At 72.6% G+C, this 55,042-nt stretch carries 54 protein-coding genes and 2 pseudogenes (2 of these 56 only partly in view); 30 read left to right on the top strand and 26 right to left on the bottom strand.

Going from position 1 to position 55,042, the window contains the following annotated elements; all coding sequences use genetic code 11:
* Positions 1-576: the beginning of an FAD-dependent monooxygenase gene (locus ACFKCF_RS05740; RefSeq protein WP_394491330.1), read on the bottom strand. The gene continues 948 nt to the left of window position 1, outside the view; 576 of the gene's 1,524 nt are visible here — the first part of the coding sequence; it begins with the start codon at positions 574-576; its stop codon lies off the left edge, out of view.
* A 73-nt stretch (positions 577-649) separates the two neighbouring features.
* Here ACFKCF_RS05740 and ACFKCF_RS05735 point away from each other — a divergent pair, with 73 nt between their 5' ends.
* The 7 genes from ACFKCF_RS05735 to ACFKCF_RS05705 all read left to right on the top strand — a co-directional run bounded on the left by ACFKCF_RS05735 (position 650) and on the right by ACFKCF_RS05705 (position 12,233).
* The gene (locus tag ACFKCF_RS05735; protein WP_394491328.1) at positions 650-1,408 is read left to right on the top strand and encodes a TetR/AcrR family transcriptional regulator; all 759 of its coding nucleotides are present in this window, start codon (positions 650-652) and stop codon (positions 1,406-1,408) included.
* Positions 1,409-1,713: 305 nt separating this feature from the next.
* Positions 1,714-3,870 (top strand): vWA domain-containing protein, encoded by a 2,157-nt coding sequence (locus tag ACFKCF_RS05730; RefSeq protein ID WP_394491326.1) that lies wholly within the window; start codon positions 1,714-1,716, stop codon positions 3,868-3,870.
* A gap of 7 nt (positions 3,871-3,877) precedes the next feature.
* Positions 3,878-6,988: a tubulin-like doman-containing protein gene (locus ACFKCF_RS05725; protein ID WP_394491324.1), complete on the top strand. Its 3,111-nt coding sequence runs from the start codon at positions 3,878-3,880 to the stop codon at positions 6,986-6,988.
* A 2-nt stretch (positions 6,989-6,990) separates the two neighbouring features.
* Positions 6,991-8,826 (top strand): hypothetical protein, encoded by a 1,836-nt coding sequence (locus tag ACFKCF_RS05720; RefSeq protein WP_394491322.1) that lies wholly within the window; start codon positions 6,991-6,993, stop codon positions 8,824-8,826.
* Positions 8,816-9,793, top strand: a complete 978-nt coding sequence (locus tag ACFKCF_RS05715) for a hypothetical protein (protein ID WP_394491321.1) — start codon at positions 8,816-8,818, stop codon at positions 9,791-9,793. Before ACFKCF_RS05720 ends, ACFKCF_RS05715 begins: the two co-directional genes overlap by 11 nt.
* Positions 9,790-10,794: a hypothetical protein gene (locus ACFKCF_RS05710; protein WP_394491319.1), complete on the top strand. Its 1,005-nt coding sequence runs from the start codon at positions 9,790-9,792 to the stop codon at positions 10,792-10,794. Before ACFKCF_RS05715 ends, ACFKCF_RS05710 begins: the two co-directional genes overlap by 4 nt.
* Positions 10,794-12,233, top strand: a complete 1,440-nt coding sequence (locus ACFKCF_RS05705; RefSeq protein WP_394491317.1) for a hypothetical protein — start codon at positions 10,794-10,796, stop codon at positions 12,231-12,233. Before ACFKCF_RS05710 ends, ACFKCF_RS05705 begins: the two co-directional genes overlap by 1 nt.
* Positions 12,234-12,240: 7 nt before the next feature.
* Here the strand turns inward: ACFKCF_RS05705 and ACFKCF_RS05700 are convergent, their stop codons facing one another.
* Positions 12,241-14,775, bottom strand: a complete 2,535-nt coding sequence (locus ACFKCF_RS05700) for a LuxR C-terminal-related transcriptional regulator (RefSeq protein WP_394491315.1) — start codon at positions 14,773-14,775, stop codon at positions 12,241-12,243.
* A gap of 67 nt (positions 14,776-14,842) precedes the next feature.
* On the opposite strand from ACFKCF_RS05700, the gene ACFKCF_RS05695 reads away from it, so the two are divergent.
* Positions 14,843-15,940 carry a hypothetical protein gene (locus ACFKCF_RS05695; protein ID WP_394491313.1) on the top strand — a complete coding sequence of 366 codons (1,098 nt, stop codon included), beginning with the start codon at positions 14,843-14,845 and terminating at the stop codon, positions 15,938-15,940.
* Between the two features lie 76 nt (positions 15,941-16,016).
* Here the strand turns inward: ACFKCF_RS05695 and ACFKCF_RS05690 are convergent, their stop codons facing one another.
* Positions 16,017-16,568, bottom strand: a complete 552-nt coding sequence (locus tag ACFKCF_RS05690; protein WP_394491311.1) for a TetR/AcrR family transcriptional regulator — start codon at positions 16,566-16,568, stop codon at positions 16,017-16,019.
* A 122-nt stretch (positions 16,569-16,690) separates the two neighbouring features.
* Here ACFKCF_RS05690 and ACFKCF_RS05685 point away from each other — a divergent pair, with 122 nt between their 5' ends.
* The gene (locus ACFKCF_RS05685; RefSeq protein WP_394491309.1) at positions 16,691-17,881 is read left to right on the top strand and encodes a serine hydrolase domain-containing protein; all 1,191 of its coding nucleotides are present in this window, start codon (positions 16,691-16,693) and stop codon (positions 17,879-17,881) included.
* A 54-nt stretch (positions 17,882-17,935) separates the two neighbouring features.
* Here ACFKCF_RS05685 and ACFKCF_RS05680 read toward each other — a convergent pair whose 3' ends face one another.
* A complete protein-coding gene (locus ACFKCF_RS05680) occupies positions 17,936-18,277 on the bottom strand; it encodes an Lsr2 family protein (protein WP_185077364.1) in 342 nt (113 codons plus the stop codon).
* Between the two features lie 856 nt (positions 18,278-19,133).
* Here ACFKCF_RS05680 and ACFKCF_RS05675 point away from each other — a divergent pair.
* Positions 19,134-20,021, top strand: a complete 888-nt coding sequence (locus ACFKCF_RS05675) for an SPFH domain-containing protein (protein ID WP_394491307.1) — start codon at positions 19,134-19,136, stop codon at positions 20,019-20,021.
* A gap of 315 nt (positions 20,022-20,336) precedes the next feature.
* Here the strand turns inward: ACFKCF_RS05675 and ACFKCF_RS05670 are convergent, their stop codons facing one another.
* The gene (locus ACFKCF_RS05670; RefSeq protein ID WP_394491305.1) at positions 20,337-20,921 is read right to left on the bottom strand and encodes a putative glycolipid-binding domain-containing protein; all 585 of its coding nucleotides are present in this window, start codon (positions 20,919-20,921) and stop codon (positions 20,337-20,339) included.
* 68 nt (positions 20,922-20,989) lie between these two features.
* Positions 20,990-21,106: pseudogene (locus ACFKCF_RS05665) on the bottom strand (DUF1932 domain-containing protein); the annotation flags it as partial.
* 172 nt (positions 21,107-21,278) lie between these two features.
* On the opposite strand from ACFKCF_RS05665, the gene ACFKCF_RS05660 reads away from it, so the two are divergent.
* Positions 21,279-21,464: an ATP-binding cassette domain-containing protein gene (locus tag ACFKCF_RS05660; RefSeq protein WP_394491303.1), complete on the top strand. Its 186-nt coding sequence runs from the start codon at positions 21,279-21,281 to the stop codon at positions 21,462-21,464.
* Between the two features lie 152 nt (positions 21,465-21,616).
* Here ACFKCF_RS05660 and ACFKCF_RS05655 read toward each other — a convergent pair whose 3' ends face one another.
* The 4 genes from ACFKCF_RS05655 to ACFKCF_RS05640 form a co-directional block, all read right to left on the bottom strand.
* Positions 21,617-23,572 (bottom strand): endo-1,3-alpha-glucanase family glycosylhydrolase, encoded by a 1,956-nt coding sequence (locus tag ACFKCF_RS05655; protein WP_394491301.1) that lies wholly within the window; start codon positions 23,570-23,572, stop codon positions 21,617-21,619.
* Positions 23,573-23,779: 207 nt separating this feature from the next.
* A complete protein-coding gene (locus ACFKCF_RS05650; RefSeq protein WP_394491299.1) occupies positions 23,780-24,145 on the bottom strand; it encodes an SPW repeat protein in 366 nt (121 codons plus the stop codon).
* Between the two features lie 209 nt (positions 24,146-24,354).
* Positions 24,355-24,528, bottom strand: coding sequence for a hypothetical protein (locus tag ACFKCF_RS05645; protein WP_394491298.1), 174 nt, complete (start codon positions 24,526-24,528; stop codon positions 24,355-24,357).
* 77 nt (positions 24,529-24,605) lie between these two features.
* Positions 24,606-24,965, bottom strand: coding sequence for a winged helix-turn-helix transcriptional regulator (locus tag ACFKCF_RS05640; RefSeq protein ID WP_394491296.1), 360 nt, complete (start codon positions 24,963-24,965; stop codon positions 24,606-24,608).
* A gap of 201 nt (positions 24,966-25,166) precedes the next feature.
* Here ACFKCF_RS05640 and ACFKCF_RS05635 point away from each other — a divergent pair, with 201 nt between their 5' ends.
* Together ACFKCF_RS05635 and ACFKCF_RS05630 are read left to right on the top strand one after the other, a co-directional pair.
* Positions 25,167-26,081, top strand: a complete 915-nt coding sequence (locus ACFKCF_RS05635; RefSeq protein WP_394491294.1) for an NADP-dependent oxidoreductase — start codon at positions 25,167-25,169, stop codon at positions 26,079-26,081.
* A 34-nt stretch (positions 26,082-26,115) separates the two neighbouring features.
* Positions 26,116-26,892 (top strand): Fpg/Nei family DNA glycosylase, encoded by a 777-nt coding sequence (locus ACFKCF_RS05630; RefSeq protein ID WP_394491293.1) that lies wholly within the window; start codon positions 26,116-26,118, stop codon positions 26,890-26,892.
* A gap of 53 nt (positions 26,893-26,945) precedes the next feature.
* Here ACFKCF_RS05630 and ACFKCF_RS05625 read toward each other — a convergent pair whose 3' ends face one another.
* Positions 26,946-27,635, bottom strand: coding sequence for an SGNH/GDSL hydrolase family protein (locus ACFKCF_RS05625; protein WP_394491291.1), 690 nt, complete (start codon positions 27,633-27,635; stop codon positions 26,946-26,948).
* 114 nt (positions 27,636-27,749) lie between these two features.
* On the opposite strand from ACFKCF_RS05625, the gene ACFKCF_RS05620 reads away from it, so the two are divergent.
* The 3 genes from ACFKCF_RS05620 to ACFKCF_RS05610 are packed head-to-tail and all read left to right on the top strand — an operon-like array spanning position 27,750 to position 31,484.
* Positions 27,750-28,277 carry a (2Fe-2S)-binding protein gene (locus ACFKCF_RS05620; RefSeq protein WP_394491289.1) on the top strand — a complete coding sequence of 176 codons (528 nt, stop codon included), beginning with the start codon at positions 27,750-27,752 and terminating at the stop codon, positions 28,275-28,277.
* On the top strand, positions 28,270-29,259 hold the full coding sequence (locus ACFKCF_RS05615; RefSeq protein WP_394491287.1) for an FAD binding domain-containing protein: 990 nt from the start codon (positions 28,270-28,272) through the stop codon (positions 29,257-29,259). Before ACFKCF_RS05620 ends, ACFKCF_RS05615 begins: the two co-directional genes overlap by 8 nt.
* Entirely contained in the window at positions 29,256-31,484 is a 2,229-nt protein-coding gene (locus ACFKCF_RS05610; RefSeq protein WP_394491285.1) for a xanthine dehydrogenase family protein molybdopterin-binding subunit, read from the top strand. Before ACFKCF_RS05615 ends, ACFKCF_RS05610 begins: the two co-directional genes overlap by 4 nt.
* On the opposite strand, the gene ACFKCF_RS05605 is transcribed toward ACFKCF_RS05610, so the two are convergent.
* Together ACFKCF_RS05605 and ACFKCF_RS05600 are read right to left on the bottom strand one after the other, a co-directional pair.
* A complete protein-coding gene (locus ACFKCF_RS05605; protein ID WP_394491283.1) occupies positions 31,474-32,367 on the bottom strand; it encodes an NAD(P)-dependent oxidoreductase in 894 nt (297 codons plus the stop codon). The two genes, ACFKCF_RS05610 and ACFKCF_RS05605, sit on opposite strands and share 11 nt — an antisense overlap.
* 235 nt (positions 32,368-32,602) lie before the next feature.
* The gene (locus ACFKCF_RS05600; RefSeq protein WP_394491281.1) at positions 32,603-32,746 is read right to left on the bottom strand and encodes a hypothetical protein; all 144 of its coding nucleotides are present in this window, start codon (positions 32,744-32,746) and stop codon (positions 32,603-32,605) included.
* Here ACFKCF_RS05600 and ACFKCF_RS05595 point away from each other — a divergent pair.
* The 4 genes from ACFKCF_RS05595 (at position 32,745) to ACFKCF_RS05580 (ending at position 36,029) form a co-directional block, all read left to right on the top strand.
* Positions 32,745-33,158, top strand: coding sequence for a hypothetical protein (locus ACFKCF_RS05595; RefSeq protein WP_394491280.1), 414 nt, complete (start codon positions 32,745-32,747; stop codon positions 33,156-33,158). The two genes, ACFKCF_RS05600 and ACFKCF_RS05595, sit on opposite strands and share 2 nt — an antisense overlap.
* A 36-nt stretch (positions 33,159-33,194) precedes the next feature.
* Positions 33,195-33,551, top strand: coding sequence for a BlaI/MecI/CopY family transcriptional regulator (locus ACFKCF_RS05590; protein ID WP_394491278.1), 357 nt, complete (start codon positions 33,195-33,197; stop codon positions 33,549-33,551).
* On the top strand, positions 33,548-34,543 hold the full coding sequence (locus ACFKCF_RS05585; RefSeq protein WP_394491276.1) for a M56 family metallopeptidase: 996 nt from the start codon (positions 33,548-33,550) through the stop codon (positions 34,541-34,543). Before ACFKCF_RS05590 ends, ACFKCF_RS05585 begins: the two co-directional genes overlap by 4 nt.
* Before the next feature lie 367 nt (positions 34,544-34,910).
* Positions 34,911-36,029 carry a M28 family metallopeptidase gene (locus tag ACFKCF_RS05580; RefSeq protein WP_394491478.1) on the top strand — a complete coding sequence of 373 codons (1,119 nt, stop codon included), beginning with the start codon at positions 34,911-34,913 and terminating at the stop codon, positions 36,027-36,029.
* A 70-nt stretch (positions 36,030-36,099) separates the two neighbouring features.
* Here ACFKCF_RS05580 and ACFKCF_RS05575 read toward each other — a convergent pair whose 3' ends face one another.
* Positions 36,100-37,131, bottom strand: a complete 1,032-nt coding sequence (locus tag ACFKCF_RS05575; protein WP_394491274.1) for a LacI family DNA-binding transcriptional regulator — start codon at positions 37,129-37,131, stop codon at positions 36,100-36,102.
* 119 nt (positions 37,132-37,250) lie between these two features.
* Here ACFKCF_RS05575 and ACFKCF_RS05570 point away from each other — a divergent pair, with 119 nt between their 5' ends.
* Complete coding sequence (locus ACFKCF_RS05570; RefSeq protein WP_394491272.1) at positions 37,251-37,811, top strand: DUF4232 domain-containing protein; 561 nt, start codon at positions 37,251-37,253, stop codon at positions 37,809-37,811.
* Positions 37,812-37,905: 94 nt separating this feature from the next.
* Here the strand turns inward: ACFKCF_RS05570 and ACFKCF_RS05565 are convergent, their stop codons facing one another.
* The 3 genes from ACFKCF_RS05565 to ACFKCF_RS05555 form a co-directional block, all read right to left on the bottom strand.
* A complete protein-coding gene (locus ACFKCF_RS05565) occupies positions 37,906-38,142 on the bottom strand; it encodes a hypothetical protein (RefSeq protein ID WP_394491270.1) in 237 nt (78 codons plus the stop codon).
* A 72-nt stretch (positions 38,143-38,214) separates the two neighbouring features.
* Positions 38,215-39,078: an SDR family oxidoreductase gene (locus ACFKCF_RS05560; protein WP_394491268.1), complete on the bottom strand. Its 864-nt coding sequence runs from the start codon at positions 39,076-39,078 to the stop codon at positions 38,215-38,217.
* An 81-nt stretch (positions 39,079-39,159) separates the two neighbouring features.
* Positions 39,160-39,558 carry a hypothetical protein gene (locus tag ACFKCF_RS05555; RefSeq protein WP_394491266.1) on the bottom strand — a complete coding sequence of 133 codons (399 nt, stop codon included), beginning with the start codon at positions 39,556-39,558 and terminating at the stop codon, positions 39,160-39,162.
* A gap of 187 nt (positions 39,559-39,745) precedes the next feature.
* Here ACFKCF_RS05555 and ACFKCF_RS05550 point away from each other — a divergent pair, with 187 nt between their 5' ends.
* Positions 39,746-40,921 (top strand): MBL fold metallo-hydrolase, encoded by a 1,176-nt coding sequence (locus ACFKCF_RS05550; RefSeq protein WP_394491265.1) that lies wholly within the window; start codon positions 39,746-39,748, stop codon positions 40,919-40,921.
* 102 nt (positions 40,922-41,023) lie between these two features.
* Here the strand turns inward: ACFKCF_RS05550 and ACFKCF_RS05545 are convergent, their stop codons facing one another.
* Both ACFKCF_RS05545 and ACFKCF_RS05540 read right to left on the bottom strand, forming a co-directional pair.
* A complete protein-coding gene (locus ACFKCF_RS05545) occupies positions 41,024-41,659 on the bottom strand; it encodes a transcriptional regulator (RefSeq protein WP_394491263.1) in 636 nt (211 codons plus the stop codon).
* A complete protein-coding gene (locus tag ACFKCF_RS05540) occupies positions 41,656-42,051 on the bottom strand; it encodes a DNA-binding protein (protein WP_394491261.1) in 396 nt (131 codons plus the stop codon). The genes ACFKCF_RS05545 and ACFKCF_RS05540 overlap by 4 nt, the downstream gene beginning before the upstream one ends.
* Before the next feature lie 74 nt (positions 42,052-42,125).
* On the opposite strand from ACFKCF_RS05540, the pseudogene ACFKCF_RS05535 reads away from it, so the two are divergent.
* From ACFKCF_RS05535 to ACFKCF_RS05525, 3 genes and pseudogenes are all read left to right on the top strand, one after another.
* Positions 42,126-42,410 (top strand): annotated as a pseudogene (locus ACFKCF_RS05535) (PEP/pyruvate-binding domain-containing protein); the annotation flags it as partial.
* 94 nt (positions 42,411-42,504) lie between these two features.
* Entirely contained in the window at positions 42,505-42,648 is a 144-nt protein-coding gene (locus ACFKCF_RS05530; RefSeq protein ID WP_394491259.1) for a PEP-utilizing enzyme, read from the top strand.
* Between the two features lie 78 nt (positions 42,649-42,726).
* Positions 42,727-43,326: a histidine phosphatase family protein gene (locus ACFKCF_RS05525; RefSeq protein WP_394491257.1), complete on the top strand. Its 600-nt coding sequence runs from the start codon at positions 42,727-42,729 to the stop codon at positions 43,324-43,326.
* Here ACFKCF_RS05525 and ACFKCF_RS05520 read toward each other — a convergent pair whose 3' ends face one another.
* Entirely contained in the window at positions 43,327-43,911 is a 585-nt protein-coding gene (locus tag ACFKCF_RS05520) for a LacI family DNA-binding transcriptional regulator (protein ID WP_394491255.1), read from the bottom strand.
* Positions 43,912-44,092: 181 nt separating this feature from the next.
* On the opposite strand from ACFKCF_RS05520, the gene ACFKCF_RS05515 reads away from it, so the two are divergent.
* Both ACFKCF_RS05515 and ACFKCF_RS05510 read left to right on the top strand, forming a co-directional pair.
* Complete coding sequence (locus ACFKCF_RS05515; RefSeq protein ID WP_394491254.1) at positions 44,093-45,070, top strand: hypothetical protein; 978 nt, start codon at positions 44,093-44,095, stop codon at positions 45,068-45,070.
* A gap of 80 nt (positions 45,071-45,150) precedes the next feature.
* A complete protein-coding gene (locus ACFKCF_RS05510) occupies positions 45,151-46,368 on the top strand; it encodes an NAD(P)/FAD-dependent oxidoreductase (RefSeq protein WP_394491252.1) in 1,218 nt (405 codons plus the stop codon).
* A gap of 92 nt (positions 46,369-46,460) precedes the next feature.
* Here the strand turns inward: ACFKCF_RS05510 and ACFKCF_RS05505 are convergent, their stop codons facing one another.
* On the bottom strand, positions 46,461-47,426 hold the full coding sequence (locus ACFKCF_RS05505) for a DUF5937 family protein (RefSeq protein ID WP_394491250.1): 966 nt from the start codon (positions 47,424-47,426) through the stop codon (positions 46,461-46,463).
* Between the two features lie 70 nt (positions 47,427-47,496).
* Here ACFKCF_RS05505 and ACFKCF_RS05500 point away from each other — a divergent pair, with 70 nt between their 5' ends.
* Both ACFKCF_RS05500 and ACFKCF_RS05495 read left to right on the top strand, forming a co-directional pair.
* Entirely contained in the window at positions 47,497-48,354 is an 858-nt protein-coding gene (locus ACFKCF_RS05500) for an alpha/beta fold hydrolase (protein ID WP_394491248.1), read from the top strand.
* Between the two features lie 79 nt (positions 48,355-48,433).
* On the top strand, positions 48,434-49,573 hold the full coding sequence (locus tag ACFKCF_RS05495; protein WP_394491246.1) for a serine hydrolase domain-containing protein: 1,140 nt from the start codon (positions 48,434-48,436) through the stop codon (positions 49,571-49,573).
* Between the two features lie 69 nt (positions 49,574-49,642).
* Here the strand turns inward: ACFKCF_RS05495 and ACFKCF_RS05490 are convergent, their stop codons facing one another.
* Positions 49,643-50,104 carry a MerR family transcriptional regulator gene (locus ACFKCF_RS05490; protein WP_394491244.1) on the bottom strand — a complete coding sequence of 154 codons (462 nt, stop codon included), beginning with the start codon at positions 50,102-50,104 and terminating at the stop codon, positions 49,643-49,645.
* Between the two features lie 78 nt (positions 50,105-50,182).
* Between ACFKCF_RS05490 and ACFKCF_RS05485 the strand changes: the two genes are divergently transcribed.
* Positions 50,183-51,625, top strand: a complete 1,443-nt coding sequence (locus tag ACFKCF_RS05485; protein ID WP_394491242.1) for an MFS transporter — start codon at positions 50,183-50,185, stop codon at positions 51,623-51,625.
* 386 nt (positions 51,626-52,011) lie between these two features.
* On the opposite strand, the gene ACFKCF_RS05480 is transcribed toward ACFKCF_RS05485, so the two are convergent.
* The 4 genes from ACFKCF_RS05480 to ACFKCF_RS05465 all read right to left on the bottom strand — a co-directional run.
* A complete protein-coding gene (locus ACFKCF_RS05480) occupies positions 52,012-53,058 on the bottom strand; it encodes a LacI family DNA-binding transcriptional regulator (RefSeq protein WP_394491240.1) in 1,047 nt (348 codons plus the stop codon).
* A 29-nt stretch (positions 53,059-53,087) separates the two neighbouring features.
* Positions 53,088-53,684: a DUF1707 domain-containing protein gene (locus ACFKCF_RS05475; protein WP_394491238.1), complete on the bottom strand. Its 597-nt coding sequence runs from the start codon at positions 53,682-53,684 to the stop codon at positions 53,088-53,090.
* A gap of 73 nt (positions 53,685-53,757) precedes the next feature.
* Positions 53,758-54,519 (bottom strand): ABC transporter permease, encoded by a 762-nt coding sequence (locus ACFKCF_RS05470; protein ID WP_394491236.1) that lies wholly within the window; start codon positions 54,517-54,519, stop codon positions 53,758-53,760.
* Positions 54,520-54,528: 9 nt separating this feature from the next.
* Positions 54,529-55,042, bottom strand: the 3' portion of a protein-coding gene (locus tag ACFKCF_RS05465; RefSeq protein ID WP_394491235.1) for an ABC transporter ATP-binding protein. Its footprint extends 245 nt past the window's final position; the window shows 514 of its 759 coding nt (coding positions 246-759); the start codon falls outside the window, past its right edge; its stop codon occupies positions 54,529-54,531.

Below are 55,042 nucleotides of genomic sequence, written 5' to 3'. Positions count from 1 at the left end.
GCGCCGTACGACGCTCGTGGGCTCGGTGCCGGGGAAGTCGAACCCGGCCAGCCTGCGCACCGTCGAGCGGCCTCCGTCGCAGCCGACCAGGTACGGCGCGGACAGACGCCGCTCCCCGGCCGGGGTGGCGACGGTGACGGTGACGCCGGAGTCGTCCTGGGTCAGGGCGACGACCTCGCACTCACGCGACACTCCGCCCTCTCCCCCGCCGATCGAGGCGAGATGTTCGGCGAGGACCCGTTCGAGGTCCCGCTGCCAGATCAGCGCGCCGACCCGGTCCGGCTCCTCCTGCAGAGCCGGATCGATCTTGAAGATCTGGGCGAAGTGGCCCTTCTCGCTGCCGTGGTCGCGCGCCTTTTCGGCAAGCCCCTGATCCCGGTACGCGTCCAGGGCCCCGCCCAGCCCGCGGCGGCGCAGCGCCTCGGCGGCCAGCGGGCCGATCCCGCGCGCCTTGGGCTCGGCGCTCGGCTCGGCCAGCCGTTCCAGCACCAGCGACCTGGCTCCGGCGAGCCGTAACTCGGCGGCGAGCAGTAGCCCCACGGGCCCGGCCCCGACCACGATGACGTCGGCGTCCATCGTCACTCCTAAACTAGACTAGACCGTCTCGTCTCGTAGACTAGTCCCCAACCGAAGGAAGTGGGTACAGACCATGGCCGAGCACGGCCCGCGACGCTCCCCGGCCAAGCGCCGGGCCATCCTCGACGCCGCGATCAAGGTGTTCACCGACCAGGGGTACGCCCGGACGAGCGTGGACGCCATCGCCGCGGTGGCGGGGGTGGGCAAGCAGACGGTGTACGGCCACTTCGGGGACAAGGAGCAGCTGTTCCTCGCCGCGATCCAGGAGGCCAGGTCGGCGGTGAGCGCCACGCCGGTCGCGGACGGCGCCCTGGGTACGGGCGGCACCCCGGGCACGGGCGGCACCCCGGACACGGGCGGCACGCCGGGCGCCCCGGGCACGAGCACGCCGGACACGCCGGGCGCCCCGGGCACGAGCACGCCGGACACGCCGGGCGCCCCGGGCACGCCGGGCGTCGTCTTCGGCGGCGATCCCCGCGAGGACCTCACCGCGCTCGGCGAGCGGATCCTCGGCATCGCGCTCTCGCCCCACGTGTCGGCGCTGCACCGGCTGACCATCGCGGAGGTGGCGCACCATCCGGAGCTGCAGCGCACCTGGCGGGAGAGCTCGGCGTCGGCGGACCACGCGGTGGTCGACTACCTGCGCGACTGCGACGCCGACGGCCGGCTGCGGATCCCGGACCCGGTCAAGGCGGCACGCCAGTTCTCGCACCTGGTGATCACCGAAGGACGGGTCGAGACCGCGTACGGGATGCTGCCGCTGCGGCCCGAACGGCGCCACGCCATCGCCACCGACGCCGCCGACCTCATCGTCCGCGCCCACCGCCCCTGACAGCAAATCTCCCTTTTGTCGGTTTTGGGAGTCAAGTGAATAGTGTGACCAGTGTGACCAACGCATCCGCACGTCGCCAATTCGCCGCCTGACCCGCCATTTCTCCCTTTAGGATGGCGATATGTCTGCGTCGAAGTCGAATTTCGGACCCCACTAATCAGGCTGGCATCGCGTCCATAACTGCGGCAGAAACTTCTGGTGGCCTCTCTCCGTTCTGCGGATAGGTAAAACGGCAACTGTGAGGAAATGTGCGCGTCACTTCATCCCTCAGGTCCCTTCTCGCCCTGGCCGTGACCGCTGCTGTGGTGCTCTTACCGACAGCCGCGAGGGCTTCGCAGCCCTCTGACGTCAAACCCGTCCGCGTCGTCGTCCTGGTCGACGAGTCGGGCAGCCTGTCCGGCTCCGACGTCGCCCGTGAACGGGCCGCCACCCAGCTCATCGCCCTCAGCGAGCTCTCGCCGCAGTCGCAGGTGGCCGTGGTCGGCTTCGGCAGCTCCAACGGCCCAGGCCAGGCGGCCGTGGACATCGCCTGCCCGCTGACCGGCGTGGAGACGGCCCAGGACCGCGAGTCGCTGAGCCGGTGCGTGGAGAAGCTGCGCCGCCGTGCCGCCAACGAGGGCGGCGACACCGACCACGCCGCCGCCCTGGAGCAGGCGCTCGACATCATGAACACGCCCGACGACCGGCAGCGGGCGAAGATCGTGTTCCTGCTGACCGACGGCGTCCTCGACGTCAGGAACAGCCCGCAGTACGGCTCCGACGCCCAGGCGCGCAACCGCAACGCCCGGGCGCAGATCGACCGGAGCCTCCGGGACGCCGAGAAGGCGCGCGTGCAGATCTGGCCGCTGGGCTTCGGCTCGGCCGACAAGACGAGCCTCGACGCCTTCGCCGCCGGCGGCTGGCGGCAGCCCTGCGGCGACCAAGCGACGGCCACGCCCCGCGCGAGGGTCGTCGCGAGCTCGGCGGACGTGGAGCGATCCCTGCTCGAGGCGTTCGCCTACGCCCGGTGCGCGGGCATCGAGCAGTCGGTCACGGACTCGCTCGACCCGGGCGCCACCGTCGACCTCCAGGTCAACATCCCGGTCATCGCGACCGACGGCTCGATCGTGGTGGTCAAGCGCGACCGGCGCATCCGGGTGACCTACTTCGACCCCGACGGCAACCAGGTGCCCAAGCAGGGCGAGCAGAACGACTCCACCTTCCAGGTCGCCGGCGAGGCCGGCCCGGTGGAGTCGCTGCGCATCCGCAACCCGCTGCCCGGCAAGTGGCGGGTCCAGCTGACCTCGCCGCCGGGCGTCAGCCGCCAGGACGTCAGCGCGACCGTCGTCTGGCAGGGCGCCCTGCGCGCCTCCATCTCCCTGAGCAACCCCCGCCCGCGCCCGGGCGAGCAGGTGACCGTCCGGCTGCGCCTGCAGACCAGGACGGGCACGATCACCGACCCGGCGGCGCTGGAGGGCCTGCGCTTCACCGCCCGGATGTCCGGCGACGGCTTCCAGGAGCTGCCCATCGACCTGCGCGACACGGGTGACGGCCCGGACCGGGCCCAGGGCGACGGCGAATACTCCGGCCAGGTCACCATCCCGGCCTCGGCCACCGGCGCTCTGTCCTTCCTGGGCAGGGTCACCGGTCCGGGTGTCGCCGGCGACGAGCGGCCCTACGCGACGCGCGTCGCCGGACCCGCCGACCGGCTCCGCGCCCAGGTGCAGCTCGACGCGGCCACCGTGGAGCCGGGTGGGGAGGTCGCCGGCACCGTACGCGTGACCAACGACGCCGAGCCCGCCCAGCTCGCCCTGCGGCTCGTCGACGTCCCGGGCACGGTGAGCCTGTCCGTCCAGCGGTTCCAGGCGCCGGCGGGCGCCTCCGAGCACGCCCTCAAGCTGCGGATCGGCGCCGACGCGCCCAAGGGCCCGGTCGGCGGCTCGGTCCAGGTGGTCGACGCGGCCGGGCAGGTGGTGGCCGAGGAGTTCGTCGACGTCGACGTGCAGCCGCCCACCCCGCTGTGGCAGCGGCTGCTCCAAGCCCTCCTGGTCCTCCTGCTGATCATGGCGGTGGCCGTGCCGCTGCTGCTCGTCAGGAGGCGCGCGCGGATGCGGGCGGCCGATCCGAGCGAGCTGACCTTCTACCTCTTCGAACGGCCGGGCGAGCCGTACGTCAGCAAGATGCAGGCGCCCCTCGGCGAAGGGCCCGAGTTCACCTTCGAGATCTCCGGCGGCCGCCTGGTGCGCACGTTCGGCACCGGTTACGCGGCCCGCCGGGGCGGCGGCCAGACCGTCGTGGTCCGCGACCCGTCCGGGCAGGAGCTGGAGCCGCTGCGCCCGGGGCGCCCGGTCCCGCTGCCCGGCGGCATGTTCCTCGGCGTCGACGACGCCCGGGTCAAGGGCGCGGAACAACCCGTGTACGGCTCGCCGGAGCCGTACCAGAGCAGGACCCACAGACCGATGCCAGGCGACGACCTGTTGTGAGGGGCGCATGAGGATCTTCGACCCGATGATGTTCGTGGGGCTCGGCGGCACCGGCTGCCGGGTCGGAGTGGAGCTGGAGCGGCGGCTGCGGGACGAGCTCTGCGGTCCGGACGGCATGGACCTGATCAGGAACTTCAGCTGGCAGAACTACCAACCCTACGAATTGCCCTCCTGCCTGCAGTTCGTCTATGTCGACCTCAACGAGGCCGAGCTGACCCGCACCCGGCGCCGGGTGGTGCCGACCGAGCGGGAGTTCCCGGCGGCCGGCCGGACCGCCCACCTGATCCACGACGTGGGGCCGAAATTCGACTCCTATCCGGAGGTGGCCCGCAGCCTGCGGGCCACGTCGAGCGATCACGTCAAGGACTGGTTGCCGCCGCGCGAGCAGGAGCCGCTGGTCGCCCCGCTGATGCGCGGCGCCGGGCAGCTGCCCACGGTGGCCAGGGCGGCGCTGTTCGAGCGGATGCGGCACGGCCCCGGGCCGGTGGTGCAGGGCATCGACGACGCCATCGGCGCGATCAGCAATTCGGGCAGCGAGCTGGCCGCGCTGGGCGGCCGGCTGAGACGCAGCTGCGACGTCTTCGTGGCCTTCTCGGTGGCGGGCGGCACCGGCAGCGGCATCTTCTACGACTACCTGCACCTGATCGGCGACGCCTTCGCCCGCAATCACATCAGGGCGCGGATCTACCCGCTGGTCGTCATGCCGTCGGCCTTCGCCGAGGGCAAGGGCGGCGGCCGCCGGGCCCGCCTCAATGCCGGAGCCGGCCTGCTGGACCTGTTCCGGCTGGTCGACGACCAGAACGCGCCGCACGCCGGCACGCAGGTCGACGAGCAGGGCATCGCCGGCGAGCTCGGCGTGCGCTACCCGGCCAAGGGCGAGGTGCGGCTGGCCACCGGCACCGTGCAGACGGCGTTCCTGTTCACCATGCCGCCCGGCGTCGAGCGGGACGACCTGCACCGCTCGATCGCCTCCCTGATCGTCTCGCTGGCCGGCACCCAGCCGCGCGCCTCGGGCGACGGCGGCGGCATGGAGGACCGCGGCGAGTCCTCCTTCGCCGACGACTTCATCAACCGGGCCGTGGAACGCGAGGTGGCGGCGGCCTCCGGCATCGGCAACCGGGGCGTTTCGACGGCCTTCGTCTCCTCCATGACCGTCCCCGTGGAGGAGCTGGCCGACCTGGTCAGCTCCCGGCTGCTGGCCCGCGCGGTGACGCAGCTCGAAGCCGTGCCGCCGGGCGCCGCCGAGAGCAACGTCGACGAGATCCGGCGCATGTTCACCACCACCAACCTCGAGCCGCTCAACACCCGCGAGCCGCTGCCGCTGCCGGACGTCCGCCCCGCCACCGGCGCGGCCGAGATCCAGAAGTCGCTGGCCAACCGGATGCGGGCGATGGAGGACAACCTGGCCTCGCTCGAACGGCAGCTCAACCGCGTCGTGCCGACCCTGGCCCAGGAGATGGACGTGCGCCGCGGCGCGCTCGAAGCGCTCGGCCAGGTCGACCCGTTCCGGCTGCGGCGGGTGGTGGTCGGCCTGCCCGGCGACGTGCACGAGGCCGACCGGCTGGGCTTCGCCGGGCTCCTGGACCACCGCAGGGCGCAGCCGCGCAAGCCGTACGACAACATGACCGAGGCCCCGCCGCAGCCGCGACCGATGCGGGACCGGCTGCTGCGCAAGGTGCAGTGGACCGACCCCGAGGTCCAGGCGTCGATCGCCGACCAGGACACCTGGTACCTGTGGCGCAGCCAGGGGCTCTGGCATCGGGCGTGGGCCGACCAGATGCCCCGCTGGGAGCCGCGCCGCAAGCAGCTCATCCGCGAGGTGCGCGAGTTCACGCAGGTCTTCGCCGAGCACGCCGAGGCCGACGCCGAGCGCTTCGCGCGCCGGGCCGGCGAGCTCTACGAGACCCGCGTGGGCGTCTACCACCTGCTGCCGCCCGCGGGCGCGGAGTCCTTCTACGACGCCGTCGTCCGCCGCTTCGTCGACGTCTTCGTCTCCCGCCAGCTGCTGCGCCCCACCGACGGCGAGGCCGCCGTGGCCAACGCGCTGATCGGCCCGGACGGCTGGCGGCACGCCTACGACCTGGCCTGGCGGACGGGCAAACCGGCCGACGCGCTCACCTGGGTGCGCGACCGGCTCAAGCTGGAGGTCAAGAAGCTGTTCAAGGACCAGGACGAGGCCGCCGCGCTGGGCGAACAGCCGCTGCTGCCCTCCCTGGCCGACATCCTCGCCCAGGCCGCCTCGGGCGGCGGCGACGACCCGCACGTACGGCAGTTCCAGCTCAAGCTGGCCGACCTGGTGCCGGGCGGCTTCACGCCCGACGGCACCGGCGACCTGAAGGTGCTGGTCTCCTATCCGGCGCCGGCCAAGGACCCCGCCCTCGAACGGTTCCTCAAGGACCGGATCGACCTGCCGGGCGAGCCCGACTACCGCAACATCGACGCCGACTCGGTGACCGTCGTGCAACTGCGCACCTCGATGGGCCTGACCCAGGTCCGCGAGCTGCGCGAAGTGCTGCACAGCTGGGCCGACGCGCTGCGCGACGAGCGGCCGCAGGACCACCTGAAGTGGCGCCAGCGGCTCGGCTACGACTTCGGCTACCTGGCCACGACCGAGGAGCACCGGGTCCGGATCCTGCACCGGCTGCTCTGCCTGCTGTGGAACGGCCGGGTCAGCGTGGTGGAGGGCGAGCTGAGCTCGCCGGCGCGGATCCGGATCGACGTCGAGGGCGGCTCGATGACGCTCCCGCTGACCGGGTACGGCAAGGCCTCCTCGTGGCCGAGCATGCTGCGGGCCTACGAGCAGTGGGTGATCGGCGGCGACGAGGAGTTCCGCAGCCTGGTCAGCGAGCAGCTCATGAACGCCACCCCGAAGGGCCTGGCCGGCGCCCCCAGCGTGCCCGACCCGCTCTACCACCTCGTCACCGGCATGTCCGCCGACCAGCTCGGCCTGCTGGAGATCATGGTGCCCAAGCTGCCGTCGGGCGCGCGCAACCGGGCCGACCAGCTGATCACCTTCTGGGCGCACACCCTGCCCGCCGCCCTGGACCTGCCGTTCGAGCGGGTCGCCGAGGCTGTCGCCTACAACCTGCGCGACCTGGACGCGCTCCTCGGGGAGTGAGCATGGTCGTCGTGCTCGACCTGCGCAAGGGTGAGCTGGAGCGGCTCGGCGCCCGGGTCCTGGTGGTGGCCGACACCGAGCGCCTGGCCGGCGCGCAGCAGGTGCTCCAGGACGTCTTCAGCTCGCGCCTGGTCAGGTCGGTGCTCGTCCTTGCGGTGGGCCCCGACCTGCGTCTGCCCCCCGTACTGGGCGGGGAGAGCCGCAGGGTGCTCTGGGTGAGCGACCCCAGCGGCATCCTGTGGAACGCCGACACGGGTGAGGCGGCCCACGGGCCCGGGGTGAGCGCGGAGGCCATCCTGATCGACCTGCTCACCCTGCCGGAGGTCTTCGACGAAGTGGTCAACAGCCTGGGCGACATCCCGTACGGCACCGCCTCGCCCGGCTGGCGCATCGTGGCCGGCCGGATCGACCCCGAGGTGCTCGGCCAGGCCTTCCGCGAGGTGGCCGAACGCTTCGACGGGCCCGTCCAGCAGGACACGGCCACCTTCAGCTCGCCGCTGGCCACCGCGCTCCCGGTGCTCAGCGGCACCGTCGACCTGCCCGCCGACCTCCTCGACGCGCTCATTCCCGAGGGCCCGCTGGACCGGCTCTACCGGGGCGCCGCCGAACGGATCGACCAGGCGGCCCGAGCCCTGGACGACCTCGGCTACTTCCACAACGCCCGGGCCCGGGCCGCGACCGTCGACAAGGTGATCGCCGCCGGGCAGGCGCTCGCCCAGTTCCGCGACACCGTCGCGCGGCTCTTCGAGGAGATCGACCACACCGGCGAGAACGCCGCCGAGCAGCTGGCCGCGCACGGGATCAGGTTCGCCGTCCCCGCCGACATGGGCCACGCCCAGATCGTCGGCGAGCTGCGCGCCGACCTGGAGGCGGCCCTGGCCGAGCGCAAGAGCGTGCTGCGGATGGTCTCCCGCTTCCGCCTGCTGGCCGACCACAGCGCGCCCATCGGCAGCCGCGCCTTCGTCGGCGATCTCTGGCGGGCCTGCCCGGACGAGCTGCTCAACGCGCTGCACGCGCCCGCCGAGTTCCCCGCTGCGTTCCTGCCCCGCTTCGTCCTCTGGCGGCGCTCGCGGGCGTGGTGGCGCGAGCAGCTCTCGCTCGGGCCGGCCAGGACCGCCCTCGACGACCTGCGCTCGATGCTCGAACGGGTCGCGGCCAGCGAGTGGATGCTCGGCCAGGCCCGCATGCACACCTCCGACGCCTCCCGCACGCTGGCGGCGGCGCTGAACGAGATCTGCCAGCAGGTCTCCTGGACGCTGACCGACTGGAGCAAGGCCGAGACCGGCCAGGCCGCCGCCAGCCCGGCGCTCGACGAGGAGGTCACCGTACGATTGCGCGACCGCGGCGGCCAGCTGCGCGAGGTCATCACCGGCGACCTCGTCGACGCGGTCACGAGCTGGCTGGAGCCCGCCTGGACCTCCCTCGAACAGGGCGCCTACCGGGACGCGCAGGTGGGGCTGGACCGCCGGGTCGACGAGACGCTGCGGCAGTACCGCTACCACCTGACCCATCGGGGCGTCCAGGAACGCCCCGACTTCGGCACCGGCGACACCGGCCGCCAGGAGCTCGTCGACGCGGTCTGGCGGCAGTCCCAGCAGGTCGTGCGCGCGCTGCGGGCCCAGGCGAACGGCCAGATGCTGCAACTGTGCGGCGACCGCGATCTGGCGATGCTGCTGCGGCAGGCGTACGCGGTGCGCTTCGCGCCCAGGGCCGTGCGCGGGCAGGGAAACCCGCCCGACGTCGTGTGGACCCGGTCAGGACAGTACGCCGGCACCCTGCGCCTGGTGCCGCTGCGCCCCGGGACGGTCGAGGAGAACTGGAGCGAGGATGGAACCTGAGCCGCTGACCTTCTTCACTCCCGACGGCGACCGCGTGACCTGGGAAGTGGAGGCGGAGCCGGACCACGACCCCTTCGAGCGCCGGCTGACGCTCGTCGTCCAGGGCGCCAAGATCGTGCAGCGGCGGGTGCCCCGCGCGGAGGGGCGCGACCGCGACCACCTCTACGAGCTGCTGGAGAACGAGGCCCGGATGGGCGCCAGGCTGCTCGCCCGGCTGCGGCGGGCCTACCCCGTCGAGCTGCCCCGGCTGATGGGCTACAGCCTGGACGAGGAGGAGCCCTTCGTGCTGCTCTCCGACCACCGGGGCGAGCCGGTCACCCGCTTCGCCGGCGCGCTGCTGATCGCCGAGCAGCGGGCCCTGCAGGCGAGCCTCTTCCGCGCCGTGCGCATCCTGTCGGCCTGCGACATCGTCCACCGGCGCATCGACCCGGGCACCGTGCGCTGGGACGGCACAGCCGTACAGCTGACCGACCTCAGCCAGGCCACGCTCGTCGGCAACCGCCGGCTGCGGCTGGGCGAGGCCCCCTACGCCGCGCCGGAGCAGCGCGCGGGCACCGGCCGCGCCTCCACCGCCGACGACCTCTGGAGCGCCGGCATGGTGATCTACCGCACGGTCACCGGCCGCGAGGTCGCCGACCGCCCCGACCTCGCCGCCGCCCCCGCGCTGCAGCCCATCCACGACGTCTTCTCCGGGCAGCCGCCGTCGGCGCTGGAGGTGCTCGACCGGCTGCGCGAGCCGGACCCGATGCGCTCCATCCCCGCCGAACAGGACCTGCGGCTGGAGGAGGGCCGCGTCGCCTTCGACCGGGCCCGCGAAGCCAAGCGCGAGCCGGACGCGGAACCACCTCCGCCCGTCACCCGGATCGAGCAGGTGCCGCGGGAGCAGCCGCAGAAGTGGTGGGCCCGCTGGCTCCCGCTGGCCGTGCTGGCCGCCCTCGTCGTGGTCGTCTGGATGGTGATCCGATGATCCTCTGCCCGATCTGCCTGCACGAGTTCGCCTGGAGCGAGGACGAGCTCTACGAACGCACCCCGGCGGGCCACTACCAGCCGCTCTCCCTGGAGCACGCGACCGGGGCCCGCCGCGAGGATCTGCTGCGCGCCGCCCACGTCCGCTGCCCGGCGCCCGTGGCCGACCCGAGCCTCGAACACCACCTGCCCTACACCTACGTACGGCACGGCCGCCCGCTGGTGATCGGGCTGGTCGGCGGGCCGGAGACGGGCAAGACCCACCTGCTGGCCTCGATGATCGGCGCCATCGAGCAGGGCGGGCTGCGGCCGTACGGGCTGACCGCGGACGCGGTGGACATCGAGCGGCACGCCGAGTACGTCAACACGTACGTGCACCCGCTGATGGTGGAGCGGACCGCGCTCTCGCGCACCACCCACCGGGCCACCGCCGAACCGGCCGACGCGCTGCTGGTCAACGACGGCCGGCACACCACCGCGGTGGCCTTCTTCGACATCGCCGGCGAGCTGCTGCGCAGCTCCACCCACGAGGCGACCAGGTTCGTGCCGGCCGTCGGCGGGTTGCTCTTCGTGATCGACGCCGCCACCAGGTCGGCCAGGATGGGCGACGAGTCCTTCCGCGCCGTGCTCGACCGGCTGCCCAAGAGCGGCGGGCGGCTGGACATCCCCGCCGTCATCGCGGTCACCAAGAGCGACGCGGTGCGCTTCGAGGCGCCGGTGGACACCTGGCTGTACGACGAGCCCGACCGGCTGGACCAGGTGGACGTCCTGCGGGAGAGCCGCGACGTCTACGCCTTCCTGCACCGGCAAGGCGCGCAGGCGTGGCTCAGCCCTTACGACAAATGCCACAGATGCAGCCTGCATTTCGTCTCGGCGACGGGCTCGGCCCCGGTCGACGGGCGCTTCCCCAGGGGCGTGCGGCCGCGACGCGTGCTGGCGCCCCTGATCTCGCTCCTCGCGATGACCGGTGTCCTGCGCGGCTATCCGGAGGTGGGGCTCTGATGGGGCGTTACTCCAGCGTCGACTGGATCCTGTTCGAGTGGGACGAGCGCCGCACCGGCCTCGGTCCCGTGCGTTCCTCCCTGGAGGACACCCGCGGCTGGTACCACCAGCTCGGGCCCTGGCTCGACCCCGGGCCCGCGCCCGGCGTCAGCGTCTGCCGGCTCATGGTGGACGGTCGCGTGGTGGTGCTCTCGCGCACGCGCACCGGCGGCTCCGACAGCAGGCGGACCATCCGGGTCCAGGCGTACCTGGGCGGCTCCGCCGCCAACGCCTCGGCGATGCCGAACGTCCGCCAGGCGCTCGCGCTCGCGCCCGGCTGGAGCTCGCTGCTGCCCGCCGACCCGGAGCCGCTCGACCTGGCCGTGCTGCTGCGCCCCTACGCCGACTCCAGCGCGGCACTCGACCGGCGCGCCCGCGCCGAGGCGCCGGCGCTCGCGCCGATCGTCTGCGAAGCGCTGCGCGGGCACCGGGAGCCGCTGTCGGTGGTGGCCCAGGGGGAGGCCGTCGTGCAGCTGTGGGGGCTGGTGGACATCCTCGACCTGGTGCTCGGGCGCTATCCGGAGACGTTCTCCACCTACGAGAGCGACGACCTCAAGCAGGGGGCCGAGGTCATCTTCCTGCAGCAGTGGCCGGGGCCGTCGTCGCGGGCCTCGCACCGGCGGCGCGTGGATCTGCGGGCTCCCGACCAGAGCGACCTGTACGGCGAGATGGCGGCCATGGTCGTCGACGCGTACGCGGGCCGGCGCCTGCCGGACCTGGTCAAACGGCTGCGGATCAACGACGGGACGGCGCTGGAGGAGCGAGTCGAGCTGCTCAGGGCCGCCCTGCGCGAGCCGCCGAAACCCGTACCGGCCGAGCCCCGGACGCCTCCCCCTTCCGAGCCCCGGACGCCTTCCCCTCCCGAACCCTGGACGCCTCCCCCTCCCGAACCCTCAGAACCGGCACCCGCTCCCCCGCCGGCCCCCGCGTCCGCGGTGGCATCCGGACCCCGGACCCGCGTGCCCGCCGGACGGCCCGCACCGGGCCCCGCGCCCGTGTCGCAGGAGGGGCCGCCCGCCTCGGGAACCCGCGCGCCGGCTGCGCCGCCGGCCCGCCCGGAGGCGCAGCCCGTCGCGGTGCGCGACGCCTTCGACTACTTCCTGGCGGAGCTGGCGGAGGCGACCACCGCCGGGGCGGCCCGCGGCATCCTGCGGGACGTCCACGCCTGGGCGCGGACGCGCCCGCCGGCCGACGTGCGCTCCCGGCTGCACGCCCTGGTGCCCGAACTGGAGCGGCTGCTGCCCGACGACGAGGTCAACCCGATCCTGCGCGACCTGCTGGACCCGGACGCCCCCGCCGAGGCCGTCCGGTCCGCCTGGCTCGATCCCCGCTGGCTCGTCCTGGCCGCGGTGCTGCTGGTCGTGCTCGTCCTGCAGGTCGTGACCACGATCCTGCGCTGACCACCGGTCAACCGGCCAGCCGGTTCAGGAGGGCGGCCAGGGCGGCGCGGTCGTTGACCCCGGTCTTGTCATAGACCGCGTACAGGGTGTTGGCCACGGTGCGGACGGACACCACGAGCCGCTCGGCGATCTCGCGGTTGGTCAGCCCCTGGGCGGCCAGCACCGCGATCTCGCGCTGCCTGGGCGTCAGGCTGGGCACGTCGAGGTCCATCAGCGCGAGCGTACGGGCGCCCTGGCAGTGCTGCGAGAGCCGCCAGGCCCGGGTCTGCGCCGCCCGCGTCCCGCGCGCCAGCCCGGCCTCGCGGTAGCGGGCCGCCGCCTGCGCCGCCGCCTCGGCCGCGTACAGCAGCAGGCCGAGCCGCTCGAAGCCCTCCGAGACCGCGTCGAGCTGCGCGCCGTCGCGGGCGGCGGCGTGCCGCGCGAACAGCGCCACCAGCGGGCCGTCCACGTCGAGCGCGGCCAGCCGCGCGGACACCAGGTCGGCGCGGCCCAGCCGGACGACGTCGTGCAGCAGGAACGGCACGTCGCACGGCAGCGCGCCCTCGGCGCTCTCCAGGCAGAGCTCGACGGCCCCGGCCGCGTCGCCACGACCGGCCAGGGTCCACGCCCGGGCCAGGCGCAGGGGCACGACGACGGACGGGCCGATCGGCGCCCCCGTCGCCTCCGCCCGCTCCAGCGCCTGCTCGGCCGCGGCGACCTCGCCGAGCAGCGCGTACGCGTGCGCGAGCTCGCCCAGGCACGACCCCGCCTGCACGCTGCGGCCGGGCAGCCGCGCGGCGGTGTCGCGGGCCCACGCGAGGGCGTCGGCGACCCGGCCGCGCAGCCGCAGCACGCGGGCCGTCCACATGCCGAACTCCAGGTTCGCCCGCGTCCAGGCACGGAACGGGCCCTCCAGGCCGTACCCCTGCCCGGCGAGCCGCTCGGCGGTGTCCAGATCGCCGAGCAGCAGCGCGGCGTGCGTGGCGTGGCCGGTCAAGGCCGCCGACAGGCTGCGCATCTCGTTCGGCTCCTTCACCAGCCCGGCGCCGATCTCCGCCACGCGGGCCAGGCATTCCGCGGCCCGCCCCTGCGCCACCAGCACCGCCGCCTCGGCCCCGCTGATCATCCTCGCGCCGTGCGGGCTGAACGGGCCCAGGTCCCGCGCCCGCGCCATCAGGTCCTCGGCGACAGCGGGGTCGCCGACCAGGACGGCCAGGACGGCCCGCATGATGAGAGTCGCCTGCCGAGCCTGAACCTCGTGGACGAGCCCGCTGGTCTCCTCGAGGACGGCTCGCGCCCGTGCGACGTCCCCGAGCCCGACGGCCAGGTTCATCGCCCGCTGCACGCCGAGGTCGGTGCGGGCCCCCTCCCCCATCTCCGCCGCCCAGGCGGTGGCGAACACCTCCTCGGCCTCGGCGTACCGGTCGGTGTAGAACAGCACGGTGCCCAGTGCGGCCAGCGCGGGTGTCCCGCCGCCCGCGGCCACGGCCGCGCGCCCGAGCCGTACGGCCAGCTCCAGGTCCCGGATGACCCTGGCGCGCTCGCAGCCGGCCAGCAGCAGCCCGGGATCGCCCGGCAGGCCGCCGTCCAGCCGCCAGACCGCCACCCTGAGCACGTCCTCGCGCCGCCGCAGCCCGGCCTCCGAGACCGCCTGCGCCAGGCGGCGCACCATCGTGCGGGCGCGCAGCACCCCGCAGCCGTCCCTGATGACCTCGCCGTACAGCGGGTGCGCGAGCCGCACCTGGAGCCGCCGGCCGTCCGGCTGCACCGTGACGAGCTGCCGGTCCTCCAGGTGCTGGACGGCGTCGAGCGACCCGAGGGCGGCCAGCAGGTCGGCGCCGAGCGGCTCGCCGTACGCCAGCAGCTCCAGCGCCTCGCGCTCCCGCGCGTTCACCTCGCCGATGCGGCCCGCGATGGTCTCGCGCAGCGTGGGCGTGATCGTCAGCGGCCCGCTCCACCGCCACACTCCCCCGTCGGCGACGAGCATCCCGGACAGCACGAGTTCGCGCAGGTAGAGGGCATTGCCCTGGCTGACGCGCCACAGCCGGGCCACGGTCGCCGCCTCCACCCGGCCGCCCAGCGCGGCCTCCAGGACGGCCGCCGTCTCCTCCAGGGAGAACGGCTCCAGCTCCAGCCGCGGCACCAGGTCGTCCTTCCACAGCGCGAGCACCGCGTCCGGCACGGGCGTCCGGCTGCGCAGCGTCGCGATCACCCGGGTGCCGTCCCAGGTCACGAGGTGGTGGACGAGTGCGGCCGAGACCGGGTCGAGCAGGTGGGCGTCGTCCACCACCAGCACCGGCACGCGCAGCGCGGCGGCCGCCCAGCCCAGCGGGTTGCCGGCGGGCGGCGTGGCGGGCAGCAGCGGGGCGAAGGCGCCCAGCGGGACCTCCGCGGCGGCCGCCGTGGCCCGCGCCCAGGCGACCCCGTCGAGACCGTGCACGGCCTGCGCCGCCAGCCGGCTCTTGCCGGTGCCCGGCGGACCGGCCACGACGACGCCCTTGGCGGCGGACCTGATCTCCGCCAGCTGCGCCGTACGCCCGATGAACGGCCAGGAGCCTGCCACGGCGAAAGCGTATTTGAGTAGGCCATGCTCATGCGAGCGCATTGTCCCGCCCTGCATGCTTGGGGCCATGACCATGGCGCTGACCACAGGCCTGACCGACCTCGTACGGGAGAGCCTCGGCGACCCCCTCGCCGAGATCGCCGACCAGCACGTCGACCTCCTCGACTCCGGTCCCGGAGCGCTGTCGACGACCTCGCTCCACCGCGTGCGCGGCACCACGACCGGCGGCGTGACCTGGTCGTTCTTCGTCAAGGCGATCCACGAGATCAGGCACTCGCCCGGGTACGCGGACATCCCCGAGCCGCTGCGGGCCACCGCGCTCGCGCACTTCCCCTGGCGGGCCGACGCGGACGTCTACCTGGCCCGCCCCCGGCTCCCCGGCGGGCTGCGGCTGCCCCGGATGTACCGGCTGGACGACCTGGGCGACGACCGGCTCGTCATGTGGCTGGAGGACGTGCGGGTCGCGCCCGCCGCATGGGACCTCGACCGCTACCGCGCCGCCGCCCGCCGGCTCGGCGACCTGGCCGCCGCACACCCGCTCGCGGGCCGTACGTCAGCGCCGCGCGAACCCCTCAACCGCGGCCTGCGCTACTACTGCGCGGGCCCGCTCGCCAACCTGTTCCTGCCCACCCTGCGCGACCCGGCGACGTGGCGGCACCCGCTGCTCGCCGCGAACGCCGACCCCCTGCTGCAGGCCGACCTGCTGGCCCTCGCCGACCGCATCGACCCGCTGCTGGACGCCCTGGACCGCCTCCCCCACACCCTCGTCCACGGCGACGCCAGCCCCGCCAACCTGCTGATCCCGGCCGACGGCTCGGCGGAGTTCGTGGCCATCGACTGGAGCTGGCCGTACCCGGGGGCCGTGGGCTTCGACCTCGGCCAGCTCCTCGTCGGCCGGGCCCACACCGGCGACCTCGACCCGGCGGACCTGCCCGCCGTCCACGAGGCGATCGAGGCCGCGTACACCGCCGCGGTGGCCGGCCTCGCGGACCCCGCCGAGGTCTCCTTCGGCTACGCCGCCACCCTCGTGCTGCGCAGCGCCTGGACCGCGATCCCCTTCGAACTCCTGGGCCAGGCCCCGACCCCCGAGCTGCACGCCCTGTTCCGCAAGCGGGTTCGGCTCGCCCGGTTCATCGTCGACCTGGGACGCTCGCTGCTCCTTTAGGCGCGGCTCCTTCAGGCGCGGCTCCTTCAGGCGCGGCCGGCGGGGCTCTCCCGTCGCCGCCGGGCCGTCGCCGCCGTCACGGCGAAATGATCGCGCTCGCGCCGCGCAGCAGCTCGTCCCGGAGTTCGTCGGCCGGGACATCCGGAAGATGGCTGATCGGGTCGGTGGCCGCGGCGAAGGCCTGGGCGGCCCGTACGCGGCGGCGCCAGTCCGGATCGGGGCCGGCCAGCAGCTCGACGGCCCGGCTGGTGATGCTCACCACGCGCGACATGAGCTCGGTGGTCTCCTCGCCGTAGACGGAGGCGTCGCGCAGCAGCAGCACCATCGTCTCGCGGTGGCCGAGCATGACGTCGACGCAGCCGCCGAGCACGCGCTGCCGCACCTCGGCGGGGGTGGGCGCCGCGGCGGCTTCCCGGATCGTCGAGTCGAGCTGGTCGATCGGGGGCCTCACCAGGCAGTCGAGTATCTCGCCCTTGCTGCGGAAGTGGTGGTAAAGGGAGGGCTTGCTGATGCCGACCCGTTCGGCGACGTCCCGCATGCTGGCCGCACGGTAGGTCTGCGCGGTGAACAGCTCCCGCGCTGCCTCGATGATGCGCAGCCGGGTGTCGGAGGTCTCGTTCGGCGCCAATCGCTGTGCCTTTCTCGGTTCGGGCTGAAAGCATACCCCGGTTGCCAACCGTCCGGTCGGTAGGCTAGCGTTCCGGCCGCCCGACCGACCGGTAGGTCGGCTCTGATGCGAGGAGCGTGACGATGGCCCAGCTCGAAGGAACCACCGCCGACGGATTCCAGGCGGTGCGCGAGTCGTTCGAACGGAACTTCACCCACGGAGGCGAGGTCGGCGCCGGGCTCACCGTCTACCGGCACGGCAGCCCCGTCGTGGATCTATGGGGCGGATACGCCGACCAGGAGACCCGCAGACCCTGGCGGCGCGACACCATTGCCCCCATCGCCTCCACCTGCAAGACGTTCGCCACGGGCGCCGCGCTGGTGCTGGCCGAACGCGGCGAGGTGGACCTGGAGGCCCCCGTGGCCCGCTACTGGCCGGAGTTCGCCCAGAACGGCAAGGGCGAGATCACCGTACGGACGCTGCTCAGCCACCGCGCCGGCCTGCCCACCCTGGACACCCACCCCATCACCTGGGAGGACCTCCGCGACTGGACCCCCATCACCGACGCCCTCGCGGCCGCCGCCCCCGAATGGCCCCCGGGCACCGCCCACGGCTACCACGGCGTCAGCATCGGCCACCTCGCCGGGGAGATCGTCCGCCGCGTCTCTGGGCACACGCTGAGCGAATTCCTCGAACGCGAGATCACCGGCCCGCTCGGCCTCGACTGCTACGTCCGCGTCCCCGACAGCGCCGTGCCGCGCATGGCCACCATGGTCGTCCCCGACGCCGAGGCCATGCGGCTCGGCATGGAGGTCCCCGAACTCGCCGAATTCACCAAAGCGCTCAACGACCCCGCCACCCTGTCCTACCGCGCCTTCTACGGCAGCGTCGCCATCGGCTGGGACAGCACCAACGACCCCCGTACGTACCAGGTGGAGAGCCCCTCGATGGACGGCGTCGCCTCCGCCCACTCCCTGGCCCGCTACTTCGCCGCCCTGATCGGCGAGGTCGACGGCATCCGGCTGCTCGGGCCCGAACTCGTCGACCGGATCCGCACCCCGCAGGCCGACGGGATCGACCAGACCCTGCGGGTGCACACCGCCTGGGGCATCGGCTTCGCCGTGCCCGGCGGCCCGTTCTGGCCCGCGCCCGGGCACGTCACCGGGCTGTTCGGCCAGGGCGGCGCCACCGGCTCGTTCGCCTTCGCCGACCCGGCCCGCGGCCTCGCCTTCGGCTACGTCCCCAACCGCGGCTCCGAACTGCTGGAGGGCGGCGACTTCCGGGTCCGCTCCCTGGTCGAGACGCTGTACGCCGCGCTGGACGACGGTCGATGACCGAGCCGGGCGGCCGGCCAGACCCCGGCCGCCCCTGCTCTCGTCCGGAAAGACCTAGTGGGCCGCCTCGTACTGCTCCACGACCGTGGCGGCGATACGGCCCCGCTCGCTCACCGGCAGCCCCTGAGCCTTGGCCCACCGCCTGATCTCAGTCGACTTCTCACGGGTGACGGCCCGTGAGGTGCCGGCGCCACCGCGCCGGCCGCGAACACCTCGCTCGGCGCGGACCGCGCGAGCCTTGGTGATAAAGGGAGCGAGAGCCTTCTCCAGCTTCTCCCGGTTGGAGCCCGACAGGTCGATCTCGTAGCTGGTGCCGTCGAGAGCGAACCTTGTGGTCCCCTCGGCGTCACTGCCGTCGATGTCATCGACAAAGGACTCAACAATGCGCTTCGCCATGATGCTGCTCCGATTACGTAATGGTTGCAGGTACTGTAGCTCCCTTCAGCAGATCACGCACCTCCTTGCGGCGCCGTGCTGACACAATCGAACTTCGCGATCGCGTCCCGCACTACAACGCCTTTCGCTGTTGTGCCGCGGTTTTCGCGCCTCTCGTGCCCGGCATTCATCGGCGAAGCGCCGCCGCATGGCCGGGCAGGGAACATACCAGGACCCGACCTGCGCGAGGCTCGCCCAAAGACCTGCACGAGATCCCTTCTGCCCTTCTCACCAGTGATAAGCCATCAACAAGCGGCGATATCTTCGGCATCGGACACCCGCGGCCGTCATCCCGCCTCCTCCGGCGCACAGCACACCCTCGCGGGCGCGAGACGCTCTTGCCCGGGACCGCCCGCACCCGCGCCGATCCTGCGCCCCGTCTCCGCTCTCAGCAACCTAGTGGCAAGTGCGCCCGCCCCGCGGTCAATAGCGATGAATCCGCTATGTTGAAGTTCGATTCAAAGGTTTGCCGGGCCATATCAGGTATTGGCCGAGAACCGCAACTCGAGCCGGGCGCACCGCATCGACGTTTACCAGATTCGCCCGCGCCGGCTCAGCCGGATCCGCCCTTTACAAAGTAGATTTCTAGCTGTTTCGGGGCCACCGGCACGGTCTTTCCCCGTCCGCGACACCACCCCTCGTGGTTGGAAGTCGTGGGCGTGGACGGCGTTCTCGCTCTCACGGATCTCGGTGGCTCCCGCAGGGACCACCTCGTCGACGCCGTCCGGCCCCGAGCGCGCGCTCGAACGGGTCGTGGGTGCCGTTGACCAGCCGTCCGCCCAGCTCAGTAGGCTCGAAGTGTGGGAGGGAGGCCATTATGGTCACCGACATCATCCTGGGTTTCCTCGCGACCATCGCCATATTGACCGGGTTCGGGGGCGTCAGGATCATCAATCAGGTCGAGCGCGGCATCGTGTTCCGCTTCGGCCGGGCGCAGAAGGAGATCCGCCGGCCGGGAATCGCCTTTCTCATCCCGATGGTGGACCGGATGAAGAAGGTGAACGTGCAGATCGTCACGATGCCGGTGCCCACGCAGGAGGGCATCACCCGTGACAACGTGTCGGTCCAGGTCGATGCCGTCGCCTACTTCCGGGTGCAGGACCCGCTGCGGGCGGCCGTCGACGTGCAGAACTACCTGTTCGCCGTGGAACAGGTGGCGCAGACGTCGCTGCGCTCCATCATCGGCAAGAGCGAGCTGGACGATCTGCTCTCCAACCGCGAGGAGCTGAACAAGGGCCTCGCACTCATGATCGACAGCCCGGCGCTCGGCTGGGGCATCCACATCGACCGCGTGGAGATCAAGGACGTCACGCTTCCCGAGTCCATGAAGCGCTCCGTGGCCCGCCAGGCCGAGGCCGAGCGGGAGCGCCGGGCCCGGGTGATCACCGCGGACGGCGAGTTCCAGGCCGCCCAGAAACTCGCCGACGCCTCCGCGATCATGGCGCACACGCCGAGCGCCCTGCAGCTGCGGCTCCTGCAGACGGTCGTCGAGGTGGCGGCCGAGAAGACCTCCACGCTGGTGATGCCGCTGCCGGTGGAGGTGCTGCGCTTCTTCGACCGCGGGGGGCAGGGCTCCGCCGCGCTGGAGGAGTCGGAGGAGCCGGTCCCGGGCGAGAAGAGCGCGCCGCCTGCGCAGCTGACGCAGCCGGACGAGCTCACCAAGATCCTCGGCCTGCGCGAGACAGCGAACCGCCCCGATTCCTGACCTCAGGGCGATCGACGACCAAACCCACGAAACCCACGACCGGGAGCGGGCTACGGCGGGAAGCAGGCCACGACCGGGAGCAGGCCACCGCCGCCAGGCCGGCAGCCCGTCACCGCCGCCCCGATCCGGCCGCCACCGTCCGGCTCCGGCTGGCAGTCAACCGCCGTCTAACCGCCGCCCATTGCCACCGCCGCCCATTGCCACCGTCGCGCACCGCCACCGACACCCGTCCCGGCACGGGCAGGCGAGGGTGAGCCCGTGCGGCGGCGCCCGATCCGCCCGCAGCCGAGCCGAAGCCCGGAGCCCTCAAGGAGCTCAGGCGGCCCGGACGGCGAGGCCCGGGTAGTCGAGGACGAGGCCGGACCCGTCGTAGACCAGGTGGCAGGCGACGTCGAAGACCGGCGCCGCGTAGTCGTAGCGCTGCCGCCCCTCCTCGTCGGGCAGCCGGGCATAGCGCTGATCGAGCCGCTCGACGGCCAGGTCGGCGGCCCGGACGAAGGCGGCGGGAGCCGGCGAGGCGGCGCCCACGCCGAGGCGCATCCGGTGCACGGGGAACGCGTTGGTCAGAGCCGACGACTCGAGGTCGACGTCGAGACAGCCGTCCAGCCAGGACGCCGGCGCGCCGTCCACGCGCCAGCGGCCCGCGCCGTCGCTCTCCAGGCGGATCTCGCGCCTGCACTCGGCGGAACGGCTCGTGAGCCGGGCCGAGCGGGTGGCCCAGCTCGCGTCGAGCTCGATGACGTAATCGACGATCCAGGCAAGCCCCTCCTCGACCGCCGTCGTGCACCCCTCGGCGCGGTGCCCGTCCGGCAGCGGCCGGAAGTGGACCACCTCGAAGCCGGTGCGCGCGTCGAGGTGCCGCCAGGCTGCCGTGTCCGGCGGTGGCGCGAAGGTCGTCATGGCCGGATCATGTCATCGCCCACCGACAAAAGACCGGATCTGCCGTCGCCCACCGGCAAAAGGACTCGTCAGCTGGTGGACAGGCGGAGGAGGGTCTGCTCGGCCGCGCGGGTCATCTCGGCGGGCACGCCGAGGACGTCCAGGTAGGCGCCGGTGTCGCGCATCTCCATGGCCCGCCGTACGGCATGCGTACGGGTGCCCCGTCAGGAACCGGTCGATGACCGCCTGCCCGTCACCCGCGAGCTGCTTGGCGATCTCGACCCTGATCCAGTCCTCGTCGCCCGCCGCCCGCCCCGCCGCGACGGCCTCGCGGACCCTGTCCGCGATCATCGGCAGCGGCCGGGACGAGCTGGCCCGGTGGCTGAACACCGTAGAGACGCCGTCCTCGCGGTCACCGGCCCGAGCGGGTCGGGCAAGTCGACGTTGCCGCACTGCCTGGCCGGGATCATCCGCCCGGAGTCCGGCGAGGTCGTCCTGGACGGCAGGCGGATCGGCAGCTGTCGATCTGCGTCGTGGCGGCGGTCGCGGGAGTCGTGGTGGTGATCGCGCCCAGCGCCCACGGCTACCAGGTGGAGTGGCGAGGCGCCGGCCGTGAACGCGCCGGACCCCCGGGGCACCCGGCCCGGGGATCCGACGCGGGGATCCGACGCGGGGATCCGACGCGGGGATCCGACGCGGGGATCCGACGCGGCGCGTCAGCGTTCGCTGGAGGCCGCGCGGTAGTGCAGGTCCTGCACGTACGGCGTCGTGCTGATCGCGTACGGCGAGACCACCTTCGCCACCACGGCCGAGCTCCTGGTGACCGAGGCCGAAGCGGTGCCCGCCTTCAGCGGGAACGTCTTGGCGGACACCCCCGCGGGCGCGTCGTAGGTCTGCGTCGTGCCGCCGACCGTGACGGACACCTTGCCCGCCGCGGTCAGCATGGTGAGCACCTCGACGGTGTCGCGGGCCGCGGTGCTGCCGTCGCGCAGCTTCATGAGCTTGGTCTGCGCGTACTCCGGCGCGGCCGCGACCGGCTGGATCCGGTGGGTCAGGTACGCCGTGTCATTGGTGATCTTCGGGCAGCCGAGCTTGTAGCAGGTCAGGTAATAGGCGTTGATATCCAGATAGGTCCAGCCGGCGTTCCTGGAGGGGGCGAACTGGGTGTTCTCCGAGTAGTCGTTCCAGGTGGTGAGCTGCACCCACTCCGCCTTGCCGTCGATGGCCCCCTTCCAGGTGGCCCGCAGGTTCTCGGTGTTGCCCGCCTCGTCGAACACGCTCTGGTTGGGACGCTCGTCCTGGACGGACACCGGCTGCATCCAGATCTTGCCCATGCCGTGGGCGCGGTCGATGTTCGTCTTCAGGCCGGCGTTGGCCGCGGGGCTGCGGCTGCCCCAGTTGGAGAAGCCGTAGCTGATCGAGGCGAAGGCGTCGCGGTGCTTGTTGAAGTCGACGAACGTGGGCACCAGCGCGACCTTGATGTCGTGCTGCGTCTCCATGGTCTTCATCCAGTCCGACCACCAGGCGGCGGTGCGGCCTTCGGCCTTGAAGGGCGCGACCACGAGGCGGCCGTCGGCGAGCCGGTAGGCCGACTTCGACGCGGCGAGCTTGGCCATGGCGGTGGCGAAGGCGGCGCTGTCCACCGAGGACAGACCGTTCATGTCCGGCATGAGCACGATCTTGAAGCCGGGGTCCACGGACTCGGCCGCCTTGACGAGGTTCTGCGCCCGCGTCCACTGCGCGCTGGTCACGGAGAGGATGTCGACGGTGAAGCCGTCCAGTCCCGCGGCGATGGCCTGCCTCACCTCGGTCTTGAGATCGGCCAGCGCGTAGTCACCCGTGATCGGGTCACGTCCGAGCGGCCGGTCGCGCAGCAGCCCGCCGTAGGCGGCGTGCTTGCCGCTCTCGCCGTCCGGCTTGAGGTAGTTCCTGGCGTAGTAGTCGCCGGCCGGAGCCTGGTTGTCGAGGGAGATCGGATAGGGGCTGAAGTAGTGCGCGAACACCTTCTTGGCCGAGGCCCGCAGCGCCGCCGTGCCCGGCAGGGTGAAGGGCAGCGGCCCGTCGGTCTGCTCGTCGCCGGTGCCGTCCGTGTAGGTGACGGTGAGTTTCGGTCCCCGGTTCCCGCTCTCGCGCGACGACATCAGGACGGTCGTGGTGGAGTCGGTCCCGGTGAGGGCGAACGCGTACGTACCGTCGCCTTTGACGGCCGAGGAGACGTCCAGCCTGGCCGTCGCGCCAGTGGTGAAGCCGGTGTGCGAGGCGATGACCGGCGCGCTTAGCGCCGGACGGGTGTTCCAGGTGGTGGCGGCCTCGGTCCAGGCGCCCGTCACCGGGCGGACGGAGACGGTGGTGTCCGTCGTTCTGGCCGAGACCACGTCCAGCGTGACCTTCACGTCCTCGGCGTCCTGCGGGATGCCGGTGACCTTGAAACGGGCCAGTGCGGCGCGCTGCCCCGCGGTGGCACTGCCACACGCGGTGCCGCAGACGCTCATCCAGGTCGCGGTCGCGAAGCTCTTGGCCGGCTCGGCCTGGCTGACGAACACGTCCTCCGCCGCGGCGAACGTCACGCTGGCGGGGGCGGCGGCGGACGCCTGCGCCGGGGTCACAACGACTGTCGCCAGCATGGCGATGCCCGCCGCCGCCCCCGATAACGTCCGAGATCGGTTGGCCATGAAACTCCCTTGCCTTGCGGTACGGGCCCCGCCTCGGCGGGGCCGTCTTGCACGGCCAAGGATGGATCATGCTCAAGCATCGGATCACGCTTTTCGGACAACTCACAGGTGCCGGACAGCCGACTGCGTCCCCTTCTCCTCCAGGAGACGGGACGCAGTCGGCGGCGCGCCGCTTCTCGATGCGGACCGGTGATCCGCCCGGAAGCGTCAACGCCTACGCAGGGACATCGTGCCGAGCATGACGCAGGCCAGGCCGCAGGCGACGATGACGATCCCCGTGATGACGTTGTTGACGATCGTGCCGGCGCTGGCTCCGTGTGGGGGCAGCACCCATGGGGCGATGATCGTCCAAACCCCGATGATCGGTACGACGAACGCCAGCCCGTGGATCCGGCCGTACGCCGAGGCTATCCCGGCCGCCAGCAGCGCCAGGGCGATACCGGTGATCAGATTGTTGACGGTCAGGGTCGAGCGCCCGAAGAATCCCACCACCCATGGCGAGATGGCGAGATAGAGACCGCTCAGGAACGTCAGTCCACCGACGGCCTGCCCTGAGGGGCTCTGCGCAGCCATGTCGTATTGAGCTCGCAGGGCTGCTATGTCAGGGTGCTGACCCATGTCCAGTTTCGGATGGAGTGGACTTTCACCCATGTCCCACACCACCTTCCCCATACCGCGTGGAGGTTTGAATACGTAACCCCTTCCCCCACGGTCACGCCAACGCGCCCACCCGGGTCAACCTTTCCCCAAATCGCTTTGAGCGGCCTTGGGGCCGGGCGGGCCTATGAGAGGCAGCCGTCCGATGCGACACCGGCAGGCACGGCGCAGCAGGCGTCTCCGCGCAGGCCGCGCGCCCCTTCCTTGACCGCGACCGCGGCGATGACGAGGGCGGCGATCGGGTCGGCCCAGGACCGGCCGAGGGCGCTGTCGAGCGCGAGCCCGGCCAGGCGCCGCACGATGCGCGGCCGGGTTCCGTCGGCCGGCGAGGGGAGCAGCGCCGCCGCAGGGACCCCGGCGGCGACGGCTCGGCCGGTCAGGAGGCGTCGTAGCGCAGGCGGGAGGCGGCCACGTACTCGCGGTGCCGCCCGGCCCATTCGATGAGCCCGGCGACCTGCGACGAGAGCGTCCGACCGACCGGGGTCAGGGCGTAGTCCACCCGGGGCGGCGAGGTGGGGGTGACGGTGCGCTCCACCAGGCCGTCGCGCTCCAGGCTGCGCAGGGTCAGGGTGAGCATGCGCTGGGAGACGCCCTCGATGGCGCGCTGCAGCTCGGAGTAGCGCATGGGGCCGCCGCCGAGCAGGTCCATCACCAGCACGCTCCATTTGTCCCCGACCCGGTCGAGGACGTCGCGCAGCCGGCAGGTCGGGTGGTGCTCACCGAGCGTTTCACGCACATCGGTGTGCCTTACGCGGGTCAAAGTGCCTTCTTCCGCCATGACGGCATTGTGGATGAGACTCGATGCGCGCACAAGAAGTAACCAGCGCACAGAAAGTGCTGTGCTCCCCGCCGCCCATCAGGGCCGCGCCGTCCTGCGCGCCTCCTGGCGGCAGGCCACCACAGCTTCCACGGAAACGGAGTGATCATCATGCGTGCCATGGCTTTTACCGGCTTCGGCGCCGACCTGGCCGCCGCCGACCTGCCCGTGCCGGAACCGGGTCCCGGCGAGGTGCTGGTCCGGGTGCTGGCCTCCTCGGTCAACGGTTTCGACCTGGGCGTGCTGGGCGGCTATCTCAAGGGCGTGTACGACTACGAGTTCCCCGTCGTGCTCGGCAAGGACTTCGCCGGCACCGTGGCGGCCGTCGGCGCGGGCGTGAGCAGCCTGACGCCGGGTGCGGACGTGTTCGGCGTGGTCATGCGCCCGACCCTGGGCCAGGGCGGCTTCGCCGAATATGTGGTGGTGAGCGAGCGGTACGGCCTGGCCAGGATCCCCGAGGGGCTCGGCCACACCCGCGCGGGCGTGCTGGGCCTGGCCGGGACGGCCGCGGTCAACGCCGTGGACGCCGTCGCCCCGGCACCGGGCGAGACCGTACTGATCTCGGGCGCGACCGGCGGTGTGGGCGCGTTCGCCATCCAGCTGGCCGCCGCGCGCGGCGCCAGGGTGATCGCCACCGCCCGGCCTGGAGCCGAAGCCGCTTTCGTCACCGGGCTGGGCGCCACCTGGGCCGTCGACCACGCCGATCTGCCGGCGCAGGTGGGCGCGATCGCGCCGGGCGGGGTGGCCGCCGCGCTGCATCTGGCGGGCGACGGGCCGGCGGTCGCCGCCCTGCTGGCCGACGGCGGGCGGCTGGCCTCCACCATCCACTACGTGCCCGACGAACCCGGCCGCGACCTCAAGGCCACGGCGGTGATGGCCGACCCGGACCCGGACACCCTGGCCCGGCTCGCCGCCGACGCGGCCGCAGGACGCCTGCGCGTACCGGTGGCCCGCGCCTACCCGCTGGCCGAGGCGCCGCGCGCGATCGCCGACTTCACCGCCGGAACCGTCGGCAAGCTCGCCGTCACCATCTGAGCAAGTAGGCGGCCCTGGTGGGCAGGGTTTCCTCATGCCGGAACTCCCTGACGTGGAGGGCTTCCGCCAGGTGCTGTCGGAGCACACCGGCGAGCCGATCAGGGCCGTGCGCGTTCGCGACCCCGGGGTCCTGCGCGGCGTCGGCGCCGGGCGGCTGGCCTCAGCGCTGCGCGGACACCGGTTCGAGCAGCCGCGGCGGCACGGCAAGTGGCTGATCGCGCCCGCCGGCGGGCCGGTGCTGATGCTGCACTTCGGCATGACCGGCTCGCTGTCCTGGCACTCCCCCGAGGAGCCGTGGCACCGGCACGACCGGGTCGTCTGGCGGTTCGACGACGGCGAGCTGCGCTACCGCGACATGCGCAAGCTCCAGGGCATCCGCCTCGCCGACGACGAGGCGCAGGTGGAGCGGGTGCTCGGCGGGCTCGGCCCGGACGCGCGCGAGGTGTCGTACGCGTGCTTCGGCAGGCTGCTGTCAAGCCGCCGGGGACGGCTCAAGCCGGCGCTGATCGACCAGACGTTCCTGGCCGGCCTGGGCAACCTGCTCGCCGACGAGATCTGCTGGCACGCCGGCGTCAATCCCCAGCGCGCCGTGGGAGATCTGGACGAGGCCGAACGCGCCGCGTTGTACGGGGCGATGCGCCGGGTCCTGCGAGAGTCGATCAAGGCCCGATGCGTGCCCGCACGCGACACCTGGCTGACCGGGGCCCGCGACGAGCCCGGCGGTCCGTGCCCGCGCTGCGGCAGGCCCCTGTCCCGCGGCCGGATCGCCGGCCGTACGACCGTCTGGTGCCCGGGCTGCCAGCCCCGCTGAAGTCACCGGGGACGCATCGCCGACCTGCCCGGAGGCGGATCACCGGTAGACCTTCACCAGTCGGTACGCCACGCAGACGCGGGCCGCGGGAGCACGCGGGCCAGGCCCCTGACGATCTCGGCGGCCAGCACCGCCTGCCCGGCGGCGGCGAAGTGGATCCGGTCCGCGCTCAGCAGGTCCCGACGGTCGTTGACCGGGTAGTCCCACATGTCGACCAGCACGGCGCCGTGGCCGGCGGCCAGGCCGCGGGTGATGTCGTTGACCCGGCGCACCCGTTCGCCCCAGTCCGCGTACCGCGGCACCACGAACGCCCTGCCCAGCGTGAACGTCGTCAGCTGCGCGCCGGTCCCGGCGGCGAACTCGAACACCCGCCTCGACGCGGCCTCGATGGCCGCGTAGTCGGGGTCGGGCCGGAACAGGTCGTTCGCCCCGCAGGACACGTGGACCAGGTCGGGGCCGAACTCGCCGAGCCGGTCCAGCTGCGTGCGCGCCGTCCGGGAGGCGGTCGCTCCGACCTCGGCGGTCTTGAGGTAGGCCAGATCGGGATGGATCCGGCGCAGCACGTCCGCGACGCGATCGGGCCATCCCAGGCTGGCGTATCCGGGGCTCGGGTCGCAGGTCCCCGCCGCCAGGCTGTCGCCGACGGTGGCGAAGCGGCGCCAGGGAGCGTGGGCGAGCGGGTCCGCGGCGCTCGCGGCGGACAGGCAGTAGGGATCGGTCTCTTCCGTGAGGGGCGCAGTCATGGCCACGAAGAAAAGAGTACGATCGTTCGTACGTATCCTTCAATGGGTATAGTCGGTGAGGACAGACCTCCCCCCGTGAGGGCGCGGCTCGTGCCGTGCCGGAATCGAGGGGTTATGGCTCGTGAGGCGAGTCCCCGGCTGCCCGCGACCCCGGTCCTGCGGGTCGCCGTAACGTTGACCGTCAACGACGTCGACCATCGGCTCGACCTGGACCCTCGCGTGACCTTGCTGGACGCGTTGCGCGACAGGCTGGGGCTGACCGGCACCAAGAAGGGCTGCGACCAGGGCGCCTGCGGCGCGTGCACCGTGATGGCGGACGGCAAGCGGGTCCTGTCCTGCCTGACCCTGGCCGCGCAGTGCGAAGGCCGGGCGATCATCACCGTCGAAGGCCTCGCGACCGGCGGCGTCCTGCATCCGGTGCAGGAGGCGTTCGTCCGCCACGACGCCTTCCAGTGCGGCTACTGCACCTCAGGACAGATCATGTCGGCGGTGTGCCTGCTGGCGGAGGGCCGCGCGGGGTCCGATGCGGAGATCCGCGAGTTCATGAGCGGCAACCTGTGCAGGTGCGGCGCCTATCCCAACATCGTCGCGGCGATCCGCGAGGCGCGCGACCGGCTGATGACGGGCGGCCGCGATGCGTGAGTTCGAGTACGTCCGGGCGGGCGAGGTGGACCAGGCCGTGGCGACGGTGACCGCCGATCCCGCCGCGTCCTATCTCGCCGGCGGCACCACCCAGATCGACCTGATGAAGGACGGCGTCCTGGAGCCCGACCGGCTGGTCGACATCACCCGGTTGCCGCTCGGCGGCGTCGCCCGCGACGGCGAGGTGCTGCGCGTGGGCGCGCTGACCACGATGGAGGAGCTGGCCGCGGACCCGACGGTGGGCGAGCGCCTGCCGTTCCTGCGCGAGGCGCTGCTGCTGGGCGCGTCCGTCCAACTGCGGAACATGGCGACGATCGGCGGGAACCTGTTGCAGCGCACCCGCTGCCGCTACTTCCGCGACCCCACCGTCCCCGCGTGCAACAAGCGGCGCCGCGGTTCCGGTTGCGCGGCGATCCAGGGGGCCGCCAGGATGCACGCCATCCTGGGCGCGAACGAGCACTGCGTCGCCCTGCACGCCTCCGACATGGCGGTGCCGCTCGTGGCCCTGGACTCGGTCGTCCATCTGCGCGGGACGGGCGGGGAGCGCTCGGTCCCGCTGACGGAGTTCTACCGCGTGCCGGGAGAAACGCCCGACGTGGAGAACGTGCTCGCGCACGGCGAGCTGATCACGTCCGTGGACGTCCCGCTGCTCGCGCCGGACGCGCGCTCCACCTACCTCAAGATCCGCGACAGGGTCTCCTACGAGTTCGCGCTCACCTCCGCCGCGGTGGCCCTGCGCCTCGACGGCGGACTGATCGGCGAGGCACGCGTCGCACTGGGCGGCGTCGGGACGATCCCGTGGCGCGCGCCCGAGGCCGAGCGGGTCCTGCGGGGGGCGCCCGCGAGCCTGGAGGTCTTCACCGCGGCGGCCGAGGCCGCCGTCCGGGACCCGTTCACCGTGGAGGGCACCGCCTTCAAGGTCGAGCTGGCCAAGCGCACCCTGGTGCGCGCCCTGCGAACCGCCGCCGGAGGTGCGAGATGACGACCGTCGAACAGGCCGGCCTGGTCGGCGAGGGCGTGGACCGGGTCGACGGCCCCCTGAAGGTCACCGGCGCCGCGCGCTACCCCAACGACTTCGGCTTTCCCGAGCTGGCGCACGCCGCGCTCGTGCGCAGCACCGTGGCCGCCGGGCGGATCAGCCGGCTCGACACGGGCGCCGCCCAGGCCTCACCCGGCGTCCTGGCGGTCATCACCCACCAGAACGCCCCCACGCTGCGGCCCGCGCCCGACACGTTCCTGTCGGCCCCGCCGCCGCCGTTGCAGGACGATCGCATCCTGCACTACGGCCAGTACGTCGCCGTGGTGGTGGCGGGCACCGCGGAGGAGGCGACGGCGGCGGCCCGGCGCGTCGAGGTGGACTACGAGACGACCGAGCCGGTCCTCGACCTCCACGACCCCAGGGCGGAGCTGCTCATCGACCCGTACGAGAGCGACGTCGTCCGCGGAGCCGCCGAGGCCGCCCTGGCCTCGGCCGACGTGCGGTTGGAGGCGACCTACAGCACGGCCGACAACGCCAACAGCCCGCTGGGCCCGTTCACCACCGTGGCCGCCTGGGACGGCGACGCCCTGACCGTCCACGACTCCACGCAGTGGCCCGGCGGGCTGCGCACGGCGCTCGCGCAGGTGTTCGGCGTCCCGGAGAGCGGCGTGCGCGTGCTGGTCCCGTTCGTCGGCGGCGGTTTCGGCGCGGGGCTGCGCGTGTGGCCGCACGTCATGCTGGCGGCGCTGGCCGCGCGTACGGTGGACCGGCCCGTCAAGCTCGTGCTGACCCGCCCGGAGATGTTCACCGGCATCGGCCACCGCACGGCCACGGAGCAGCACCTCAGGATCGGCGCCAACCGTGACGGGCGGCTGGTCGCGATCGACCACGAGAGCACCACGACCCTGCAGATGACGGGGAACAACCTCGAACCGTGCGCCTCCTACTCGGCGACCGCCTACGCCTGCCCCAACGTCTCCACGCGCGACCGGCAGGTCCGGCTGAACATCACCTGGTGCAACTCGATGCGCGGGCCCGGCGACGCGCAGGGCAACTTCGCGCTGGAGTCGGCCATGGACGAGCTGTCGTACCTGCTCGGCATCGACCCGCTCGACCTGCGGCTGCGCAACTACGCCGAGGTCCACCCGGAACTCGGCCTCCCGTGGTCGAGCAACGCCCTGCGCGAGTGCTACGAGGTCGGCGCCGAACGGTTCGGCTGGTCGCGCCGCCTGCCCGAGCCCGGCTCGATGCGCGAGGGCGACTGGCTGATCGGGTACGGCCTGGCCGGCGTCTCCTTCTTCTGGTACCAGGTGCCGTGTCAGGCGAGCGCGACCCTGCGCGCGGACGGGACGGCGCTGGTGCGCAGCGCGGTCACCGACATCGGAACCGGCACCTACACGGTGATGACCCAGCTGTCGGCCGAGCTGCTCGGGCTGGACCTGCCGCAGGTCACCTTCGAGCTCGGCGACAGCGACCTGCCGCCCGGGGCGCACGCGGGCGGCTCCGGCCTGACGGCCGGCCTCGGCAACGCGGTCCACGCCGCCTGCCGCAACCTCGTCCAGGCCGTCCTGGACACCGTCCGCGACGATCCCACCTCTCCCCTGGCCGGGGCCACCCTCGACGAGGTCGGCGTCGGCCGCGGCCGGATCCACCGCACGGGATCGCCCGAGTACGGCGAGGCCTACACCGACATCCTCGCCGCGCACGGGCTCCCCGAGCTGACCGCCCGCGGCGCCAGCGCCCCGAACGATCCGCGGGAACTCGGCCTGGCGCCCGCCGGCCCGTTCGGCGCGCGGTTCGTGGAGGTGCGGGTCGACCCGGAGCTCGGGCTGCTGCGGGTGGCCAGGGTCGTCTCGGTGATCGACGCCGGCCGGATCCTGAACGAGAAGACGGCCACCAGCCAGATCATCGGCGGCACGGTCGGCGGCATCGGCATGGCCATGTTCGAGGACATGATCACCGACCCGGGATCCGGGCGCATCGCCAACGCCACCTTCGGCGACTACCTGATCCCGGTCAACGCCGACATCCCCGACATGGAGGTGGCCTTCGTCGGCCGGCCCGACCGGTTCAACCCCATCGGGGTCAAGGGCGTCGGCGAGATCGGCCTCGTCGGCATGGGCGCCGCCATCGCCAACGCGGTCCACCACGCCACCGGCAGGCGCATCCGCTCGCTGCCCATCACGATCGACCAGCTCCTCCAGGGTGTCGGCACGCTCAGGCGGTAGCGGGGTCGTCGTCGAAGCTGGCGTAGTAGGCCGCGGCCATGTCCTCGTCGCCGTGGCCCTGGGCGGCGGCCCGGTCGAAGCGTGCGGCGCCGGCGGCGGCGACGTCGAGGCGGAGGCCGTGCAGCTGCCCGGCCTCGACGATCAGGTGGGCGTCCTTGGCGGCGGTGGTGACCGTGAAGCTGGGCGGTGAGAGGCGGTCCTCCAGCACCAGGCCGGTCTTGACGCGCAGGTAGCCCATGTCCAGGGGACCGCCGTCGATGACGTCGAAGAAGCTGCGCGGGTCCACGCCCAGCGCCTTGGCCAGGGCCAGGACCTCGCCGGCCGCGTTGGTGGCGGCGAGCACCCAGCTGTTGGCCACGAGTTTGAGCCGGGTGGCGCCGGCGGCGGCACCGTCCTCGCCGGTCCACACGGTGCGGGTGCCGACGGCGTCGAACACCGGCGTCACGGTCTGCCGGCTCTCGGCGGGGCCCGCCGCCAGGACGAGCAGTTGCCCGGCCTCGGCGGGCTGGCGGGTGCCGAGGACGGGCGCGTCGTAGAAGACCAGGCCGTGCTCGCGGGCGAAGGCGGCCAGTTCGCCGATCGCGCCGAGGCCCGCGGTGGTCGACTGCACCCAGGCGGTGCCGGGGCGCAGGGCGGGCGCGGCCTGCCGCATCACCTCCAGCACGGCGGCACCGTCGTAGAGCATGGTGAGGACGACGTCGGCGTCGCGCACGGCGTCGGCGGGGGTGCCGGCGACGTGCGCCCCCTCGGCGGCCAGCGGTTCGGCCTTGTCCCGGGTGCGGTTCCAGACGCGTACGGTGTGCCCCGCGCGGGCGAGGTTGCGGGCCATCGCGGCACCCATGATCCCGGTGCCGAGAACGCTCACGGTGAGATTGCCGGTCATCGACATCGCCTTTCTGTCTCGTGTGCTCGGTCCAGGACGCGGCCGTCCAGCCAGGCCCGTGACCGTAGAGCACGGGGTTCGGCCTCTGCGCGGCCAGTTCGGCGGCCGGGCGGCCGATCTGGATCTCCTGGGTGAGGATACGTACCCGGCCGCCGGGCAGGTCCTCCACCGGCCAGGCGTGCAGGACGTCGAGCCGCTCCTCGGGCCGGTCATAGAACACTTTCACCACCTGGCCTCAATGGGACGCGCCGGTCGCCGCGCGCTCTCCGGAAAAGCGCCTCTCGGCGCTGCTCGGCATCGCCGGCCAGGTCCGCCTGACCGCCTGGTGCTCGGCCCGGTGGACCCGCGGCCAGGCGATCAGGCGCTGCCTGGCGCTCATGGGGATCGCCTTCCTGCCGCCCGCGGCGCTCGCCCATACGGCTCTCGCGCCGGTGTGGGCGATGGTGCTCGTCGTGACGTGCGTGCTCCTGCTCACGCTGGGCACGCTGGTCGCCTTCCCGTTCGAGATGGCCACCATCGCCGACATGGCGGGAGATCGCCTGATCGGCACCTATTACGGGCTGTACAACCTGCTGTCCGGGGTGGGGATCCTGGCCGGGAATGTCCTGGCCGGCGCCCTGGTCGGCACGGGCCGCTCCACCGGTTGGGCCGGCCTGCCGTGGCTGCTCCTGGCCGTCGCGGGGCCGGCCTCCGCCGCGGCCGTCAGGCGGCTGGACCGGCGCGGCCGGCTCTCTCCCGCCGGCCGGACCGCAGTGCCCGGCGACCGGCCGCAAGCGGCGCCGGGACGGTAGCCTTCAGGCCGGAGCGGAACACGGCAGGGGGCGACGGTGCAGCTGGGCAACCTGGAGCGATCGGTCATGGAAGCTCTGTGGGAGCATCCGGACGGCATGTTCGCCCACGTGCTCGCGGCGCGCCTGCCGTCCCGGCCGGCCACCACGACGGTGCTGACCGTCCTGATGCGGCTGTCCAACAAGGGCATGGTCTCCCGCGAGCGCGTCGGCCGGGCACACCTCTACAAGGCCACCGCCGGCAAGGACGCGTTCGTCGCCGAGGCCATGCGCGCCGCTCTGGACGAGGCGGGCGACGTCGCAGCGGCCGTGCAGCGCTTCGTCGGGACGGTGACGCCGGAGGTGGCCGCCGCCCTGCGCGAGGCGCTGGGCGAGCGCGACGGATCCGCGCCGTGATCGCCTGGCTGGTCGCGGCCGGGGTCGCGCTGCTGCCGGTGGCCCTGGGCGACCGGGCCGCGCGCAGGCTCGCCGGTGCGTCCTGGACGCACCGCAGCCCACGCGCGGCGCTGGCGCTGTGGCAGGCGATCGGGCTGGCCGCCGGTCTGGGCGCGGTGGGCCTCGGACTGGTGGTCGCGGTCGCGCCGCTGGCCGCGGTGTTCCCGCACGGGGCGCACACCCTGGCGCGCCAGATCGTCAGCGGGCCCGGCCTCGACGGGCTCGGGCCGGTGCAGCTCCTGGCCCTGACCTGGTCGGCGGGCCTGATGAGCTGGCTGCTCATCCACACCGTACGCACCACCGCCAGGACGATCCGGGAACGCCGCCGCCAGCGCCTGCTGGTCGACGTGGTCGCCGATCATTCGCCGGTCCACGACGCCTACGTGCTGCCCGTGGCCGAGCACGTCGCCTACTGCGTGCCGGGCCGGCACCGGCGGATCGTGCTGAGCCGGGGGACCCTGGAGCTGCTGACCCCGCAGGAACTGCAGGCCGTGCTCGGGCATGAGCGGGCGCATGCGCGAGGCCACCACGACCTGGCCCTGCTCCCCTTCGCCGCGTTGACGCACGCCTTTCCCTGGCTGGCCTGCGCCCGGACGGCCCGGCAGGCGGTCGCGGTGCTGGTGGAGATGATCGCCGACGATCATGCCGGCCGGGCGCACGGCACGCTGCCGCTGGCCCGCGCCCTCGTCCGGATGGCGGCCTCCGCCTCGAGCCCCGGCCGTTCCGCGTCGAGCCCGGGCCCCGCCGCGTCGGGCTCGGGGCCTTCCGCGTCGAGCCCGGGCTCCGCCGCTTTCGCGCTGGCCGACGCCGGCGTCGTCGAACGCCTGCAGCGGCTGCTCACCGAACGCCGGCCGCCCCGCTGGGTGCCGGCCGCGGCCTACTCGGCGGCCGGACTGCTGCTCAGCGGGCCGCTGGCCGTACTGATCGCACCGCTGGTCTGCGTCACCCTCTGACGGCGGCATGACCGCGCACACGACCCGTCTGTTCCTCGCCGCGGCGGGCACCGCGGCAGTCGCGCCGGCCGGCGGCCTGCCGGCTGGCGGCTTGCCGGCCGGCGGCGCGGTTTCGACCGTCGCCATCGAAGGACTCCCCGATGCCGGGGCCCTGACTCGCTGGGGATTGCCTGCCGCCGAACTGGGCGCACCTGGAGGACCAGAACGTCGCCGTCGCCATGCCCGCAGTTCAGGGATCGGGGAAGATTTTCTACACGACATAGAAGTTCCGGCGAACAGCTTGCCCCGCGCGACGCCGCCCGCTCCGCCGGGCTGGCGGCAGGCGGGAGCGGGATGACCGGGCGCCGCGCCGCGCCCGACCGCGACCCTGCAGAACGTCGACCTGGTCCTGCCGCCCGGCCCGACGCCCAGCAGCTCCAGCTCCGGCTGCGAGGCCTCCGACTTCGCCGGCTTCACCCCCGGCAACATCGCCCTGCTCCAGCGCGGCACCTGCAACTTCATCGTCAAGGTGCAGAACGCCCAGGCCGCCGGAGCCGCCGCCGCGATCATCTTCAACGAGGGCCAGCCCGGCCGTACCGACACCCTGCTCGGCAACCTCGGCGAGCCCGTGCCGATCCCCGTCCTGGGCACCAGCTTCGCCGTCGGCCAGGAACTGGCCTCGGCCACCACCGTGGTGCATCTCAAGACCGACACCATCAGCGAGATGCGCACCACCCACAACGGGATCGCCGACTCCAAGTGGGGCGATCCGAACAAGGTCGTCATGTCCGGCGCCCACCTGGACTCCGTACCGGCCGGGCCGGGCATCAACGACGACGGCTCCGGCAGCGCCGCGACGCTCGCGGTGGCCGAGGCGCTCGGCAAGATCCCCACCCGCAACAAGCTGCGTTTCGCCTGGTGGAGCGCCGAGGAGCTGGGCCTGCTCGGGTCCACCTTCTACGTGGACACCCTGCCGGCCGCCGACCTGGCCAAGATCAAGCTGTACCTCAACCACGACATGGTCGGCTCACCCAACTACGCGTTCAAGATCTATGACGGTGATGACAGCGACGGCGCCGGCTCCCCCGCCGGCCCGCCCGGATCCGACGAGATCGAGAAGCTCTTCGAGAAGTACTTCGACACGCTGCGCCAGGGCCACAACGGGACCGACTTCGACGGCCGCTCCGACTACGGGCCGTTCATCGCGACCGGCATCCCGGCGGGCGGGCTGTTCACCGGCGCCGAGGGCATCAAGACCGCCGAAGAGGCCGCGCTGTTCGGCGGCACCGCGGGCGAGCCGTACGACCCCTGCTACCACCAGGCCTGCGACACCACCGCCAACATCAACGACAAGGCGCTCGCGCTGAACACCGGCGCCATCGCCGCGGCGACCGTGGTCTACGGCTTCACCTCCGACCTGCCCGGCCCCGACACCCGCGCGGCGGCCACCACCCGGCGCGCCGCCACCGGGACCGGCGCCGACCTCCATGGCCGGGCCAAGGGCTGATTGAACGGGCTCACCGTCCCCGGGCCGGGCGAGGCCGGCCCGGGAACGGCGCCGCACGGCGGGAACGCCGTCACTGACGCTTCGGAGGAGCGGTGCTGCCGCGGACGATGAGCTCCGTCGCGAATTCGACGCGGTGCTGCGGCAGGGGTGTGCCGTGGGCGAGGGCCACCACCATTCGGGCTGCTGCCATCGCCATCTCGGTGAGCGGTTGGCGGATCGTGGTCAGCGGCGGGACCGCCCAGCGGATCGACGGCAGGTCGTCGAAGCCCACGACGCTGAGGTCGTCCGGGATGCGCAGCCCGAGCTCGTGAGCCGCGCGGTAGACGCCCAGGGCCTCGCCGTCGTTGCAGGTGAAGATGGCGGTGGGCGGGTCGGGCAGGCGCAGCAGCCGATGGGTGCAGGCCAGGCCGTCCTCGATCTGGAAGTCGCCCCGGCAGATCAGCTCCGGGTCCACGGACACGCCCTCGGTGTCCAGCGCGGCGCGGTAGCCGTCGAGCCGCGCCCGGCTGGACAGGGCGTGGTCGGGGCCGGTGATGACGGCGATCCGGCGGTGTCCGAGCTCCAGTAAGTGCCGGGTGGCCGAGAGGCCGCCGGTCCAGTTGCCCGCGCCCACGGACGGCACCCGGTGACCGGGGTCGCCGGTCGGGTCCAGGAGGACGAGGGGGATCTCGCGGCGGGCCAGCCGCTCCCGCTGGAGGTCGGTCAGGCTGGAGAAGACCGCGATGACGCCGGTCGGGCGGTGGCTGAGCACGCCTTCCAGCCAGTGGCTCTCCGGGATGTGGCTGCCCTGCAGCTCGGAGACCGACACGTTCAGCTGGTGCTCGCGCGCCACCTGCCCGACTCCCCTGATGATCTCCGTCGGGTATTCGCCCGCGAGCTCGTGGAAGACCAGCTCCAGCGCGGCGGCCGGGTCGACGCGCCGCCGCTGCCTGCGGTAGCCGTGCTCGCGGATGAGGCCCTCGACCAGCGCGCGGGTCTCGGGCGCCACCGCGGAGCGGCCGTTCACCACCTTGGAGACCGTCGCGGCGGACACGCCGGCGAGCTGGGCCAGCTCCGCCAGGGTCAACGGGTGTGCGCCGGACGACTCCCCCGTGGCGGCCATGGCCGTATTTTAACGGCAAGGTCCAGGACGACCTCGGCGGAATGCGGCGCGGCGGGTCACGCCGCACCGCGGCGTTGGGGTGAGCAAACAAAACCCGCACGAGGCTCATCCAACAGAGCATGCAGCGATTCAAACGTGCCGGATCGGCCGTGATGGCGGGCGCACTGCTGACCTTGACGGTGTGCGGCCTCCCGGCATCCGGTGACGCCACCGCGGCCAGTGCGGCGACCACTCTTTCCGCAGCCTCCGTCCGCGGTGAAGGGTCGGCGCCCAAGCGCTGCCGCACCGAGGCCCTCACCGCGCGCCTCGGGCGGCAGGATCCGGGGGCGGGCAACGTGTACGCGCCGCTCGTGCTGACCAACGCCTCCGCCCGGACCTGCTGGGTGTACGGCTTCGTCGGGCTGGTCATGTTCGACGGCAACGGCGACGCCCTGCGGACGCGGGTGCGCAGGGAGGGCGTCCGGCCTCACCGGGTGGTGCTGAAGCCGAAGGCGTCGGCCTATGCCCGGCTGCACTGGGGGATGGTGGAGACCGGAGCCGAGAAACGGTGCCCGACATCGACACGGCTGATGATCATTCCGCCGGACGAGGTGGCGCACCTGGAGATCCCGTTCACGGCGAGGGTGTGCGACGACGGCCGCATCGACGTCCGGCCGCTCGCCCCAGGCACGCAGCCCTGACATCCCGCCCGCACGACGAACTCGCCCCGCCCGTTCACGGGCTCCTCGGACTCCGCAACGGGCGGCCATCACCGGCAAGCTCGGAGTTCCCGGCTCACGCTGACTGTGCGGCTTCCCCGGCTTCCTGGAGGCTGGGGTGGCGGTGCTGGCCGGCCAGCAGATGGCCGATGGCGACGATGCCCACGACGGGCCACTCCACGATCTCCAGGATCCCCAGAGACACCAGGACCGCGTAGAAGGCAAGGTGCTGGGGCTCCGGCAGGGTCACCGTGCCGATCGCCGGCAGGGCGATCTGCCTGTCGTGCTCGCCCTTGGCGGACTGGACGGCCATGATGTCCCCTCCTTCGGTCAACGGCTCACCTTTCGCCTGCCCTCCGTCGGACCTGGTAACCGGCCTGGCCGCTCAGCCGGGGAGGGTCTCCCCGCCGATGGGGGCCAGGACCTCGCCCGTGTAGTACGAGGACAGGCGCCCGGCCGCGAAGAACACGTACGACGGGGCGATCTCGTCGGGGTCGGCGGCCCGCTTCATGGGAACCTGCTTGCCGAACTGCTCCACCTTCTCCTCCGGCATGGTCGCCGGGATGAGAGGAGTCCAGACGGGGCCCGGAGCCACCGCGTTGACCCTGATGCCGCGCTCCACGAGATTCTGCGCCATCGAATAGGTGAAGGCGTTGATCGCTCCCTTGGTGGCGGCGTAGTCGATGAGCGCCTTGTTGCCGCGCAGCCCGTTGACCGACGACGTGTTGATGATCGACGACCCCTCGCGCAGGTGCGGCAGCGCCGCCTTGGTGATGCGGTAGTAGCTGTGGATGTTGACGTCGAAGGTGTGCTGCCACTGCTCCTCCGACAGCTCTTCCAGCGAGTCGACGGGCTGCTGGTAAGCGACGTTGTTCACCACGATGTCCAGGCCGCCCAGCTCCGAGACCGTCCGCTCGACGACGGAGGCGCAGTGGTCGCGGTCGCCGAGGTCGCCCGGGATCAGCACACATCGCCGGCCCGCCGCCTCGACCAGCTTCAGCGTGTTCGCGGCGTCCTCATGCTCGCTCAGGTACGCGATCGCGACGTCAGCGCCCTCCTTGGCGAACGCCACGGCCACCGCCCGGCCGATCCCGGAGTCGCCTCCGGTGATCAGGGCGCGCTTGCCTTCCAGCAGCGCGCTGCCGGTGTAGTCACGCATCTCGTCCCGTGGCTCGGGCTCCATGCGTTCGGTGTGTCCCGGGTATGGCTGCTTCTGTGCGGGTGGCGTACTTTCCGGTCGTTCTGGCATGGCTCGTCGCATGCCCGAACTCACCCAGGATTAACGCCTGCCGCGGCGGCTCGTGGTGCCGGGAGTGGGCCGGCGGCGGGTTCAGCCGCCCTTCCGGCCGTCCCGCAACGCCGACTCGATCTGCCTGGCCAGGGCGAGCGTCTGTTCCGGGTTCAGCGCCCTCAGGCCGGTGGCGGTCACCTGCACCTCGGGCCCGTCCTTGCGCCGCTTCACGGTGATCTTCACATCGGTCCTGCGGTACCGCAGCCAGGCGATCACCATGCTCGCCAGCGCCGCCACCACCTCCGGCGCGTCGGCCAGCACCTGCACCGCCTCGGCCACCGGCCCCAGCGCTCCGTCGGGAGGCGGCTTCTCGACCAGCCGGAGCGCGGTACGCAGCTCGGGCTCCCGGCGTAACCAGGCGTACAGGTCCCGCACCTCGTCCGGCGAGTCCGCCACCAGCAGCGCGCCCCCGTCACCGCCGTCAGGTCGTTGCGCCATCATGGCCCCTTCCAGGCTCGCGTGCGCGGCCCTCTCCTGCCACGACCGGTATCCGGATATCGCCCCGCCCGGGCGCTTCGCTACCGGCGGGCGGCGCACATGACGGTCCCGTACGCGGTCTCACTTGCGGTGCCGCCGAGTCAGCCGCGTAAGCACCTTCAGGGGTTTCCCACACACAGGAGGAACGATGACGCCTTCCCGGCGTGAGTTCGGCATGCTCGCCATCGGCGGCTTGGCCGCCACCCTGATCCCACCCGCCCCGGCCGCGGCCCAGGTCGGGCAGCACGTGCCCTGGGGCGGTCCGCTCGCTCCCGACCTGCCGCTGGCCAAGGCCTATGACAGCGCGGCCAGGGCCCTGGCGGAGGTGGACGACAACCCGATCATCCGCTGGCAGTACCGGGTGTGGTGCCAGACCGGCTACCGCAGCCCGAGGAACGCGGGCACCGGCCAGCCCGTCGACCGGCCCGTCGATCCGACCAAGGACTTCGTCTCCCCGACGGGCTTCCTGTACCAGGACTACGTCCAGCCGATGCCCGCGGGCGGCGTCCGGTTCATGGACAACGCCTGGTATTTCGGCACCGACTACACCGGCCTGGTGATCGTCCGCACCCCGGACGGGCTGATCATGCTCGACGCCCTCACCACCCCGCAGGACATGCAGAGCCAGTTCCTCGACCAGGCCGCCGCCGCGGGCCTCGACCCCGGGGACATCCGCTACGTCTTCCTCGGCCACCGCCACGGCGACCACATCGGCGGCGCGACCCTGATCCGCGACAACCACGCGCGCCGGGCCAAGTTCGTCATGGGGCAGCCGGACGCCGCCGCCGTCGCCAAGGATCTGGCCGAACTGCGGGCGCATCGCCACGAGTACACCGAAGAGGAGTACCGGGCCCGCCTGGCGCGCATCCCCAGCCGGATCGACATCGAGGTCGAGGTCACCCCCGGCCACACCGTCGGGATGAAACGCATCCGGATCGGCCGGCGCACGGAGGCCGTCGCCATCCTCGCCCCCGGCCACACCGAAGGGCAGATGCACGTCATCGTCCCCGTCGTCCACCAGGGCCAGACCCACAAGCTCCTGGTCTGGAGCGGCAACGACAACGCCGACGCGGCCGCCCAGTACGCCGTCTCCGCCGACTACGTCCAGGGCCTGGCCGGCCTGGAGGGCGCGGACACCTTCATCAACACCCACGCCTACCAGGGCGGCGTCTTCAGCCATCTACGCGCCCTCAAGGCGGACCCGGCGGCGCCCAATCCGATGGTCATGGGCAAGTCCGGGGTCCAGCGGCACATCGAGATCTTCGGCCACGCTCACCGCGCGCTCGCACAGCGGTTGATCGACGGCACGTGGAAGCGGATGTAGCCGAATGCCGGCTCGGCCACCCGCGGGCGTCAAGGCTCCGCGTGCCGGTCGAGGCCGAGCGCGGGCGTCAGGGCTCCGCGGAGCGAGGTGCCCGAGCAGGCGTCAGGGCTTCGCGTGCCGGTCGATGCCGAGCGTGGCGATGAGGTCTTCGTGGAGCTCGAACCAGACACGATGGCAGGAGTCGACGTCGGTGTGATCGACCCAGGCGCCCTCCCCGGCTCGGGCACGCGCCAGGGCCGCGGTGAACCGGGTGTCGTATCCGCGGAACCGGGTCAGGACGCCCCCGAGCCGGTCCGCGAGTGGCATGAGCGCGCGATCGATGCCGGCGAGCTCGTAGAGGATCCGGGCGTCCCAGGCGAAATCGGAGTGGTCGTTGGCGGCGAGCCGATCGCCGCCGGCAGGCCGCAGCTGCCAGTCGGTGCAGGCCCGCTGCAGGAGAGCGTTCAGCGGGAGGAACTCGCGGTAGACGTCACGGACCTCGTCGGCACCGCCGGCCTGGGCGAGTTCGGCCGCGAGCTGTCGCTCGTTCTCGGCTCGGCCCGATTCGGTCAACGACCAGCCTCCGGTGCCGGCGAAGGCGGCGTACTGAACCCAGCCCCGCGCCTCGGCGTCGTACAGCGTCTCCTCTGTCCCGGCCACATCGAGCCCGTACCGGTGTGCGATCACCGGGGTGTCCGCGAACCCGGTGATGCGCACGGCATGGAGGGTCAGGAGACCGGGCGACGAGTCCCGCGTCACGAGCCGGCATCCTGTCGTGCCGCCAGGCGGTTGTAGTGCTGCTGGCACGCCTGCGGGGAGTTGAACCCCATCGCCTGCGCCATCTGCGCCCAGGTCAGCCCCGCGCTCCGGGCCATGAACAGCAGGCCGGACTCGAGCCCTTCGACCTCGGCGCGGGCGGCGGGCAGGAGGGCGAGCGCACTCAGGACCTCCTCCGGGCCCAGGTCGGCATGGCGCCAGACGGCGAACTGCACGAGGTCCACCGCCGACGCGGGGGCGGGCGGGGGTCGCCAGGGGCGGGCGTCGAGCGCGTCCGCGCCCAGGCTCAGAAGACGCTCCCGCGCGTCCTGCTCACGTCGGGCCTGGACGTGTTCCTCGTGCCCTGTGTGAGCGATGTCGTGCTTGCGTTCCATGTGACTCATGATCCAGAATCAACGAAATCTTGTCAATAATTCGTTGAAAGGCGGAATGAGTGCTCGCGCCCCTGATGGAAGCCGTCGCCGGCACGTGCGGCGGCAAGGCGGGCGCGCTCGGTGCGTTGCTGCGCGGGGGGCTGCCGGTTCCTGACGGCTTCGTCGTCTCGTTCGCCGCTTATCTGGCCGCCATCCGCGACCTGGACCTCAGCGAGCCGGACGACGCGACGCGGACGGCGATCGAGGCCCGCCCGGTCCACGCCAGCGTGATCGACGCGCTGGGACGCGCGCTCGGCGAGCTGGGCGATCCGCCCGTGGCGGCGAGATCATCGGCGGCGAACGAGGACACCGGCCAGGCCTCGGCGGCCGGCCGGCACGACAGCTTCCTCGCTGTGCGCGGGGTCAGCGAGGCTGCTGCGCATCGCCGCCGGCGTCGTCACCGAGACCGGAGGCGTGCTCTCCCACGCCGCGATCGTCGCCCGCGAGCTCGGCATCCCCGCCGTCCTCGGCGTCCCGTACGCGACGAGCAGACTCCACGACGACACCGTGGTCACCATCGACGGGACCACCGGCGCCGTCACGGCGACGCACGCGTAACCCCGGCAGGCGCATGCCGCCGACAGGGAGGACCCACCGACGGATCGAAGGGAGACGGGCAGCGCGCCCTCACCACTCATGGCGACACGACACCTCTACCTGGCCCGCCACGGCGCGGCCGACGCGTTCGGAAAGCTCACCGACGTCGGGCACCGGCAGTCGAGCCTGCTGGGCGAACGGCTCGCCCGCATGCCGATCGACGCCGTGTGGCACTCCCCGCTGCCACGTGCCATGGCGAGCGCGCGCGAACTCGCCCGGCATCTACCGAACGTCCCCGTGACCGAGACCGCCGAACTCATCGACCACGTGCCCTACGTTCCCCAGGCGGCCGAAACACCCCCGTCCTGGGCCGGCTTCTTCGACGGCTACGACGAAACCGAGGCAGCCTCCGGCCAGAGGCTCGCCGAGGCCCTGGTCGCCCGGTTCGCGAAGGTCGCCGGCCCTGGGCCGGACACGCACGAGGTCCTGGTGACGCACGCCTACCCGATCGCGTGGCTGGTGCGGCACGCACTGGACGCGCCGCCGTCGCGGTGGCTCGGGCTGAACAGCGCCAACACCGCGCTCACGGTCATCGAGTACCGCGACGGCCTGCCGCCCACGATCGTGATGTTCAACGACATGAGCCATCTACCGGCCGACCTGCGCTGGACCGGGTTCCCCGACGTCCTGAGGCCGTAGTCAGGTGATTTCACCTCCCGGACGACGCGGTGCGACGTCGCCGCGGGATTTGAGGTCGCCGACCAGATCGAGGATCTGCCTGCCCTCTTTCGCGCCCATCGCGGCCAGCGGCTCGTCCAGCAGGAGGATCCCGGAGCGGGAGTAGGCCGAGCGGGCCACCGCGATGGCCTGGCGCTGGCCACACGACAGCTTGGCCACCTCCGCGTCCGCCGACGGAATGTGGACGCCCATGTCGTCCAGGTATGCACGGGCCAGACGGCGAGACCGCCTTGTCGCCCGCCCGGCCCGGCACGGCACGTGCCCCAGCACGACGTTGTAGCCGTGCGCCATCGACTCGACGACGAGCGCCTCTATCGCCCCGGCGAAGAAGGGGTCGCTGAAGTCGCGCACCACGGCGCCGATGAGGTTGGTCGACGCGCCGCGCAGCCCGCGAGCCAGCGGGTTGGGCCGGTAGCCCAGCTCCCGGGCCGTCCGCAGCACCCGCTGGCGCGTCTCCGGGGCGATCGGCACGGCGGTGGGCGCGCCGCTGAGGACACGGGACACGGTGCTCTGAGAGACGGCCGCCGCAGCCGCGATGTCACGCATGGTGGGCACGGGCCGCTGGCCGGCTGCTCTTCAGACATCGGGACGAGCCTGGCATCAGGATGCAGGCATACGATTGCGCCGCGCGGCGCGACGCCCGCCGCCATGTGTGCCAGGGGGAGCGGCGTGCCCCGGCGCGGACGGGCTTGACTCTGACACCGTGCGAGGCGGCACGGTGCAAGCCATGTCTGTCACTTATGTCGGCTCCGGGCCGTACTGCTACGCCAACTCCCTCGCGATGATCCTCGGTGCCGAGGCACCGCCGCCGGCCGTGATCGAGGTCCTGACGGGCTCCCCCTACGGAATGCAGCTGATCAACGGGCGCCTTCCGCTGTTCGACCCGTTCGGCTGGGATCCCGAGATCGGGCTCGACGCCGCGATCGGCCTGCTCGGCTGGGAGTGCGGGCGCGTGGACGGGGGAACGGCCGCGGCGGCGCTCGACCGGCTGCGGCGGGCCTGCCAGGACGGTCCGGTGCTGGCCGGGCCGCTCGAACTCGGTCTGCTGTCCTACCAGCCCGGGTCGGGCAAGGCGGTCGGCGCCGACCACTACGTGGTGGTGCTGGAGGTGGACGACGACACCGTGCTCGTGCACGACCCGCAGGGCTACCCGTACGCCACGCTGCGGGCCGGCGCCTTCGCCGAGGCCTGGCGAGCGGAGCTGATCCCCTACCTGAAGCAGCCGTACCGGATGCGGTACGGATTCACCCGGCGCGAGCAGGTCACCCCGGAGGAGGCGCTGCGCCGTTCCCTGCCCGCCGGGGCGGCCTGGCTGGCCGGCCGGACGGACCTGGAGGTCCCGCCCGGCACGCTGGGGCAGGCGGAAGCCGCCGAGCGCACCGCCCGGCTGGTGGAGGAGGGGCTGGATCCTGAGATCAGGCTGCTGTGGCAGGTGTTCGCGGTACGGGTGGGCGCCCGCCGCCTCAACGACCTGGCCGCCTGCCTGTCATCCCTCGGCCTCGAAGCGGGCGCGGCCGTCGCCACGGAGCAGGCCCGCGTCGTCGGAGGGCTGCAGGGTCCGCTCGTGTCGGGCGACGACGCGGCGCTCGCGGCCGGCCTGCGCCGATTGGCTCCGACGTACGAACGGCTGCGCGCGGCCCTGATCGCCGGCTCCTTCGGTCGCATCCGCCTTGCCGGCCCGGCAAGAGAGCGCAGTGAGCTGTGAGGTTGGCGCGCCGCCTCACATTCGGAGGCGCTGTCGGGTCGGAGCAGTGAGACACCAGGCAGCAGAAGGGAAACCTCGCCATGTCCACTCCCGGACACCACACCCTCCGCAAGGTCGTCGTCATCGGCGGCGGTTACGCCGGCACGCTCGCGGCCAACCATCTGCGACTGCGCGCCGACGTCGGCATCACCGTGGTCAATCCCCGCCCGGAGTTCGTCGAACGGGTCCGGCTGCACCAGTTCGTGGCCGGCACCCGTGAGGCCACGGTGGACTACGGCACGCTGCTCGGCGAAGGCATCCGGTTGGTCGTCGACAGCGCCACGCGCATCGACCCCACCACCCGCACGGTGCGGCTGGCGTCGGGCGGCGCGCTGGACTACGACTACGTCATCTACGCCGTCGGCAGCACCGGGGCGATACCGTCCTCGGTGCCCGGCGCGGCCGAGTTCGCGTACGACCTCGCCGAGCTCGAGCCCGCGCGGCGGCTGCGCGCCAGGCTGGAGGAGTTGCCCGTCGATGCTCCGATCACGGTGGTCGGCGGCGGGTTGACCGGCATCGAGACGGCCGCCGAGCTGGCCGAGCAAGGACGCGCGGTCACGCTGGTGTGCGGCCGGGCCCTGGCGCCGTCCTTCGGTGCCTCCGCCCGCCGGGCCGTGGCCACGTGGCTGTCCCGGCACCGGGTCGCGGTGCTCGAGGCCGACGCGGTGCGCGAGGTCCGGCCGGACGCGGTCGTCCTCGCCGGCGGTTCTGCCGGCGGTTCTGCCGGCGGTGGGGTACGTGCGAGCGCGCTGACCATCTGGGCGGGCGGGTTCGGCGTGCCGCGGTTGGCCGCCGCGAGCGGGCTGCGTACCGACGCTCTCGGCCGGCTGCTCACCGACGAGACGCTGACCAGCGTCGACGACGACCGCATCGTCGCGACCGGCGACGCCGCCGCACCGTCCGGCCGGCCGCTGCGGATGAGCTGCTACGCCGCCGGCCCGCTCGGGGCGCAGGCCGCCGACACCGTGCTGAGCCGCATCGCCGGGACCGAGCCGGCGGTGATCAGCCTGGCCTTCTCGGGGGCGTGCGTCAGCCTCGGCCGGCACACCGGCATACGACAGCTTGCCCGCAAGGACGACACCGCGGTGAACCTCTACGTCGGCGGCCGCATGGGCGCGGCGATCAAGGAGGTGACCTGCAACTTCGCGGTGAAGAGGATCCGCCGCGAGGCCCGCAGGCCGGGTTCACTCATCTGGGTGAAGGGCGGCCCGCGGCCCGAGCAGCCGGCCCCCGCTCCGCGAGGCGTCACGAAGCCGTGAGCGCCGGGGAGCTTGCCGAGCGGTTCGCCTTTGTCGTCGCGGTGGCGGATTGCGCAGCGCTTCTCGGACCGTGGGCAGACCCCGTGGACCTCTTATGGGGCTGAGATGCCCAGCAGGTGGTCCGCCCGTTCCGTGCGCAGGTGAAGCGCCGTTCGGCCCTTACGCTGCGTCGACACGAGACCCGCCCCTCGCAGCGCGCCCAGATGTTGCGAGACGGCGCTTGGGGTGATGGCCAGGCGGGCCGCCAGGGTCGCGGTCGTCAGGGGTTCGGCCAGGGCGGCGAGCAGCGCCGTCCTGGTGTGCCCCAGCACCGGGGCCAGACCCGCCAGCGCCGGCGGGGGCGGCTCCCAGAGCAGGCCGACGCCCATCGCCGGGTAGCGGATCGACGCGGCGGCGATCGGGGACTTGTCGACGCCCACGTCCGGCCAGTTGAAGATGCTGGGCAGCAGGACCAGGCCATGCCCGCCGGTGTCCACCGTGTGGACGGCATGCGGGGTGCGCCGGCCGTGCACCACCAGCTGGCCGCCGTCCCAGGCGATGTCGCGGTGCAGCTCGGCGAACAGCGCCTGCACTCCGCCGTCCACCAGGGTGAGCGCCCGCTTGGCGACGTCGGCCTCCAGCACCGCCAGCGTCCGGCCCCACCGCGGAGCGATCAGCAGCTCGTGGCAACGGTGGAGCGCTTGCGCCAGCCGCGGCAGCACCGCTGCCGGCTCGGGGACCTCCTCCTCCGGCATGCCCAGAACCGCTCCGTACTCGCGCCGGAAGAAGAGCTCCTCCGTGGCCCGCAGCACCTCCAGCTCCATGGCCATCGAAGGCAGCCGCTCCTGCGGCACCGGGAACAGAAACGACGGCATCGGTCCGGCGACAAGCGCCCGCAGCAGCGGCAGCTCGCGCTCGTCCGCGATCAGCGGACGTGCCTTGCCTGCCCAGGGCCGGTGCACCGCGTGTCCGCCCGTGCCCAGCAGGACCCGGAGCGCGAGCACCGTCTCCCCCAGCGGCGAGACGGCGAACCGCACCCTGGCGACCGACGCCGCCGTGAACCTGATCTCGACCGCCATCCGCGCCGCCCATCATGTAGCTGTGGCTGAACGATAGCCCTCACCGCCGCCAACCCCCCACGCTGCGGTCATGGCATTCTTCACCTCGTACGACGGCACCAGGCTGAGCTACCGCGTGTCCGGGGACGGTGCTCCGGTGCTCTGCCTGCCCGGCGGGCCGACGGCCGCCACCTACCTCGGCGACCTGGGCGGCCTGTCCGCGCACCGGCAGTTGATCATGCTGGACTCGCGGGGCACCGGCCGGTCCGCGACACCTCAGGACATCGCGTCCTGTCGCTGTGACCGGCTCGTCGCCGACGTGGAGGCCCTGCGCGCGCACCTGAGCCTGGACCGGATGGACCTGCTCGCGCACTGCGCCGGCGCGAATCTGGCCGTGCGGTACGCGGCCCGCCATCCGCGGCGCGTCAGCAGACTCGCGCTGATCACACCGAGCGTCCGGGCCGTCGGCATCGCGATCGCGGGTGACCTCCGGCTCGAGACGGCTCAGCTGCGCCGGGACGAGTCGTGGTTCCCGGATGCGTTCGCGGCCCTCGAAGCGATCGTGGCGGGCCAGGCCACGAACGACAGCTGGCAGGCCGTCGCGCCGTTCTCCTATGGCCGGTGGGACGAGGTGGCGCAGGCCCATCACGCGGCCGACGCGGAGCAGCAGAGCCCGGAGATCATGGCGGCCTTCGGCGCCCAAGGCGCCTTCGACCCGGCCGCCACCCGCACCGCGCTCGCCCGGTTCGCGCCGCCCGTCCTGTTGCTCGCCGGAGAGGTCGATCTGGGAGCACCTCCTCGGGCCATGGCCGAGTTCGCCGGGCTGTTCCCGAACGCCGAACTCGTCATCCAGCCCCGAGCCGGACACTTCCCGTGGCTCGACGACGCCGGCCGGTTCGTGTCCACCGTCGCGGCGTTCCTGGAGCAGGCGCGGCGCCGGCGGCGGTGACGAAGCTCACATGGCGCCGCCGATGAGTCGAGGCGGCGTCGGCGGTCAACCGTCCGTACACACGAGACAGGATGTACCGATGAGTGACCTGAACGACCTGTTGAAGAGCTACGTCGCTGACGGATCGATTCCGGGAGCCGTGGGCCTGGTGGCCCGCGGCGACACGATGGAGGTGGCGGCCGTCGGCTCCGCCGCCCTCGACGGTCCTGCGATGACCAGGGACTCCATCTTCCGCATCGCCTCGATCACCAAGCCCGTCACGGCCGCGGCCGTCATGATGCTGATCGAGGACGGCCTGATCGGGCTGGAGGACCCGATCGGCCGCTGGCTCCCTGAGCTCGCCGAGCCGAAGGTCGTCCGCACCCCGGCGAGCCAGGTGGACGACGTGGTTCCCGCCGACCGGCCGATCACCGTGTTCGACGTGCTCAGCTCCCAGGCCGGGTACGGCTGGGCGTCCGACTTCACGCTGCCGGCGATCCAGGCGCTGTTCACCGTGCAGAAGGACGGGCGCGAGCCGCGCAGCTTCCCCGAGCCGGACGCGTGGCTGGCCGACCTCGCCCGGCTCCCGCTGCTCCACCAGCCGGGCCGGGCGTGGCTGTACGACACCTGCTCCACCCTCCAGGGCGTGCTGATCACCCGGGCCACTGGCCGGTCACTGCCTGATTTCCTGACCGAGCGGCTGTTCGACCCGCTGGGCATGACCGACACCGCCTTCCACGTCCCGGACGGCAAGCGCGACCGGCTCACCAGCTTCTACCGGACCTCCCCCACCGGGGACCTGTACCTGGCCGACGCCCCGGACGGGCAGTGGAGCAGCCCGCCGCCCTTCCCCCTGGGCAACGGCGGCCTGGCCGGAACCGTCGACGACTGGCTCGCCTTCGGCCGCATGCTCCTGAACGACGGCCGCACCCCCGACGGCCGCCACCTGCTGTCGGCCGAGTCGATACGCCTGATGACCACCGACCACACCACCCCGGCCCAGCGCGAGATCGGCGCGTTGTTCCTGGAGGGCCAGGGCTGGGGCTTCGGCGGCGCGGTGGACATCGCTCGCACGGACCCGTGGAACGTCCCCGGCCGCTACGGCTGGGTCGGCGGCACCGGCACCACGGCCCACATCATCCCGTCCACCGGCACCGCCACCATCCTGCTCACCCAGGTCGCGACCGACAGTCCGATCCCGGCCCCGTGGCTGCGCGATTTCTGGCGGTACGCCGCCTAGCCGACGACGTTGCGCACCGGCGGGAGCCAGGCGACTTCAAGGCAGGGGTTGTCGGCCTGGAGGATCTGCTCAGCCGGAATCCGCCGGGCGGCCTGGCGCCCACAGCCGGTCGGCGTCGCCCGCGGCGAGGCGGCCCCGGTAGACATCGATCTTGTGGTCGATGAGCCGGAGATTCTCCTGTATCTCAGCGAGCTTGGCGATCATGTCGGCGCGGTGGGTCTCCAGGAGGGCAAGTCGTTCCTGCTCGTTGCCGTACCCGGCGGACACGAGCTCGGCGTAGCGCCGAATGGTCTTGATGGGCATGCCGGTGGCCCGCAGCTTCGTGCAGACGGTGATCCACTCGAGGTCGAGCCGGTGATAGCGCCGGCGGCCCCCGGCAGTGCGGCCGACGGGGGTGACGACCAGGCCGGCGCGTTCGTAGTAGCGCAGGGTGTGCACGCTGACTCCGGTGCGGCGGGCGGCCTCGGCGATGCTCAGGCCCGCCTCGGGGACAGCGGGTGCGTGGACCGGCGGCCGATTGACTTCGAGCACGCTCTAAATCCTAACGTCGGGTCAGTCACCGAATCTCCGCACTGCCGATCCCCGGCGGTGTCCTTCGATTGGATCCGCATGCCCGAATTGAGGCAACGCCGCCGGTTCCTGGTGCTCGCGATCTGCTGCGCCAGCATCGTCGTCGTGGTGATGGACATCTCCATCGTCAACGTGGCACTGCCGGCGATCCGCCGCGATCTGCACGCCTCGGAGTCCGGCCTGCAGTGGACGGTCGACGCCTACACCCTTGTGCTGGCCGGCTTCCTCGTACTCGCGGGCTCCACCGCCGACCGGATCGGCCGCCGGCGCGTCTTCCAGATCGGCCTCGCCGCCTTCGGGGCCGGCTCGCTCCTGTGCGGCCTGGCACCGAGCATCGGCTGGCTGATCGCGGCCCGGGCGCTGCAGGCCGTCGGCGGCACGATGCTCAACCCGGTGGCGCTGGCGATCACCGCCGACACGTTCCCTGACCCGGCCGAGCGGGCCAGGGCCATCGGCGTGTTCGGCTCGATGTCCGGCCTGTCGCTGGCGCTGGGTCCCATCCTCGGCGGCGCCCTGGTCGACGGCTTCGGCTGGCGCTCCGTCTTCTGGATCAACGTGCCGATCGTGGCCGCCGCGATCGTGTGCACCGCGCTGTTCGTGCCCGAGTCCCGCGCCGCCCGGGCGCGCCGGTTCGACCCAGTAGGCCAGACCCTGGTGATCCTGGTGCTCGGCAGCGTCGTCTACGCGATCATCGAGTCCAAAGGGCTGGGCTGGAGTTCGCCGGTCATCCTCGGCCTGCTCGCCGTCGCCGTGCTCGGCGTGCTGGGCATCCTCGGCTACGAACGGCGCCGTGCCGACCCGCTGCTGGAGCTGCGCCTCTTCCGCAGCGTGCCGTTCAGCGCGGCGATGCTGATGGCGCTGTTCGCGTTGTGCGGGTTCAGCTCGTTCCTGTTCGTCTCCACCCAGTACCTGCAGGACGTACGCGGCATGTCGGCGCTGGCAGCCGGGCTGTGCATGCTCCCGGTCGGGCTGCTGGTCCTGGTGCTCTCCCCGCGCGCCGGCCGGCTGGTCGGCGCGCGCGGTCCCAGGCTCCCGCTGATGGTCTCCGGGGCCGCGCTGGCGCTCGGTGGCGCCGCGTCGCTCTCGCTCACTGCGGCCACCCCGCTGCCGGCCGTGCTCGCGACCTATCTGCTGTTCGGCATCTTCCTGGGCACTGTCAACCCACCGATCACCAACACGGCGATCTCCGGAATGCCCCGCTCGATGGCCGGGGTGGCCGCCTCATTGGCCTCCACCGGCCGGCAGACCGGCACCACCCTGGGCGTCGCGATCGCCGGAACGATCGTGGGACCGGCCCTGGCCCACGGCGCAACGGCGTATACCGGCGCGGAGCACAGCGTGTGGTGGCTGGTACTCGGGCTCGGCTCCGGCATCCTGCTCCTTGCGCTGCTCAGCACCGGACGCCGGGCCACGGACACGGCCGCGCGGGCGGCGGCACTGTTCGCGGAGGTGGACCACGGCGCGCAGTCCCGAACCGCCTAGCATCACCACCTCTCGGCAGGGACTCGCCGGCCGGCGACCGCGCCCGGCCCGGACCAGGCCGCCGTACATGCCGGCGACACCCTGAACTCGGCCCCGAACACGTGGATGCCCCGGCCGTCTTCAGCACGGCCGGGGCACTGCTGCGGGGCAGCCGATCGCTCCCCCTGACCGCCTACCCAACATGTCCAGAACAAGCGTTTTTGTCCGCTTTTCACAAGGGAGATCCAGATCGACGTGAACCGCCCCTGCCCACCCGGGACCGATCACGGCGACGACCGCTCGGCGGCGGTGATGTCGCCCCGAGGCCGGGTGGCCGAGGGCCCTCGCGTGCCCTCCACCGGCCGGAACGCCGCTTACGGGAGGAGGCCGCCGGCTCCAGCTGAGCGTCAGGCCGGCGGCGGGCCGCTGCTCTCCCGCACGATGAGCTCGGGCTCGTTCCAGGCCGGAAGGGGCAGGGTGGCCTCCGGCTGCAGCCTGCGGAGCAGCAGCCCGAAGCACGCCCGGCCGAGGCCCTCGAAGTCGAGCCGTACGGTGGTGAGCGAGGGGTGGAGGTAGGCCGACGCCGGGGAGTCGTCGAAGCCGACCACACTGAGATCGCCGGGGATGTCCCGGCCGGCCTCGCGCGCGGCCCGCATGACGCCCAGGGCGAGGTCGTCGTTGCCGCACAGGATGGCGGTCACCGAGCGGTCCGCCAGCAGGGAGCGGACCGCGAGGTATCCGGAGCGGGGCGTCCAGCCGCCCTGCAGGGGGTCGGGCAAGGGCCGCCCGGTCGCCCGCAGCGCGTCCTGCCAGCCACGGGTCCGTTGCGGAAGTGCGCTGGTGGAGGACGGGATGGCCACGTAGTGGACGGTCTGGTGCCCCAGGCTCAGCAGGTGGCGCGTCGCGTGCGCCGCCGCGGCCCGGTCGTCCAGCCAGACCTGCCACGGGTCGCCGCCCGAGCCGTTGTCGGGGCGTTCGACGGCGGCCGTCACCGGCACGTCCGGCGGCAGCGCGCCCAGCGCCCGCACGCCGGGGTCGTCGTAGGCGATCACCATGACGGGCTCCTGGGGCCGGTTGAGCCGCAGGGCGACGTCCGCCTTGCTCGCGCCCGGCTCCAGCACGCTGATGCCCACCGAGAAGCCGGCCGCCCTGGCCGCCTCCTCCATGCCGCGCAGCGTGGCGGCGGCGCCGAACAGGGCGGTGTCCGAGGTCAGCACGGTGACCGAGCTCACCGGGCCGCCGGCCAGCGTCCGGGCGAGCCGGTTGGGGCGGTAGCCGAGCTCGGCGATGACCTGCATCACCCTGGCCCGGGTCGACTCGCTCACGCGGGTCTTGCCGTTGATGACGCGGGAGACGGTCTGCTGGGAGACGCCGGCCACCCGGGCGACGTCCCAGATGCTCGCGGACCGGCCGGGAGGAGTGTCCCTCGGTGGCGTGTGACCGGTAACTCCCATGGTCCAGAGCCTACTTGATGGCGGACGCGTCACCGGCGCGGCGCCTGCCACCGGGTGTCGAGCCGGCCGTGCCGCATCCGGCCTGCCAAGCGGACCCGCAACGTCTCCGGCGTGTTGTCGCCCGCGTCCCTGCTGATCGCGACCGAGCTGTGCCGTACCGACAGCTCGTTGGCGTCCACCACCATGCCCGGCGCGAGGATCAGCTCCACGTTGCCGCCGCTGACCCGCAGCTCGATGACCAGCTCGGGCGCGCTGCGCACCGCGTTGGTCAGGTCCAGCATCACGTCGCACCATGCGGTGCGCAGCGCGAGCCGGTGCGGCAGCGTCCACCGGCCGTCACGGCGCACCGAGCCGTGCCGCTCCTTGATGGTGAGCAGTTCGGCGGCCGGCGTCCCGGCGAACGGCAGCGCGAGTGCGCCGGCGCTGCCTGGAACCGCGACCAGATCGGTGACGAGCGGGGCCAGCGCGTCAATGGTGCGGGCGGCCAGCGCCGCGTCCAGCCGCTCGTCGAACTCGACCGGGTCGAGCCGGCCGTCGGCGACGGCGACGCGCAGCAGTTCGATGACCTGGTCGCGTTCCGCATCGGACGCGCGCAGCGCGGGTGAGCTGGGTGGATCTGCCGGCATCCGGCCTCCTCCGTGGCGAGGGGTGGCACCGCGCCACCGAGATCGTTGACTGATGGTCTGAGGAGAGGGCTGCCTAGGCGATCCTGCGGCGGTATGTGGCCATGGCGAAGAGGTACGCGACGATGAGGATGCCGACACACCAGGCGAGGGCGGTCCAGATGTCGGCGCCGACCGGCTGCCGGTTGAACAGGTCGCGGATGGCGTTGACGATGGAGGTCACCGGCTGGTGCTCGGCGAAGGCGCGTACCGGGCCGGGCATGGTGTCGGTGGGCACGAAGGCCGAGCTGAGGAACGGCAGGAAGATGAGCGGGTAGGAGAACGCGCTCGCGCCTTCCACGGACTTCGCGGTGAGACCGGGGATGACGGCGATCCACGTCAGCGCCAGGGTGAACAGGACGAGGATGCCCGCGACCGCGAGCCACCCGAGCGCTCCCGCCCCCGAGCGGAAGCCCATGAGCAGGGCGACGAGCACGACGACCACGAGCGAGATCAGATTGGCGAGCACCGAGGTCAGCACGTGCGCCCACAGGACGGACGACCGTGCGATCGGCATGGACTGGAATCGCTCGAAGATGCCGCTCTTCATATCCATGAAGAGCCGGAACGCGGTGTAGGCGATGCCCGAGGCGATCGTGATGAGCAGGATGCCGGGCAGCAGGTAGTTCACGTACGAATCCGACCCGGTTTTGATCGCGCCACCGAACACGTAGACGAACAGCAGCATCATGGCGATCGGCATGATCGTGGTGGTGATGATGGTGTCCGCGCTGCGCGTGATGTGGCGCAGGGATCGGCCCAGCAGGGCGGCGGTGTCGCCGAAGAAATGCTTGGTCATCGTTGTTCCTTACGCGTTGCGGCCATTGCCGTTGGCGCCGACGAGGGTGAGGAAGACGTCCTCGAGGGTCGGCTGCTTCTCGACGTATTCGACCTTGGCGGGCGGGAGCAGCTGCTTGAGCTCGGCGAGGGTGCCGTTCACGACGATCCGGCCCTCGTGGAGGATCGCGATCCGGTCGGCGAGCTGTTCGGCCTCGTCCAGGTACTGCGTCGTGAGCAGCACCGTCGTACCCCGCTGGGCGAGTTCCTTGACGGCCTGCCACACCTCGATGCGCGCCTGGGGGTCGAGCCCGGTCGTCGGCTCGTCGAGGAAGATCACCGGCGGATTCCCGATGAGGCTCATCGCGATGTCGAGGCGGCGGCGCATGCCACCGGAATACGTCGACACCTTCCGCAGGGCCGCGTCGGTCAGCGAGAAGCGCTCAAGCAGGTCATCGGCGACCTTGCCCGGATTCTTGAGGTGCCGTAACCGGGCGACCAGCACGAGGTTCTCCCGCCCGCTGAGGATCTCGTCGACGGCGGCG

The organism is Nonomuraea sp. JJY05 (genome assembly GCF_043496855.1).
GTDB lineage: Bacteria > Actinomycetota > Actinomycetes > Streptosporangiales > Streptosporangiaceae > Nonomuraea.
The sequence above is the reverse complement of the archived record's forward strand: the minus strand, read 5'-3'. Positions and strand labels throughout refer to the sequence as shown.

Bases quoted from the DNA above. Each gene is read 5' to 3' on its own strand.
- ACFKCF_RS05735 (WP_394491328.1), top strand. From the start codon at position 650: ATGGCCGAGCACGGCCCGCGACGCTCCCCGGCCAAGCGCCGGGCCATC.
- ACFKCF_RS05725 (WP_394491324.1), top strand. From the start codon at position 3,878: ATGAGGATCTTCGACCCGATGATGTTCGTGGGGCTCGGCGGCACCGGC.
- ACFKCF_RS05720 (WP_394491322.1), top strand. From the start codon at position 6,991: ATGGTCGTCGTGCTCGACCTGCGCAAGGGTGAGCTGGAGCGGCTCGGC.
- ACFKCF_RS05715 (WP_394491321.1), top strand. From the start codon at position 8,816: ATGGAACCTGAGCCGCTGACCTTCTTCACTCCCGACGGCGACCGCGTG.
- ACFKCF_RS05710 (WP_394491319.1), top strand. From the start codon at position 9,790: ATGATCCTCTGCCCGATCTGCCTGCACGAGTTCGCCTGGAGCGAGGAC.
- ACFKCF_RS05705 (WP_394491317.1), top strand. From the start codon at position 10,794: ATGGGGCGTTACTCCAGCGTCGACTGGATCCTGTTCGAGTGGGACGAG.
- ACFKCF_RS05695 (WP_394491313.1), top strand. From the start codon at position 14,843: ATGACCATGGCGCTGACCACAGGCCTGACCGACCTCGTACGGGAGAGC.
- ACFKCF_RS05685 (WP_394491309.1), top strand. From the start codon at position 16,691: ATGGCCCAGCTCGAAGGAACCACCGCCGACGGATTCCAGGCGGTGCGC.
- ACFKCF_RS05680 (WP_185077364.1), bottom strand. From the start codon at position 18,277: ATGGCGAAGCGCATTGTTGAGTCCTTTGTCGATGACATCGACGGCAGT.
- ACFKCF_RS05675 (WP_394491307.1), top strand. From the start codon at position 19,134: ATGGTCACCGACATCATCCTGGGTTTCCTCGCGACCATCGCCATATTG.
- ACFKCF_RS05670 (WP_394491305.1), bottom strand. From the start codon at position 20,921: ATGACGACCTTCGCGCCACCGCCGGACACGGCAGCCTGGCGGCACCTC.
- ACFKCF_RS05655 (WP_394491301.1), bottom strand. From the start codon at position 23,572: ATGGCCAACCGATCTCGGACGTTATCGGGGGCGGCGGCGGGCATCGCC.
- ACFKCF_RS05650 (WP_394491299.1), bottom strand. From the start codon at position 24,145: ATGGCTGCGCAGAGCCCCTCAGGGCAGGCCGTCGGTGGACTGACGTTC.
- ACFKCF_RS05635 (WP_394491294.1), top strand. From the start codon at position 25,167: ATGGCTTTTACCGGCTTCGGCGCCGACCTGGCCGCCGCCGACCTGCCC.
- ACFKCF_RS05630 (WP_394491293.1), top strand. From the start codon at position 26,116: ATGCCGGAACTCCCTGACGTGGAGGGCTTCCGCCAGGTGCTGTCGGAG.
- ACFKCF_RS05625 (WP_394491291.1), bottom strand. From the start codon at position 27,635: ATGACTGCGCCCCTCACGGAAGAGACCGATCCCTACTGCCTGTCCGCC.
- ACFKCF_RS05620 (WP_394491289.1), top strand. From the start codon at position 27,750: ATGGCTCGTGAGGCGAGTCCCCGGCTGCCCGCGACCCCGGTCCTGCGG.
- ACFKCF_RS05615 (WP_394491287.1), top strand. From the start codon at position 28,270: ATGCGTGAGTTCGAGTACGTCCGGGCGGGCGAGGTGGACCAGGCCGTG.
- ACFKCF_RS05610 (WP_394491285.1), top strand. From the start codon at position 29,256: ATGACGACCGTCGAACAGGCCGGCCTGGTCGGCGAGGGCGTGGACCGG.
- ACFKCF_RS05605 (WP_394491283.1), bottom strand. From the start codon at position 32,367: ATGACCGGCAATCTCACCGTGAGCGTTCTCGGCACCGGGATCATGGGT.
- ACFKCF_RS05595 (WP_394491280.1), top strand. From the start codon at position 32,745: ATGGGGATCGCCTTCCTGCCGCCCGCGGCGCTCGCCCATACGGCTCTC.
- ACFKCF_RS05600 (WP_394491281.1), bottom strand. From the start codon at position 32,746: ATGAGCGCCAGGCAGCGCCTGATCGCCTGGCCGCGGGTCCACCGGGCC.
- ACFKCF_RS05575 (WP_394491274.1), bottom strand. From the start codon at position 37,131: ATGGCCGCCACGGGGGAGTCGTCCGGCGCACACCCGTTGACCCTGGCG.
- ACFKCF_RS05570 (WP_394491272.1), top strand. From the start codon at position 37,251: ATGCAGCGATTCAAACGTGCCGGATCGGCCGTGATGGCGGGCGCACTG.
- ACFKCF_RS05565 (WP_394491270.1), bottom strand. From the start codon at position 38,142: ATGGCCGTCCAGTCCGCCAAGGGCGAGCACGACAGGCAGATCGCCCTG.
- ACFKCF_RS05560 (WP_394491268.1), bottom strand. From the start codon at position 39,078: ATGCCAGAACGACCGGAAAGTACGCCACCCGCACAGAAGCAGCCATAC.
- ACFKCF_RS05555 (WP_394491266.1), bottom strand. From the start codon at position 39,558: ATGGCGCAACGACCTGACGGCGGTGACGGGGGCGCGCTGCTGGTGGCG.
- ACFKCF_RS05550 (WP_394491265.1), top strand. From the start codon at position 39,746: ATGACGCCTTCCCGGCGTGAGTTCGGCATGCTCGCCATCGGCGGCTTG.
- ACFKCF_RS05540 (WP_394491261.1), bottom strand. From the start codon at position 42,051: ATGGAACGCAAGCACGACATCGCTCACACAGGGCACGAGGAACACGTC.
- ACFKCF_RS05525 (WP_394491257.1), top strand. From the start codon at position 42,727: ATGGCGACACGACACCTCTACCTGGCCCGCCACGGCGCGGCCGACGCG.
- ACFKCF_RS05520 (WP_394491255.1), bottom strand. From the start codon at position 43,911: ATGCGTGACATCGCGGCTGCGGCGGCCGTCTCTCAGAGCACCGTGTCC.
- ACFKCF_RS05515 (WP_394491254.1), top strand. From the start codon at position 44,093: ATGTCTGTCACTTATGTCGGCTCCGGGCCGTACTGCTACGCCAACTCC.
- ACFKCF_RS05510 (WP_394491252.1), top strand. From the start codon at position 45,151: ATGTCCACTCCCGGACACCACACCCTCCGCAAGGTCGTCGTCATCGGC.
- ACFKCF_RS05505 (WP_394491250.1), bottom strand. From the start codon at position 47,426: ATGGCGGTCGAGATCAGGTTCACGGCGGCGTCGGTCGCCAGGGTGCGG.
- ACFKCF_RS05500 (WP_394491248.1), top strand. From the start codon at position 47,497: ATGGCATTCTTCACCTCGTACGACGGCACCAGGCTGAGCTACCGCGTG.
- ACFKCF_RS05495 (WP_394491246.1), top strand. From the start codon at position 48,434: ATGAGTGACCTGAACGACCTGTTGAAGAGCTACGTCGCTGACGGATCG.
- ACFKCF_RS05485 (WP_394491242.1), top strand. From the start codon at position 50,183: ATGCCCGAATTGAGGCAACGCCGCCGGTTCCTGGTGCTCGCGATCTGC.
- ACFKCF_RS05480 (WP_394491240.1), bottom strand. From the start codon at position 53,058: ATGGGAGTTACCGGTCACACGCCACCGAGGGACACTCCTCCCGGCCGG.
- ACFKCF_RS05475 (WP_394491238.1), bottom strand. From the start codon at position 53,684: ATGCCGGCAGATCCACCCAGCTCACCCGCGCTGCGCGCGTCCGATGCG.
- ACFKCF_RS05470 (WP_394491236.1), bottom strand. From the start codon at position 54,519: ATGACCAAGCATTTCTTCGGCGACACCGCCGCCCTGCTGGGCCGATCC.